58 protein-coding genes and 1 pseudogene (1 of these 59 running past the window's edge) are annotated in these 55,898 nt (G+C 70.7%); 36 read left to right on the top strand and 23 right to left on the bottom strand.

The genetic code is table 11. The annotated features are described in order from the left end of the window. Positions 1 to 532: SDR family oxidoreductase (locus A5643_RS11965; protein ID WP_066855643.1), on the bottom strand; the 532-nt coding region annotated here is incomplete at its 3' end. A gap of 240 nt (positions 533 to 772) precedes the next feature. Here A5643_RS11965 and A5643_RS11970 point away from each other — a divergent pair. The 7 genes from A5643_RS11970 (at position 773) to A5643_RS12000 (ending at position 7,858) form a co-directional block, all read left to right on the top strand. Continuing rightward, positions 773 to 1,975: an ROK family transcriptional regulator gene (locus tag A5643_RS11970; RefSeq protein ID WP_066855482.1), complete on the top strand. Its 1,203-nt coding sequence runs from the start codon at positions 773 to 775 to the stop codon at positions 1,973 to 1,975. A 45-nt stretch (positions 1,976 to 2,020) separates the two neighbouring features. Then, positions 2,021 to 3,361: a D-inositol-3-phosphate glycosyltransferase gene (mshA, locus tag A5643_RS11975; protein WP_066855488.1), complete on the top strand. Its 1,341-nt coding sequence runs from the start codon at positions 2,021 to 2,023 to the stop codon at positions 3,359 to 3,361. Then, a complete protein-coding gene (locus tag A5643_RS11980; protein WP_066855491.1) occupies positions 3,358 to 3,918 on the top strand; it encodes a type III secretion system chaperone family protein in 561 nt (186 codons plus the stop codon). The genes mshA and A5643_RS11980 overlap by 4 nt, the downstream gene beginning before the upstream one ends. 13 nt (positions 3,919 to 3,931) lie before the next feature. After that, the gene (locus tag A5643_RS11985; protein WP_066855494.1) at positions 3,932 to 4,681 is read left to right on the top strand and encodes a phosphoglyceromutase; all 750 of its coding nucleotides are present in this window, start codon (positions 3,932 to 3,934) and stop codon (positions 4,679 to 4,681) included. A 153-nt stretch (positions 4,682 to 4,834) separates the two neighbouring features. Further along, complete coding sequence (locus tag A5643_RS11990; protein WP_156628781.1) at positions 4,835 to 6,028, top strand: ATP-binding protein; 1,194 nt, start codon at positions 4,835 to 4,837, stop codon at positions 6,026 to 6,028. A 5-nt stretch (positions 6,029 to 6,033) separates the two neighbouring features. After that, positions 6,034 to 6,714 (top strand): winged helix-turn-helix domain-containing protein, encoded by a 681-nt coding sequence (locus A5643_RS11995; protein WP_066855646.1) that lies wholly within the window; start codon positions 6,034 to 6,036, stop codon positions 6,712 to 6,714. 256 nt (positions 6,715 to 6,970) lie between these two features. Beyond that, positions 6,971 to 7,858, top strand: coding sequence for a metal-dependent hydrolase (locus A5643_RS12000; RefSeq protein WP_066855497.1), 888 nt, complete (start codon positions 6,971 to 6,973; stop codon positions 7,856 to 7,858). Positions 7,859 to 7,868: 10 nt separating this feature from the next. Here the strand turns inward: A5643_RS12000 and A5643_RS12005 are convergent, their stop codons facing one another. From A5643_RS12005 to A5643_RS19015, 13 genes and pseudogenes are all read right to left on the bottom strand, one after another. Next, complete coding sequence (locus A5643_RS12005) at positions 7,869 to 8,666, bottom strand: hypothetical protein (protein ID WP_066855500.1); 798 nt, start codon at positions 8,664 to 8,666, stop codon at positions 7,869 to 7,871. Further along, positions 8,663 to 9,250 carry an Rv1363c family protein gene (locus A5643_RS12010; protein ID WP_066855503.1) on the bottom strand — a complete coding sequence of 196 codons (588 nt, stop codon included), beginning with the start codon at positions 9,248 to 9,250 and terminating at the stop codon, positions 8,663 to 8,665. The genes A5643_RS12005 and A5643_RS12010 overlap by 4 nt, the downstream gene beginning before the upstream one ends. Beyond that, entirely contained in the window at positions 9,234 to 9,857 is a 624-nt protein-coding gene (locus tag A5643_RS12015) for an Rv1363c family protein (RefSeq protein ID WP_066855506.1), read from the bottom strand. Before A5643_RS12015 ends, A5643_RS12010 begins: the two co-directional genes overlap by 17 nt. A gap of 15 nt (positions 9,858 to 9,872) precedes the next feature. Continuing rightward, a complete protein-coding gene (locus A5643_RS12020; RefSeq protein WP_082948917.1) occupies positions 9,873 to 11,144 on the bottom strand; it encodes an MlaD family protein in 1,272 nt (423 codons plus the stop codon). Next, positions 11,141 to 12,247: an MCE family protein gene (locus A5643_RS12025; RefSeq protein ID WP_066855509.1), complete on the bottom strand. Its 1,107-nt coding sequence runs from the start codon at positions 12,245 to 12,247 to the stop codon at positions 11,141 to 11,143. Before A5643_RS12025 ends, A5643_RS12020 begins: the two co-directional genes overlap by 4 nt. 14 nt (positions 12,248 to 12,261) lie before the next feature. Then, a complete protein-coding gene (locus A5643_RS12030; RefSeq protein ID WP_066855512.1) occupies positions 12,262 to 13,380 on the bottom strand; it encodes an MCE family protein in 1,119 nt (372 codons plus the stop codon). Beyond that, complete coding sequence (locus A5643_RS12035) at positions 13,377 to 14,411, bottom strand: MCE family protein (RefSeq protein ID WP_066855515.1); 1,035 nt, start codon at positions 14,409 to 14,411, stop codon at positions 13,377 to 13,379. The genes A5643_RS12030 and A5643_RS12035 overlap by 4 nt, the downstream gene beginning before the upstream one ends. Positions 14,412 to 14,416: 5 nt before the next feature. After that, positions 14,417 to 15,472 (bottom strand): MlaD family protein, encoded by a 1,056-nt coding sequence (locus A5643_RS12040; RefSeq protein ID WP_066855518.1) that lies wholly within the window; start codon positions 15,470 to 15,472, stop codon positions 14,417 to 14,419. Next, positions 15,469 to 17,007, bottom strand: coding sequence for an MlaD family protein (locus A5643_RS12045; RefSeq protein ID WP_066855521.1), 1,539 nt, complete (start codon positions 17,005 to 17,007; stop codon positions 15,469 to 15,471). The genes A5643_RS12040 and A5643_RS12045 overlap by 4 nt, the downstream gene beginning before the upstream one ends. Positions 17,008 to 17,009: 2 nt before the next feature. After that, entirely contained in the window at positions 17,010 to 17,774 is a 765-nt protein-coding gene (locus A5643_RS12050) for an ABC transporter permease (RefSeq protein ID WP_082948923.1), read from the bottom strand. Positions 17,775 to 17,869: 95 nt separating this feature from the next. Next, a complete protein-coding gene (locus A5643_RS12055) occupies positions 17,870 to 18,733 on the bottom strand; it encodes an MlaE family ABC transporter permease (protein WP_066855524.1) in 864 nt (287 codons plus the stop codon). Between the two features lie 354 nt (positions 18,734 to 19,087). After that, positions 19,088 to 19,693, bottom strand: a complete 606-nt coding sequence (locus A5643_RS12060) for a TetR/AcrR family transcriptional regulator (protein WP_066855527.1) — start codon at positions 19,691 to 19,693, stop codon at positions 19,088 to 19,090. 416 nt (positions 19,694 to 20,109) lie between these two features. Next, positions 20,110 to 20,310, bottom strand: a pseudogene (locus A5643_RS19015) (TetR/AcrR family transcriptional regulator); the annotation flags it as partial. 155 nt (positions 20,311 to 20,465) lie between these two features. On the opposite strand from A5643_RS19015, the gene A5643_RS12070 reads away from it, so the two are divergent. Further along, positions 20,466 to 21,869, top strand: a complete 1,404-nt coding sequence (locus A5643_RS12070) for an ABC1 kinase family protein (RefSeq protein ID WP_066855532.1) — start codon at positions 20,466 to 20,468, stop codon at positions 21,867 to 21,869. A gap of 9 nt (positions 21,870 to 21,878) precedes the next feature. Here A5643_RS12070 and A5643_RS12075 read toward each other — a convergent pair whose 3' ends face one another. The 3 genes from A5643_RS12075 to A5643_RS12085 form a co-directional block, all read right to left on the bottom strand. Continuing rightward, positions 21,879 to 23,360 (bottom strand): flavin-containing monooxygenase, encoded by a 1,482-nt coding sequence (locus A5643_RS12075; protein ID WP_066855659.1) that lies wholly within the window; start codon positions 23,358 to 23,360, stop codon positions 21,879 to 21,881. A 71-nt stretch (positions 23,361 to 23,431) separates the two neighbouring features. Next, the gene (locus A5643_RS12080) at positions 23,432 to 24,298 is read right to left on the bottom strand and encodes an SDR family NAD(P)-dependent oxidoreductase (RefSeq protein ID WP_066855535.1); all 867 of its coding nucleotides are present in this window, start codon (positions 24,296 to 24,298) and stop codon (positions 23,432 to 23,434) included. Then, positions 24,295 to 25,878 carry a flavin-containing monooxygenase gene (locus A5643_RS12085; RefSeq protein WP_066855662.1) on the bottom strand — a complete coding sequence of 528 codons (1,584 nt, stop codon included), beginning with the start codon at positions 25,876 to 25,878 and terminating at the stop codon, positions 24,295 to 24,297. Before A5643_RS12085 ends, A5643_RS12080 begins: the two co-directional genes overlap by 4 nt. A gap of 102 nt (positions 25,879 to 25,980) precedes the next feature. Between A5643_RS12085 and A5643_RS12090 the strand changes: the two genes are divergently transcribed. From A5643_RS12090 to A5643_RS12110, 5 genes are all read left to right on the top strand, one after another. Beyond that, entirely contained in the window at positions 25,981 to 26,862 is an 882-nt protein-coding gene (locus A5643_RS12090; protein WP_066855539.1) for an oxidoreductase, read from the top strand. Between the two features lie 58 nt (positions 26,863 to 26,920). After that, positions 26,921 to 27,769, top strand: coding sequence for an SDR family NAD(P)-dependent oxidoreductase (locus A5643_RS12095; RefSeq protein ID WP_066855542.1), 849 nt, complete (start codon positions 26,921 to 26,923; stop codon positions 27,767 to 27,769). A gap of 64 nt (positions 27,770 to 27,833) precedes the next feature. Then, positions 27,834 to 28,550 carry a TetR/AcrR family transcriptional regulator gene (locus A5643_RS12100; protein WP_066855545.1) on the top strand — a complete coding sequence of 239 codons (717 nt, stop codon included), beginning with the start codon at positions 27,834 to 27,836 and terminating at the stop codon, positions 28,548 to 28,550. Between the two features lie 155 nt (positions 28,551 to 28,705). After that, positions 28,706 to 29,575 (top strand): metal-dependent hydrolase, encoded by an 870-nt coding sequence (locus tag A5643_RS12105; protein WP_066855550.1) that lies wholly within the window; start codon positions 28,706 to 28,708, stop codon positions 29,573 to 29,575. A gap of 20 nt (positions 29,576 to 29,595) precedes the next feature. After that, complete coding sequence (locus tag A5643_RS12110) at positions 29,596 to 30,489, top strand: metal-dependent hydrolase (RefSeq protein ID WP_066855553.1); 894 nt, start codon at positions 29,596 to 29,598, stop codon at positions 30,487 to 30,489. Positions 30,490 to 30,503: 14 nt separating this feature from the next. Here the strand turns inward: A5643_RS12110 and A5643_RS12115 are convergent, their stop codons facing one another. Next, the gene (locus A5643_RS12115; RefSeq protein WP_156628777.1) at positions 30,504 to 31,289 is read right to left on the bottom strand and encodes a DUF3109 family protein; all 786 of its coding nucleotides are present in this window, start codon (positions 31,287 to 31,289) and stop codon (positions 30,504 to 30,506) included. A gap of 74 nt (positions 31,290 to 31,363) precedes the next feature. Here A5643_RS12115 and A5643_RS12120 point away from each other — a divergent pair, with 74 nt between their 5' ends. From A5643_RS12120 to A5643_RS12155, 9 genes are all read left to right on the top strand, one after another. Continuing rightward, positions 31,364 to 32,380 (top strand): Ppx/GppA family phosphatase, encoded by a 1,017-nt coding sequence (locus tag A5643_RS12120; RefSeq protein ID WP_066855556.1) that lies wholly within the window; start codon positions 31,364 to 31,366, stop codon positions 32,378 to 32,380. Next, on the top strand, positions 32,377 to 33,618 hold the full coding sequence (locus A5643_RS12125; protein ID WP_066855559.1) for an Rv0497 family membrane protein: 1,242 nt from the start codon (positions 32,377 to 32,379) through the stop codon (positions 33,616 to 33,618). Before A5643_RS12120 ends, A5643_RS12125 begins: the two co-directional genes overlap by 4 nt. A 19-nt stretch (positions 33,619 to 33,637) precedes the next feature. Beyond that, positions 33,638 to 34,480 (top strand): sugar phosphate isomerase/epimerase family protein, encoded by an 843-nt coding sequence (locus A5643_RS12130; protein ID WP_066855562.1) that lies wholly within the window; start codon positions 33,638 to 33,640, stop codon positions 34,478 to 34,480. 16 nt (positions 34,481 to 34,496) lie between these two features. Continuing rightward, positions 34,497 to 35,351 carry a thioesterase family protein gene (locus A5643_RS12135; protein ID WP_066855565.1) on the top strand — a complete coding sequence of 285 codons (855 nt, stop codon included), beginning with the start codon at positions 34,497 to 34,499 and terminating at the stop codon, positions 35,349 to 35,351. A gap of 27 nt (positions 35,352 to 35,378) precedes the next feature. Further along, the gene (proC, locus tag A5643_RS12140; RefSeq protein ID WP_197497720.1) at positions 35,379 to 36,248 is read left to right on the top strand and encodes a pyrroline-5-carboxylate reductase; all 870 of its coding nucleotides are present in this window, start codon (positions 35,379 to 35,381) and stop codon (positions 36,246 to 36,248) included. Between the two features lie 140 nt (positions 36,249 to 36,388). Further along, complete coding sequence (locus A5643_RS12145; RefSeq protein ID WP_066855572.1) at positions 36,389 to 36,652, top strand: helix-turn-helix domain-containing protein; 264 nt, start codon at positions 36,389 to 36,391, stop codon at positions 36,650 to 36,652. A 196-nt stretch (positions 36,653 to 36,848) separates the two neighbouring features. Next, positions 36,849 to 36,950, top strand: coding sequence for a 30S ribosomal protein bS22 (locus A5643_RS17840; RefSeq protein ID WP_081597721.1), 102 nt, complete (start codon positions 36,849 to 36,851; stop codon positions 36,948 to 36,950). Positions 36,951 to 37,003: 53 nt separating this feature from the next. After that, entirely contained in the window at positions 37,004 to 38,083 is a 1,080-nt protein-coding gene (locus tag A5643_RS12150) for an SDR family oxidoreductase (RefSeq protein WP_066855575.1), read from the top strand. 48 nt (positions 38,084 to 38,131) lie between these two features. Further along, entirely contained in the window at positions 38,132 to 39,187 is a 1,056-nt protein-coding gene (locus A5643_RS12155) for a lysophospholipid acyltransferase family protein (RefSeq protein ID WP_066855578.1), read from the top strand. 18 nt (positions 39,188 to 39,205) lie between these two features. Here the strand turns inward: A5643_RS12155 and A5643_RS12160 are convergent, their stop codons facing one another. Together A5643_RS12160 and A5643_RS12165 are read right to left on the bottom strand one after the other, a co-directional pair. After that, the gene (locus A5643_RS12160) at positions 39,206 to 39,724 is read right to left on the bottom strand and encodes an FAS1-like dehydratase domain-containing protein (protein WP_066855581.1); all 519 of its coding nucleotides are present in this window, start codon (positions 39,722 to 39,724) and stop codon (positions 39,206 to 39,208) included. An 88-nt stretch (positions 39,725 to 39,812) separates the two neighbouring features. Next, complete coding sequence (locus tag A5643_RS12165) at positions 39,813 to 40,715, bottom strand: HAD family hydrolase (protein ID WP_066855585.1); 903 nt, start codon at positions 40,713 to 40,715, stop codon at positions 39,813 to 39,815. Positions 40,716 to 40,812: 97 nt separating this feature from the next. Between A5643_RS12165 and A5643_RS12170 the strand changes: the two genes are divergently transcribed. The 9 genes from A5643_RS12170 (at position 40,813) to A5643_RS12210 (ending at position 49,639) form a co-directional block, all read left to right on the top strand. Further along, positions 40,813 to 41,070: a glutaredoxin family protein gene (locus A5643_RS12170; protein ID WP_082948920.1), complete on the top strand. Its 258-nt coding sequence runs from the start codon at positions 40,813 to 40,815 to the stop codon at positions 41,068 to 41,070. 102 nt (positions 41,071 to 41,172) lie between these two features. Further along, entirely contained in the window at positions 41,173 to 42,537 is a 1,365-nt protein-coding gene (locus A5643_RS12175) for a glutamyl-tRNA reductase (protein WP_066855587.1), read from the top strand. 14 nt (positions 42,538 to 42,551) lie between these two features. Further along, positions 42,552 to 43,478: a hydroxymethylbilane synthase gene (gene hemC, locus A5643_RS12180; protein ID WP_066855590.1), complete on the top strand. Its 927-nt coding sequence runs from the start codon at positions 42,552 to 42,554 to the stop codon at positions 43,476 to 43,478. Positions 43,479 to 43,523: 45 nt separating this feature from the next. Further along, positions 43,524 to 45,155, top strand: a complete 1,632-nt coding sequence (locus A5643_RS12185; RefSeq protein ID WP_066855593.1) for a bifunctional uroporphyrinogen-III C-methyltransferase/uroporphyrinogen-III synthase — start codon at positions 43,524 to 43,526, stop codon at positions 45,153 to 45,155. Between the two features lie 133 nt (positions 45,156 to 45,288). Beyond that, a complete protein-coding gene (hemB, locus tag A5643_RS12190) occupies positions 45,289 to 46,272 on the top strand; it encodes a porphobilinogen synthase (RefSeq protein WP_066855596.1) in 984 nt (327 codons plus the stop codon). A 6-nt stretch (positions 46,273 to 46,278) separates the two neighbouring features. Continuing rightward, on the top strand, positions 46,279 to 46,845 hold the full coding sequence (gene mce1N, locus A5643_RS12195; protein ID WP_066855599.1) for a transport-regulating membrane protein Mce1N: 567 nt from the start codon (positions 46,279 to 46,281) through the stop codon (positions 46,843 to 46,845). Then, positions 46,842 to 47,102: a hypothetical protein gene (locus A5643_RS12200; protein WP_066855602.1), complete on the top strand. Its 261-nt coding sequence runs from the start codon at positions 46,842 to 46,844 to the stop codon at positions 47,100 to 47,102. Before mce1N ends, A5643_RS12200 begins: the two co-directional genes overlap by 4 nt. Before the next feature lie 24 nt (positions 47,103 to 47,126). After that, positions 47,127 to 49,256 carry a heavy metal translocating P-type ATPase gene (locus tag A5643_RS12205; RefSeq protein ID WP_156628778.1) on the top strand — a complete coding sequence of 710 codons (2,130 nt, stop codon included), beginning with the start codon at positions 47,127 to 47,129 and terminating at the stop codon, positions 49,254 to 49,256. A 56-nt stretch (positions 49,257 to 49,312) separates the two neighbouring features. Continuing rightward, on the top strand, positions 49,313 to 49,639 hold the full coding sequence (locus tag A5643_RS12210; RefSeq protein WP_353612572.1) for a hypothetical protein: 327 nt from the start codon (positions 49,313 to 49,315) through the stop codon (positions 49,637 to 49,639). A 16-nt stretch (positions 49,640 to 49,655) separates the two neighbouring features. On the opposite strand, the gene A5643_RS12215 is transcribed toward A5643_RS12210, so the two are convergent. Further along, positions 49,656 to 50,498, bottom strand: coding sequence for an alpha/beta hydrolase (locus A5643_RS12215; protein ID WP_066855608.1), 843 nt, complete (start codon positions 50,496 to 50,498; stop codon positions 49,656 to 49,658). A 94-nt stretch (positions 50,499 to 50,592) separates the two neighbouring features. Here A5643_RS12215 and A5643_RS12220 point away from each other — a divergent pair, with 94 nt between their 5' ends. From A5643_RS12220 to A5643_RS18875, 3 genes are all read left to right on the top strand, one after another. Further along, positions 50,593 to 51,471: an oxygenase MpaB family protein gene (locus tag A5643_RS12220; RefSeq protein ID WP_066855612.1), complete on the top strand. Its 879-nt coding sequence runs from the start codon at positions 50,593 to 50,595 to the stop codon at positions 51,469 to 51,471. Further along, the gene (locus A5643_RS12225) at positions 51,449 to 52,051 is read left to right on the top strand and encodes a TetR/AcrR family transcriptional regulator (RefSeq protein ID WP_066855614.1); all 603 of its coding nucleotides are present in this window, start codon (positions 51,449 to 51,451) and stop codon (positions 52,049 to 52,051) included. The genes A5643_RS12220 and A5643_RS12225 overlap by 23 nt, the downstream gene beginning before the upstream one ends. 142 nt (positions 52,052 to 52,193) lie before the next feature. Next, on the top strand, positions 52,194 to 53,579 hold the full coding sequence (locus A5643_RS18875; protein ID WP_066855617.1) for a PPE family protein, SVP subgroup: 1,386 nt from the start codon (positions 52,194 to 52,196) through the stop codon (positions 53,577 to 53,579). A gap of 6 nt (positions 53,580 to 53,585) precedes the next feature. On the opposite strand, the gene A5643_RS12235 is transcribed toward A5643_RS18875, so the two are convergent. Continuing rightward, on the bottom strand, positions 53,586 to 53,969 hold the full coding sequence (locus A5643_RS12235; protein WP_066855620.1) for a nitroreductase family deazaflavin-dependent oxidoreductase: 384 nt from the start codon (positions 53,967 to 53,969) through the stop codon (positions 53,586 to 53,588). Continuing rightward, positions 53,966 to 54,358: a nitroreductase family deazaflavin-dependent oxidoreductase gene (locus tag A5643_RS12240; protein ID WP_066855623.1), complete on the bottom strand. Its 393-nt coding sequence runs from the start codon at positions 54,356 to 54,358 to the stop codon at positions 53,966 to 53,968. Before A5643_RS12240 ends, A5643_RS12235 begins: the two co-directional genes overlap by 4 nt. A gap of 191 nt (positions 54,359 to 54,549) precedes the next feature. Between A5643_RS12240 and hemL the strand changes: the two genes are divergently transcribed. Further along, positions 54,550 to 55,860, top strand: a complete 1,311-nt coding sequence (hemL, locus tag A5643_RS12245; RefSeq protein ID WP_066855673.1) for a glutamate-1-semialdehyde 2,1-aminomutase — start codon at positions 54,550 to 54,552, stop codon at positions 55,858 to 55,860. Beyond that, positions 55,860 to 55,898, top strand: the start of a protein-coding gene (locus A5643_RS12250; RefSeq protein ID WP_066855625.1) for a histidine phosphatase family protein. It continues 570 nt past the right edge of the window; 39 of the gene's 609 nt are visible here — the first part of the coding sequence; the start codon lies at positions 55,860 to 55,862; the stop codon falls past the right edge of the window. The genes hemL and A5643_RS12250 overlap by 1 nt, the downstream gene beginning before the upstream one ends.

Here is a 55,898-nt window from a genome sequence, read left to right on the forward strand (position 1 = left end):
CCGGCGCAACCTCGGTGAGCCGCACCGGTTTTCCCAGCAGCTCCCCGCGCAGCGTGCGATGCAACACACTCTGGGCGTGTTTGGCGGCGGTGTAGCCGGCGCCGCCGTCGTAGATCTCGAACGCCGCGATCGAGGTGACGGTGACGATCAGGCCGTCGCCGGATGCGACGAGCTTGGGCAGCAGCGCGCGGGTCACCCGCAGCGTGCCGACCACGTTGGTCTCCCACATCCACCGCCAGTGCTCCAGCTCGGCGTCGGCGACCGGCGCCAGACCCTTGGCGCCACCGGCGTTGTTGACCAGGACGTCGACCCGCGCGAGCCGGTCGGCCAGCGCCTCGACCGCGGCCGGGTCGGTGACGTCGGCGGCCATCGCGGTGCCGCCGATCTCGGCGGCCAACGCGCCGACCCGATCGGCGCGCCGCGCCACCGCGACCACATGAAAACCCTGCGCGGCAAGGGTTCTCGCTGTCGCCTCACCGATGCCCGAGCTGGCGCCGGTCACCACCGCCACCCGTCGGTCTGCCCCAGTCACGGGCCTCACTGTAATCCGGTGCGGCGCCCGCCGCGGCGGCCCGCGTTGCGGTCGCGCGGCCCGGCGCGCTAAATTCACGCTGTGATCTGGAGTACCCCGTGGCTGTCGGCGGGCGCGTGTCGCGCCGCCTGCGCGTGTTGTCGCCGCGCATCCCGCCGCGCCTGATCCCGGTTCCTCGAGCCCTCGGCGCGGCCTGCGCGGCCCAAGCCCCCGACGGACCTCGAACCCAAGGACTCCCCGATGACCAGCACGCTCACCCGCCGCCACTCGGTCGTGGCACCCGCACTGCAGGTCAGCGACGCCGCCGCGGCGACGGTGTTCCGCATCGTGCGCCGGCGCGGACCACTGGCCCGCGACGAGATCACCGCCGCCAGCGCGCTGAGCACCGCCACCGTCAACCGCCAGGTCAGCGCGTTGATCGCGGCGGGCCTGCTGCGTGAGCGCGCCGACCTGGCCGCCAGCGGCGCCATCGGGCGCCCCCGGGTGCCCGTCGAGGTCAACGACCAGCCGTTCCTCACCCTGGGCATCCACATCGGTGCGGCCACCACCAGCATCGTGGCCACCGACCTGCGCGGTCGCACCCTGGACGCGGTGGAGACGGCCACTCCGCGCGGTGACCAGACCGCGGCGCTGGCCGCGCTGGCCGGCAGCGCCCGCCGCTACCTGAGCCGGTGGAGCCGGCGCCGCCCGCTGTGGGCCGGGGTGGCCATCGGTGGCGTCGTCGACGGCGCCAGCGGCCGGGTCGACCACCCGCGGCTGGGCTGGCGGCAGGCCCCGGTCGGCGCCGCCCTCGCCGACGCCCTGGGATTGCCCGTCTCGGTGGCCTCCCACGTCGACGCGATGGCCGGCGCCGAACTGCTGCTGGGGCGCCGCCAGCCGGCGTCGTCGTCCTCCACCAGCCTGTATGTCTACGCCCGCGAAACGGTGGGCTACGCGCTGACGATCGGCGGGCGGGTCCACACCCCCGCCGCCGGCCCCGGCACCATCGCCGGGCTGCCCGCCGCCTCGGAGTTGCTCGGCGGCACCGGGCAACTGGAGACCACGGTCAGCGACGCGGCCGTGGTCGCCGCGGCCCGCAAACTGCGCCTGGTCCCCGCCGGCGGCACCGCCCCGCTGACCGCGCTGCTGCGCGCCGCGCGGGCCGGCGACGCGGCCGCCGCCGGACTGCTGGCCGAGCGGGCCCGGGTGCTGGGGGAGGCGGTCGCGCTGCTGCGCGACCTGCTCAACCCCGACGACCTGGTGGTCGGCGGGCAGGCGTTCAGCGAGTACCCCGAGGGGATGGCCCGGCTGCAGCAGGCGTTCGCCGAACGCTCGATCCTGCCGCCGCGGCTGATCCGGACCACCGCGTTCGGCAACAGGGTGCAGGAGGCCGGCGCCGGGGTGGTCTCGCTCAGCGGCCTCTACGCGGATCCGCTGGCCGCGCTGCGCCGCACAGCCGCCTGACGTGCGGTGTCGGAGCCGATCCGACCGAACTGTAAAGATGGCAGGGTGTGGCGCGGCGAAACGACCGGACCCGGTGACGCGGTGAGAGCTCCCCGCCGGGTCGCCGTATTGGCGGTGCACACCTCCCCGCTGGCCCAGCCCGGCACCGGCGACGCCGGCGGGATGAACGTCTACGTGCTGCAGACCGCCCTGCACCTGGCCCGCCGCGGGGTGGAGGTGGAGATCTTCACCCGGGCCACCTCCTCGGCGGATCCGCCGGTGGTGCCGGTCGCGCCCGGGGTGCTGGTGCGCAACGTGGTGGCCGGCCCGTTCGAGGGGCTCAACAAATACGACCTGCCCACCCAGCTGTGCGCGTTCGCCGCCGGGGTGCTGCGCGCCGAGGCCGCCCACGAGCCCGGCTACTACGACATCGTGCACTCGCACTACTGGCTGTCCGGGCAGGTCGGCTGGCTGGCCCGGGACCGCTGGGCGGTGCCGCTGGTGCACACCGCCCACACCCTGGCCGCGGTCAAGAATGCCGCGCTGGCCGACGGCGACGTGCCCGAACCGCCGCTGCGCGCCGTCGGTGAGCAGCAGGTCGTCGACGAGGCCGACCGGCTCATCGTCAACACCGACGTCGAGGCCGAGCAGCTGGTCGCCGGCTACGGCGCCGAACCGGGCCGCATCGACGTGGTGCATCCCGGCGTCGACCTGGAGGTCTTCCGCCCCGGCGACCGCGCCGCCGCCCGCGCGCAGCTGGGCCTGGATCCCGGCGAGCCGGTGGTGGCGTTCGTCGGCCGCATCCAGCCGCTGAAGGCCCCCGACATCCTGCTGCGCGCCGCGGCGAAACTGCCCGGGGTGCGGGTGGTGATCGCCGGCGGACCGTCGGGCACCCCGCTGGCCACCCCCAACGGGCTGGCCGGCCTGGCCGCGGAGCTGGGCATCACCGACCGGGTGACGTTCCTGCCGCCGCAGTCCCGCGACCAGCTGGCCGAACTGTTCCGCGCCGCCGACGTCGTCGCCGTCCCCAGCTACTCCGAATCGTTCGGGCTGGTGGCCGTGGAAGCGCAGGCCTGCGGCACCCCGGTGGCGGCCGCCGCGGTCGGCGGGCTGCCGGTCGCGGTGCGCGACGGGGTCAGCGGCACCCTGGTCGACGGCCACGACGTGCCGCGCTGGGCCGACGCGCTCGACCAGTTGCTGGCCCGCAGCCGCGGCCCGCACGCCGCGCAACTGCACACCGCCGCCGCCGAGCACGCGGCGCTGTTCTCCTGGGGGCACACCGTGGACACCCTGCTGGCCAGCTACCGGCGCGCGATCGCCGACTACCGGCGCCGCCGCGCCCCCCGCGACCGGGCGTCGCTGCGGCGCGGACGCCGCTTCGCCGCCCGCCTGGGGGTGCGGTCATGAGCGAGCAGGTGCGCCGGGTCATCGAGGACACCCTGCAGGCCGCCGAGCTGACCTACTCCCACCACCCGGGAGCGCACGGCGGGCTGCCCGGCCTGATCGTCGAACTGCCCGGCGAACGCAAGCTCACCACCAACACGTTCCTGAGCATCGGCGAGCACTCGGTGCGGGTGGAGGCGTTCGTCTGCCGCAAACCCGACGAGAACCATCAGGGCGTCTACCGCTTCCTGCTCAAACGCAACCGCCGGCTCTACGGGGTGGCCTACACCCTGGACAACCTCGGCGACATCTACCTGGTGGGCCGGATGGCGCTGGAATCGGTGACCGCCGACGAAATCGACCGCGTGCTCGGCCAGGTCCTCGAGGCGGTCGACTTCGACTTCAACACCCTGCTGGAGCTGGGCTTCCGGTCCTCGATCGAGAAGGAGTGGGCCTGGCGGGTGGAGCGCGGGGAGTCGCTGAAGAACCTGCGCGCCTTCGAGCACCTCATCGACGACGAGGACGGCCCGCCCGAGCGGGCCGGAGACGACGACGGTGGCACCCCGTCCGGGCGGGCGTGAGAGACTGACCGGCATGGGAGATTCGGGCACGCTGGTATTGCTGCGCCACGGCGAGAGTGAGTGGAACGCGCGCAACCTGTTCACCGGCTGGGTGGACGTCGAACTCACCGACAAGGGCCGGGCGGAGGCGGCCCGCGCCGGGGAGCTGCTGGTCGAACACGACCTGCTGCCCGACATCCTCTACACCTCGCTGCTGCGGCGGGCCATCATCTCCGCGCAGCTGGCGCTGGAGACCGCCGACCGGCTGTGGATCCCGGTGCGGCGCAGCTGGCGGCTGAACGAGCGGCACTACGGGGCGCTGCAGGGCCTGGACAAGGCGGCGACCAAGGAACGCTACGGCGAGGAACAGTTCATGGCGTGGCGGCGCAGCTACGACACCCCGCCGCCGCCTATCGAGCCGGGCAGCGAGTTCAGCCAGGACACCGACGTGCGCTACGCCGACATCGGCGGCGGGCCGCGCAGCGAATGCCTGGCCAACGTGGTGGACCGGTTCCTGCCCTACTACACCGACGTCATCATCCCGGACCTGCGGGTGGGCAAGACGGTGCTGATCGCCGCGCACGGCAACTCGCTGCGCGCCCTGGTCAAATACCTCGACGACATCTCCGATGAGGAGATCGTCGGGCTCAACATCCCGACCGGGATCCCGCTGCGCTACGACCTGGACGCCGATCTGAAACCCACCACCCCCGGCGGGGTGTACCTGGACCCCGACGCCGCGGCCGCCGGAGCGGCCGCCGTCGCCAGCCAGGGCGCCAAATAGCGCAGCCGCGACGCGCCGCCACACCGCGGCCGGGAGCGAACGCCGCGTGAACGGCGGTTGAACACCTGGCGCCGCGGGTGTGACGTGCTCGTCTTCGGCCGCTCGCCGCAGCGTGGTGGGCCGCCGGATCGCTACCATTCGGTCGTGTCCGTGATGTTGGTCTGCCTGCTGGTCGCGGTGACGGCGCTGCTGATGCTGGCAGCCGGTATCGCGATCGGGATGACGGCGGGACCGCGGATCGTGGAACGCCGCCAACGCTCGGCCGCCGAGCAGGCCGGCATCACCGTCTCGCAGATGTTGCAGCGCATCGTGGCGCTGGTGCCGCTGGGCACTGCGGTGGTCGACGCCCACCGCGACGTGGTCTACCTCAACGACCGGGCCCGCGACCTGGGGCTGGTCCGCGACCGGCTGCTCGACGACCGGGCCTGGCAGGCGGCGCAGAAGACGCTGGCCACCGGCGCCGACGTCGAATTCGACCTGTCGGCGGACAAGGCCGAGCGGGCCGGACGCACCCGGCTGTCGGTGCGCGGCTACGCCCGGCTGCTCAGCGAGGAGGACAGCCGTTTCGCGGTGGTCTTCGTCGACGACCAGTCCGAGCAGGCCCGCATGGAAGCCAGCCGCCGCGACTTCGTGGCCAACGTCAGCCACGAGCTCAAGACCCCGGTCGGGGCGATGAGCCTGCTGGCCGAGGCGCTGCTGGCCTCCGCCGACGACCCCGACACCGTGCGCCGGTTCGGCGAGCGGGTGCTGCTGGAAGCCAACCGGCTGGCCAGCATGGTCGGGGAGCTGATCGAACTGTCCCGGCTGCAGGGCGCCGACCCGCTGCCCGACCTGGCCGCCGTCGACGTGGACCGGGTGGTCTCGGAGGCCATCTCGAGGCACAAGGTGGCCGCCGACAACGCCGACATCCAGCTCAGCACCGACCCGCCCAGCGGGCTGCAGATGTTGGGCGATGAAACCCTGCTGGTCACCGCGGTGGCCAACCTGGTGTCCAACGCGATCGCCTACTCGCCGCACGGATCACCGGTCTCGATCAGCCGCCGTCGTCGCGGCGACACCATCGAGATCCTGGTCACCGACCGCGGCATCGGCATCTCCCGCAAGGACCAGGCGCGGGTCTTCGAGCGGTTCTTCCGCGCCGACAAGGCGCGGTCCCGCTCCACCGGCGGGACGGGGCTGGGGTTGGCGATCGTCAAGCATGTGGCCGCCAACCACAACGGCAACATCCGGCTGTGGAGCCAACCCGGCACCGGCTCGACGTTCACCCTGGAGATCCCCGCCTACCGTGACCGGGGCGCGGCGCCGACCGATAATCAGACAGACAGCTCGCAACGAGAGGAAGAGTGACATCGATGAGCCGCGTGCTGATCGTGGAGGATGAGGAGTCGCTGGCCGACCCGCTGGCGTTCCTGCTGCGCAAGGAGGGGTTCGAGGCCACCGTGGTCAACGACGGCCCGTCCGCGCTGGCCGAGTTCGACCGGGTCGGCGCCGACATCGTCCTGTTGGACCTGATGCTGCCGGGGATGAGCGGAACCGAGGTGTGCAAGCAGTTGCGCGCCCGCTCCACCGTCCCGGTGATCATGGTGACCGCCCGCGACAGCGAGATCGACAAGGTGGTCGGGCTGGAACTCGGCGCCGACGACTACGTCACCAAGCCGTACTCCTCCCGCGAACTCATCGCCCGGATCCGAGCGGTGCTGCGCCGCGGCGGCGACGACGACACCGTCGACGACGGCGTCCTGGAATCCGGTGGTGTGCGCATGGACGTGGAACGGCACACCGTCACCGTCAACGGTGAGCCGATCACGTTGCCGCTCAAGGAATTCGACCTGCTGGAATACCTGATGCGCAACAGCGGCCGGGTGCTCACCCGCGGCCAGCTCATCGACCGGGTGTGGGGGGCGGACTACGTCGGGGACACCAAGACCCTCGACGTGCACGTCAAGCGGCTGCGCTCCAAGATCGAGCCGGACCCGGCCAACCCGGTGCACCTGCTGACGGTGCGCGGGCTGGGCTACAAGCTCGAAGGGTAGCTCTCGCCCCTGAAATCGACGTCCAGGCCGGCGTATGGACGCAATAAACAGCCCGAGCGGCCGTTTCGAGGTCGATTTCAGGGCTGAACGTCCGCCTGCGGCCGCTCCGACGGTTTCGCTGGGTCGTTGGCCACCACCTGGACGAAGATTGACACATCAGTCACAATAAGAGGTAGTGGTACGCAGCGGTACCGATCAGGGCGCCCCGGTCGCGGCATCGGGTCGCCGCCGGAGCCGACTCGAGAGGACGGTCATCATGGCCAACCCCGTCACCGGATCCGCCGACGCCAAGTCGGTCTCGTACCCGCCGGTGCGGCGGATGCGGTTCCGGTTCGGCGAGTCCACCCCGATGAACCGCCACTTCGTCGAGGGCGACATCGTGCTCAGCCATCTGGTCGCGGTGCTGTCCGGTGCCTTCCCGCCGGGGGAGGAGTCCTTCATCCGTTCGGTGCGCCGGTTTGCCGACAAGGTGACCGACCCGGAGTTGAAGAAGCGGGTGGCCGGGTTCATCGGCCAGGAGTCGGTACACGGTCAGGAGCACCGCCGCCTCAACGAGAAGCTCATCGCGATGGGCTACCGGTACGTGAAGGTCTACACCTTCGCCAAGGACAGCCGCAGGCAGCGGGCCGTGGAACGCATCGAGCGGGCCCTGCCCGGATATGTCCACCTCGCCGCGACCGCCGCGGCCGAGCACTACACCGCCACGCTGGCCGAGCGGGTGCTCGCCAGCGAGCAGGTGCAGGCCATCGCCGGCGACCCGGAGGTGTGGCACCTGCTGAACTGGCACGCGGTGGAAGAGCTGGAGCACAAGTCGGTGGCCTTCGACGTCTACCGCGCGGTCGGCGGGCCGGAGTGGATCCGCATCGCGGTGATGGCGGTCATCTACGCCATCACCGTGCCGATGGTGACCATGGAAGTGCTCGCCTCGATGGCCACCGACCGGACGGCGTGGCGCCCGATCACGGTGGCCCGCCAGTTCCGCGAGCTGTACACCGGGCCGCTGGCCAAAGGGATGCTGGCCAAACTGCGGGTGTACCTGCGGCCGGGCTTCCACCCCGACGACGTGGACACCGACGCGCTGGTGCGGCGGTGGCAGGAGCAGTTGTTCAGCGCCGACGGCGAGCTGGTCGGGCACCTGCACTGACCCGGGCGGGTCAGACCCCGCCGTATTCGGGGCGCAGCGAATCGGCCAGCGCCGACAGCGGCACCCGCACCTGAACGGTGCCGCCGTCCATCGACCAGACCAGCCGGTCCTGCGGGCTGGGGTCCTCGCGCAGCATCGGCGCGTCGGGCAAAAACAGCAGCAGCTGGTCGCCGTCGAGCGCGAACGAGCGGTACTCCCCGGTGTAGCCGGGCCCACGCGGGCTCGGCGTGAACTCTTCCACGGTGAACGGGTAGGTGCCCGGGGCGTGCGGCGGGGCGGCGGCGTCCAGCGCCGGCGCCAGGAACGGCACGGTCGCCGGCGGCAGCGCCACCATCGGGTCCACGCCCGGCTTGAACAGGTCGGCCAGCATCAGCCGCCGGCCCGCGGCCATGTCGAACACGAACGCCCGGAAGGCGTTGTTGGCCTGCATGCCGAACGGCTCGAAGGTCTCATGGACGATCACCGACTGCACCCCGGCAGGCCCGTGGTAGACCCGGTAGGTGGCGAAGGCGCTGCTTTCCCGCGGGGTATCCGCCGCGGACTTCCGCCAACCGTCCATCAGCCGGTGGTAGTAGTTGCTCAACGGCGGTCCTGCGGTCGGGTCGTCCAGCAGCGCGCTCGGCAGGTCGAACCAGATCAGCCGGGTGGCGTTGCGCTGGGAGGTGACCACCGTCGAGCAGCGGGCGCCGTCCCAGGCGGCGCCCAGGTCGGCGCAGAGCTGTTCGGCGGCCGCGGTCGCCGCCGGCGCGGCCACCAGCGCGGCGGCGGTCAGCGCGGCGCCGGCCAGCGCCGCCCGCGCGCCCCTCACCGGTCCTCTCCGAACACGACGACTTCGCTTGCCAGCCAACGCCCGTCGACCTCCTCCATCGTCATGGCCACCGGAACCAGGTCGGTGCCCTCTTCGGGCACCGCGGAGTTGCTCACCGTCTGCTTGACCACCAGCAGCACCTCGACCCGGGTGGGCTCGGCGGATTTGACGGCGCCGTCCACGACGGTGCCGCGGGTGGCCACCTCGTTGTCGATGAGCAGTTTGCGCAGCTGTGCGCTCGATTTGGTGTAGCGGTCCCGGAACTCCCCGGTCGACCCGTCGATGACCGCGCGCACCTTGTCATCGACCGTGCCGGGATCGGCGGTGGTGAGGGTGACCGCGAAATCGCGTGCCACGCCGAGAGCCTCGGTGGCAGCCGAGTCGCGGCGATGCTCGGTCACCAGCAGCCGGCCGGCCCACGCCGCACCGGCCAGCAGGGCTAGCGCCAGCACCGCGGCGCCGCCGCGCAGCAACCAATGCCGCCACTGTGTCCGAACCCCGCCCGCGGTGTCGGCGTCCGGCCCGGTGTCGGCACCGGTGGCGTCGGCCACCGCGATGGCCGCGCCCTCAGATGAGGTCGACATTGCTTGCCAGCCAGCGGCCGTCGACGAGTTTCATGGTCATCTGGATCCGGTTACGGTCGATGCGCGGGCTGGGGTTGACCGCGTTGGTGATCGACTGATCGACGAACAGCAGCACCTCCACCTGCGACGTGGACGCCGATTTCACCGCCGCGTCCAGCACCACCCCGGTGCCGGCGGCGTCGTTGTCGATCAGGATCTGGCGCAGCTGCGACGCGCCCTGGCTGTACTCGTCCTTGAACCGCCCGGTGGCCCCGTCGAGGGCCTCGTTGTAGTGCGCGTCGATGTCCTTGGCGTCCAGGGTGGTCAGCACCTCGGCGTAGTCCCGCGCGGCGGCGACGGCCTGCTGCGCGGCGGTGTCGATGTCGTGCAGTTGCTTGTACCGCCAACCCAGGTATCCGGCGGCCGCCAGTGCGCCGACGAGCACCACCGCGACCACGGCCTGCAGCCAGCGCCGGCCGGTTCCCGCCGCGGGCGGCGGAGCGGGATCCGGTGTGGTGGCCGCGGTTTCGGCGGTGCTGTCGGCGTCGGCGTCGGCCGGTGGGGACTCGGGCTCGGTGTCGTCGACGAGTTGGTCGAAGACATCCTGGGTGGCGGAGCGCTTGGACATGGGGCCTCCGGTGGATCAGTTCGGCACCCAGACCGGCATCTCCGGGCCGGCGTAGGGGGTGGGAATCGTGTACGGCGGGTAGTTCGGGGTCGGGTCGGTGGTCGCGTGCGGATCGTAGTCCGGGGGCGGGCCCGCGGTGTCGTCGCCGGCCGGTCGGGGCGCATTGCGGGCACCGCGGATCAGCACCGACGGATCGTGGTCATCGCAGTAGGTGTAGAGGTAGGGCTCGGGAAAGTCCGGCTGGCTCGGTGGGCGCCGCGGCAGTCCGTAGTCGCAGCTGTAGCGCGGATAGATGTCGGCGACCGCCCAGATCCCGTTGTCGTGGATGATGCTGGACACCCGGTCGACCATCGAGTCGCGATCCGGGCGCCACAGGTCGGCCAGCGCCGGGGTCCGCAGGTACAGCAGCTGGGAGACGCTGGTGAGGTTGCCCAGCAGTTGCACCACGTTCTCCCGGTTGTCGGCGATGAAGGCGTCGATGAGCTCCAGCTGACCGCTGCCGCGGTCCACCAGTTGGCGGAAGCCGGCGTCCATCGCCCCGACCCCGTCGAGGATGCCCTGCAGGTTCAGCGACGTGCGCACCAGCCCGTCGTTGAGTTCGGCGGCGGTGTTCAACACGGTACGGGTGGTGCGCAGCATGCTGACGGTCTGCGGCAGCACGCCGTCCAGGGTGGAGGCCAGGAAGGCGGCCCCGTCGAAGATCGCGGCCAGTTTGTCCGCGCCGTCGCGGCTGACCCGCAGTTCGGCGAAGAGGGTGTTGAGCTGGTCGGTGTCCAGTTGGGCCAGCGCCCCGCGGCTGTCATCGATGATCTGTGGCAGCGACACGGTGACCGAGGTCTGGGCCTTGTCGATCACCGATCCGTCGGTCAGGAACGGGCCCGCGCCGTCGGCCGGCCGGAAGTCCAGGTACTGCTCACCGGCCGCGGACAAACCCGACACCCGCACCGGACTCGACCGCGGGATGCGGGTGGCGGCGTCGATCGCGGCGACGGCCTCCACCCCGTCGTCGGTGAGGTTGATCGCGGTGATGCGCCCGACCGGAATGCCGCGCACGGTGACGTCCTGGTTGGCCAGCAGCCCACCGGATTCGGCCAGCTGGATCCGTACCGACATCGTCGAGGCGATCGGGTTGATCCCCAACGCGCCGACCGCGATGTAGGAGAAGGTCACCACCAGCAGCAGGACCAGCCCGGCGGCCGAGACCAGCAGCCGGCGGCGCACCACGAACAGGATCGTGTCGACGACGAGACGAGCGCCCCGCTCGGCTAGGTGCGGTGTGGCGCTCATCGGTTCGGTCCGTAGATCTTGTTGAGCAACACGTTCCACTCGTAGCGCAGGCTGCCGATCATCTGATGCCAGTCGGTGCCGTCGGACCAGTGGAAGCCCGGGTCGCCGGGGTAGTTCTTGTCCGGCCACGGGGTCAGCGACAGCTTGGCGGCAACCATGTTCGAGTGTCCGGCGGTGGCGTTGGTGGACTTGATCAGGATGCCGAGCAGCCGGTTGAAGGAGTACAGCGACAGCTCGGGATCGACGGTGATGTCGTTGAACACCCCGGCCAGCGTGTTGAGGTCGGCCACCATGCCGCGGGTGTCGGTGCCCTGAATCGAGGGGAAGCGGGCAAGCTGGTCGCTGATGTGCCCGACCCGGTCGGCCAGATCGGCGATCCGGGTGGTGTTGTCGGCGATGACCGCCATCGCCGGGGCGGCGTCGGTGAGCGCGGCGTCGAGGGTGTCCCGGCGTGCGGCCATGACCGCCGCCAGCTCGGAGGTGCGCCGCAGCGCCCCGTCGAGCTGATCGGAGCGGGCGGTCAGGCGCGACAACAGCTCCCGGGTCTCCGCGAGCAGGGTTTCCATCTTGGCGCCGCGTCCGCCCAGCGCCCGCCCGGCCCCGTTGGTCGTCTTGACCAGGTAGCCGACGGTGCCGCCGTTGACCAGCATGGCCATCGAGTTGAGCAGCTCCTCGACGGTGGGGGCGGCGGCGGTGTCCTGCAGCGGGATGACGTCACCGTCGTGCAGTTGCGCGGCGTCGGGCGCCTGCTCGGGGTCGGGCCTGATCTGGACGAAGACGTCGCCGAGCAGGGTCGCGGACCGCAGCTCCGCGGTGGCGCCGGTGTACAGCGGCACATCGGATCGGATCCGCAGGCTCACCTTGGCGTTGAAGTCCTGGGCGCGGATCGCGCCGACCTCGCCGATGTCGGCGCCGTAGAGTTTGACTTTCGCCTTGGCCGGCAGGTTCAGCGCGTTGGAGAAGATCGCGGTCAGCTCGTAGTTGTCCGAGCCCGCTTCCGGCGCGGGCAACGGCAGCGCGTCGAGCCCGGTGGCGCAGCCGGCCAGCAGCGCGGTGAGCGCGGTCGCCAGCACCGCGCGGGTCCCGCGTTTGATGGTGCGCATCGACGGTCTGCCCCTCATGGCGTACCACTGATCCCGTTGGCCATCAGGTCGAGCATCTGGGTCAGCCCGAAGTCCGGTCCGTAGTCCTGGAGCGTTCCGGTGGCGCAGCCGAGTTGTTTCAGCCCCATCAGGTTGCACATCTCCTTGGCGAACTGGCCGTTGAAGACGATCTTGTCGACCAGGGCGTGGGCGCGCAGGCTGCCGGCGACCGGGTCGATGATGCGGTAGATGTTGTCGACGGTCAGCGGCGCCACGTCGAGCAGTTCGGCGAGCTCGCGCTGGTTGTCGGTGAGGGTGGTGGTGATGGCGTGGGTCTGGGCGAAGGTGGTGGTCAGTTCCTCCCGGTGGTCGTCGAGCAGCCGGGTCGCCTGGTCGAGGATCTGGTTGAGCTTGGCGCCGGTGGTGCCCGAGCCGAGGTCCTCGGCGGCGAGGATGTCGCTGAGCTGACGCAGATTCGAGCTGAACTCGCGGATCTCGGCGTCGTTGTCGGCCGCGGCCTGGGTGAGGTCGGCGACGCTGGTGATGATCGCCTGGATGCTCTCCTTGCTGCGGGCGCCCTTGTCGTCGCCGACCCGCAGCGCCTGGGAGAGCTTGTCCAGGGTGGTTTTGATGGCCGCGGAGTTGTCGGCGGTGATCGCCGAGCCGAGGCTGACCAGATCGCCCAGCGGGCCCTGGCCGTTGTCGTCGCCGTGTAATGCTTTGCCCAGTTTGTCGACCATCGACAGGGTGCGGCCGAACTCGACCGGGGTGCGGGTGCGGCCGAGGCCCAGGACGTCGCCGTCTTTGAGGGTCGCCCCGCCGCGGTAGGGCGGGGTGAGCTCGACGTGGCGGTCGGTGAGGATCGAGCTGGACACGGTGACCGCCTGGGCGTCGGCGGGGATCGCGACGTCGCGGTCGATCGACAGGGTCACCGCGACGTGGCCGCCTTCGTTGTGGATGCGGGTCACCTTGCCGACCTGCATGCCCAGCACCGAAACCCCGTTGCCCTCATAGAGTCCGACGACGTCCTCGAAGTGGGCGGTGACGGTGATGTGTCGGTTGAGCAGCCGGGGGAGCACCGCTGCCGCAGTGACGGCCACCGTCGCGACCACGATCGTCGCGACGGCCAGAGCGATCCGCAGCCGGCCGCTCATCCGCAGTCCTTGAAGTACTCGACGAGGTTGAACTGCCGGGCCCGGCCGCTGATCGCGCACATCCACGCGTCGATGAACGGGCCGGCCGGCGCGTTGAGCTCCAGGGCGTTGCCGGTGCCGGTCATGTTGGCCAGGTTTCGCACCGTCACCGGGGCGACCTGCAGGATGTTGCGCAGCAGCGCGTCGTGATCGGTCATCATCGTGGTGAACTCGGCGAGGTTGGTGATCAGCTGCCGGATCTCGGGTTCGTCACCCAGGATGGTCTGCGCGCGCTCGACCAGCGTGGTGGCGCTGGCGAACAACCGGTGCACCGCTTCACGGCGGGTGGTGATCTCGCGCAGCAGATCGCGGCCCTGCAGCACCAACGCGCCGAGGTCGGCTTTCTGGTTGCGCAGCATCGTGGTCAGCGCGTCGGCGTTGGTGAGCAGGGTGCCGAGCTGGTCGCGGCGGCCGGCCATGATGCCCGACAGGGATTCGAGGTTGGCCAGGGCTTCGGGCAGGGCTTCGGGCAGGCCCTGCAGGCTGCGGTTCATCGTCTTGACCGATTCCACCACCCGCTCGGCGTCGAGCGGCTCGAAGGTGCTGGTCGCCCCGGCCAGGGTCTTCTGCAGGTCGTAGGGGACCTCGGTGTTGGCCAGCGGAATGGTGCGGTCGCTGAGTTCGGCGGTGCCCGAGGGCCGCAGCTCCAGATAGCGGGCGCCGAGGATGGTGGTGAGTTTGATTGCCGCGCGGCTGGTTTCGCCGACGTGCACGCCGTTGCCGACGGTGAACGACACCACGACGTGATCGCCGGCCAACCGCACGCCGTCGACGGTGCCGACCTGGATCCCGGCGACGGTGACCTGGTTGCCCTTGCTGATCTGGGCGGCTTGGGCGAACTCGGCGTGGTAGCGGGTCTTGCCGAGGTTGAGGTTGCCGAACAGCACGACCGCGGCCAGCATCGCCCCGATCAGCACCAGACCGATGACGCCCAGCCAGATCTTGTTGTAGGACTCCAAGGGCCGCGCGAACCGGCCGGACCGGGTAACCATCGCTATCACCTGCAGATCGGGGTGTGGAGGCCTTGGACGGTGTCGCCGGGGGTGGCGGCGGCGACGAAGGCGCGGAACCAGTAGAACAGGCCTTGCCAGAAGGCGAAGTCGACGTTGCAGGGATAGCCGTTGATGTAGGCGCCCTCCTGGGTGATGCGGGCGAAGCCCTTGAGCAGCAGCGGCAGGTTGGCGGCCAGGTAGGCGAACCGTTCCCGTCCGTCGTGCAGGCCGTAGTCGAGGAAGCCGGGTTGCCGCCCGATGAACTCCTGCACGTCGGGGGTGATGGTGTCGACGATCGTGGCCAGCCGCCCGACGGTGGAGTTGGTGGAGCCGACCGAGGCGACCAGCTGGTCGCGGCGGGCCGCCAGCTCGGACATCACCGAGCGGGTCTGGCCGATCATGTTCTGCAGGTTGTCGTTCTGCGCCGACAGGCTGGCCATCAGGTCGTTGAGGTTGCCGATCAGGTCGCCGAGCACCTGGTCGGGCCCGGCGAGGGTCTCGGCCAGCATCGAGGCCTGTGTCGTCAACACCAGCACCGAGGTCTCGTCGCCCTGAAACGCCTGGATCAACGCGGTGGTGAGGTTGTCGACCTGCTCGGGGTCGAGCTGGGTGAACAGCGGCTCGAAACCGTTGAGCATGTAGGAGATGTCGAACGACGGCACCGTGCGTTCGATGGGGATGTGGCCGTGGTCGGGCAGCGCCGAGCGGGGCCCGGTGGCGTCGGGGTCCTGGGACAGTCCGAGATAGCGCTGGCCGATGACGTTCTGGTAGGTCACCGAGGCGATCGTGTCGGTGTAGAGGGTCTGGTCGGCTTGGACGCGGAAGGTGACGCGGGCGTCGGTGCCCTCCAGTTCGATCTTGTCCACCCGGCCGACCCGCACCCCCGCGACGCGGACGTCGTCGCCGGGCGCCATGCCCAGGATGTCGCTGAACGTCGCCGTATAGGTGTGGGTGGGGCCGGCCACCTCGCGCTCCAGGGTGGCGTAGACCATCCAGGTCATCGCCAGCGACATGACCGTGAATAGGGACAGCCCGATCACGGCCTTGCGGTGGCGTTTCATCGCTCACCTCCGGCGTCGGCCATGAGGTGTACGGTCATGCCGCGGGCGACCGGACCCAACAGCAGTTGGGTGGCCGCGGTGGGGGAGCCGCCCACGATGCGGGCGAGTTGGGCGGCCTCCTGGCGGCTGCCGACCGGGCCGACGTTGCCGCCGACCACCGCTGAGTACGGGATGGCGTCCGACGGGGGCAGGTCGGTGGAGGCCGGTGCGGCCGCCGGCGGGCCGGGCGGCGGCGGTCCCGGTGGCGGTGGGCCGGGCAGTTGGGCGGAGCCGGGCGGCAGCGGCGGCACCATCCCCGGCAGCACCGGCGGGGCCGGCGGGCCCTGCGGGTCCCCGGGCATCGAGTGGCGCGGCGGGGTGAGGTTGGGCCGGTTCTCGGTGACGTAGGGCGGCACCGAGGCGTCCACCGAGTCCAGCGCGGGATACAGGTCGGGCGCGGTGGGGGTCTCCGGCGCGGTGTAGCAACTGGGGCCTACCAGCTCGCCGTAGCGTGGGCAGTCCGCGCGCACGTAGGTGCGGCTGGGGGTGAGCGCGACGACGGCCTTGAGGGTCAACAGGTTGGTCTGCGGATCCCAGGCCTCGTCGTGGAACTTGTTGGCCAACACCTGAAGCCGGGTGGACACCCCGTGGAACTGGTCGGCGTGGTCGGCGATCACCCCCAGCGGCGGGCTGAACTGCGTGGTGACGGTGATCATGCGGTCGACCTGGTTGTCCAGTGCGCGGCCCACCGTGTCGGTGGTGTTGAGCCCGCCGCCGAGGAAATCGGTGAGCTGGCTGCGCTTCTCGGCGAACGTGCGCATCGGCTTGATCGAGTTGTCCAGCGCATCGAACAGTTCCGGGGCGGAGTCGCGCAAACCGTCGGCGGCGTCGTGCAGCGCCGAGATCGTCGACGGCGTGGCGGCGTCGGTGCCGACCACGGTGTTGAGCCGGCTGAGGACTTCGATGAGATTGTGGCCGGTGTCGGTGATCTCGTCGCCGCGCCCCTTGGTGGCCTCGCCCAGTGCTGCCATGACGCCGATGGTCTGGCTGTCGGGTTTGCGGCCCACCGCGGCCAACAACTCGCGCAGTTTGGCCAACACGTTCTGGAACAAGACGGTGGGCAGCGTGGTGTCCTCGGGCACCAATGAGCCGCTGTGCAGCGAGCCGTCAGCGGGGCCGTTGTCGACCAGTTGCACCGCCGAGACCGCGAACACGTTGGTCGGGATCACCCGGGCCGTCACGGTGTTGGGGATGCGCTCGGCGTATTCGGGTTTGAGGTTGACGTGCACCAGGTTCGGTCCGCCGTGGCGCGACGGGGTGACCCCGGAGACCGAGCCGACCAGCACGCTGCGGAACTTCACATCCGAGCGGGCCGGCAGGCCGTCGCCGATGTTGACCAGTTCGACGGTGACGCGCACCAGGTTGTCGAAGCTGCCTTTGGATTTGGCGACCATCGCCGCCGACGCCGCGACAGCGACCAGCACGAAGCAGGTGCCCAGCGCGATCAGCCGCGGCAGCGACGGGCTGCGCGGGTTGAAGTCGAACGGGTTGGGCACGGCTAGCCACCGAACCTCGCGCCGGACTCGACGCCCCACAGCGCCATCGTCAGCAGCATGTTGACGATGATCACCACGGTGACGCTCGAGCGCATCGCCCGGCCGGCGGCCACCCCGACACCGGCCGGGCCGCCGCTGGCGAAAAAGCCGTAGTAGCACTGGATGGTCGAGGAGATGAAGACGAACACCACCGCTTTGATCGTCGCGTAGAAGACGTCGCGGCTGTTGATGAACAGCGAGAAGTAGTGCAGGTAGGAGCCGGTGGACTGGCCGGCGGTCATGCTGACCGCCTGACAGGCCAGATATGCCAGCGCCAGCGAGGTCAGAAACAACGGGATGACCGCGATGACCGAGGCGATCACCCGGGTCGCCACCAGGTAGGGCACCGGGTTGATCGCCAGGGCGTCCATGGCGTCGATCTCCTCGTTGATCCGCATCGCGCCCAGCTGCGCGGTGAACCGGCAGCCGGCCTGGGCGATGAACGCCATCGCGATCATGATCGGGGCCAGCTCACGGGTGGTGGCGAAGGAGGAGATCAGCCCGGTCGCCGGGCCCAGACCGAGCAGGTTGAGCGCGTTGTAGCCTTCGACGGCCACCAGCGCGCCGGCGGTGATGCCCAGCACCGCGGCGACGTTGACGGTGCCGCCGCCGACGACGATCGAGCCGTTGCCCCAGGAGATGTCGGAGAGCAGCCGCTGCAGTTCCCGGCGGTAGTAGCGCAGCATCACCGGCAGCGAGGCGAGCACCTGGCCGAAGAAATACACCATGTGGCCGGTCTTGCCAATCGAGCGGCCGAGGGCGGCGGCGGCGAGTTTGAGCCAGCGGTAGCCGGGCAGCTGGTAGGTGCTCGGGGTCGCGGCGGTCACAGCGTCTGCCTCGGGAACACCAGCACGTAGAGCTGGCTCATCACGACGTTGACGATCATCAGCAACAGCACCGACTCGACGACGGCGGCGTTGACCGAGTTGGCCACCCCGGCGGGCCCGCCGGAGGTGTTCAGCCCCTTGTGGCAGGCGATGGTCGCCACGATGACGGCGAACACGACCGCCTTGACCAACGCCAGGGTGAGGTCACCGACGGTGGCGAAGGAGGCGAAGGTGGCGATGAACGAGCCGGGCGTGGCGTCTTGCAGGTAGACGTTGAACAGGTACCCGGCGATGTAGCCGACGAAGCTGGTGACCCCGGTCAGCAGCACTCCGATGAGGATCAGCGCGGCCAGTCGCGGAACGACCATGCGCCGCAGCGGGGAGACACCCATGACCTCCATGGCGGAGATCTCCTCACGCATGGTTCGCGACCCCAGGTCCGCGCACACCGCCGAGCCGACCGCGGTGGCCAGCAGCAGGGAGGCGACCAGCGGGGCGCCCTGGCGGATCACCACCAGCCCGGTGGCCGCCCCGGACAGCGAGGTGGCCCCGACCTGACCGGCCAGCAGGGAGAACTGGATGGACAGGGTGACCCCGATCGGGATGGTGACCAGGACGGTGGGGGCGAAGGCGGTGCCGGCCATGAACGCGGCCTGCTCGATGAACTCGCCGACCTTGAACCGCCGGGTCACCAGGTCGATGACCAGGTACTGGACGGCGCGCACGCCCATCACCATCTGACCGCCGAGGGTGTGCAGCGCCATGAACGGATGGTTTTGCAGGTAGCGGCGGAACCAGGTGAGGATCTCGCCGAGGGCCGACCGGTTGCCGGCGTGCAGCGGCTCGCCGGTGGCGGTCAACGGGTGCTCCCCGCGGGGGCGCCGGCGATGGCCGAGTCGGTGCGCCGTGCGGGCGGAGCAGCTGTCATCGGCGGCTTTCTTCCCTGTCGTACCGAACTGGACTTATCTGACTGACTTGTCATTCGCGCTATGTGATGACGGCACTTTAGCTTGTGCGTGCCGCCGCGGGCAGGGAATTCGCGAACCTGAGCTTCGGCTGGGGACACCGCCCGACGCGCGGGCGCGCGCCGGCCCCGAGCGCCGATGTTGCGGTGACCCGGCCGCCCCCGAGCGCGAACGTGAAGGTGGGTTCACGTTCGCGCTCGAACGTGAAACTAACGTCACGCTGGGCCGTGCTGGGGCGGGCGAGGGCCCTCACCCACTCGCGGGAGCGGCCAGCCCGGCGCGCAACAGCTCGCGCACCTGGTCGACGAAATGGTCCAGACCGCCCGGCAGCGGCGGCCCGCCCTGGGCCGGCAACAGCGCGGTCAGGCTCAAACACAGGAACATCTCGCCGAGCACGGCGGTGTCCAGGTCGGCGCGCAGGTAGCCGGCCCGCACGCCGTGGTCGATCTGACGCTCGATGGCGGCGGCGAACCGTTCGAAGATCTCCACCGCCCGCCGGGTCAGTTCCTCATCGATGGCTCCGACGTCGAACACGATCAGGGAGACCAGCTTGTTGTCGGTCTCCGACAGCGTGTGCAGGGAACGCAGCGGGGCGGTCACCGCGTCGAGGAATTCCTCCAGGGTCTGTGCCGGCTCGTCGGGCGGACCGAGTTCGGGGCCGCGTTGCTCCAAGCCGAGATCGATGGCCGCGTCGAGGACCTCGCGACGGTTGGTGAAGTAGTTGTAGAACGAGCCGTGGCTCAGCCCGGCCGTCGCCACGATCTCGGCCACCGAACTGTTGCGGTAACCGCGGTCGGTGAACACCTCCAGCGCCGCCTGGGTCAGCTGGGTGCGGCGGTCGACGGCCGGGGTCATCGCGTCGGCCCGTCGGTGAACACGCCGTGGCGCAGGAAGTCGGTCAGCGCCGCGCGGTAGCGATCCCGCCGGGCGGCGTCGGCGCCGCCCATCACCTCCCGCAACCCGGCGGGGATCACGAGTTTGGTGACCAGCAGGCCCAGCACCTGCGGGTCGGCGCCGGAGCGCAGAAACCCGGCGTCGCGCGCTTCCTCGAATACGCCGGCCGCCATGCGCGCCACCCCGGCCTCCAGTCCGAGCGCGCGCAGTTTGAGTTCCTCGTCCATCGCGCTGGCCTCGACCAGCACCAGCGACGCCAGCGCGGGCCGTTGATCGATGGTGGTCAGCACCGCTGCCCACGCCGCGTCGAAGCGGGCCAGTGCGTCGGCGACGTCGGTCACCGGCTGCTCGGCCAGCAGCGCCGGCCGGACCTCGCCGAGGATCTCCTCCACCGAGTAGTCGAAGACCAGGTCGAGCAACTCCCGTTTGCTGGCCACATACCGGTAGAGGGTCCCCTGGCCGATGCCGGCATGGCGGGCGATGTCGGACATGGTGGTGGCTTCGTAGCCGTTGTCGGCGAAGACGCTCACCGCGGCGGCGATGATCTGTTCGCGCCGCTGCTCCTCCAGGTTTGCGATCGGCGGCCGGCCCCGTTTCGGGCGGGGCTTCGCCGGCGGGGCTGGCACCGTGCGGCTCCTGCGGTTCGATGGCGTCTTCGCGAGTCGGCTTCTACACTGATTTCGCCGACTGATATGTCAGACTAGTCCATCAAACCTGCTGGCAGGAGCTTCCTGTGACGAATTCACCGCCCGCCGACGCGGAGCCGGTGGCGACCTCACGGATCCGGCGGGGGGCGGCACTGGGCTCGCTGGCCGCCAAGCAGACGCTGCGTCGGGTCAGCATCAAGGCCGGGGCGGTTGTGGTCACCGAGAGCCGCCGGGAAGAACTGCTCGACCGGGCCAACCAGCGCCTGGCCCGGGACTTCGTCGCGGTGCTGGGCACGATGCGCGGCGCGGCGATGAAGATCGGCCAACTGCTGTCGGTGGTCGACCTGGGCCTGGTCGACGAAACCACCCGCGAGTACTTCCGAAAGGAATTGAGCCGGCTGCAGGGCTCGATCGACGCGATGCCGTTCACCGCGATGCGGCCGGTGATCGAAGCCGAACTGGGCGCACCGGTGGAGGAGATCTTCGCGTCGTTCGACACCGCCGCCTTCGCCGCGGCATCGATCGGCCAGGTCTACCGTGCGGTCACCCACGACGGCCGGCCGGTGGCCGTCAAGGTGCAATACCCCGGCGTGCGGGCCGCGGTGCGCGCGGACCTGAAGAACCTGGCGCTGTTCCTGCGGATGTGGAAGTCGGTGGTCCCCACCGTCGCCGCCACCGGATTCATCGACGAGATCACCGCCGAGCTGTCCCAGGAACTCGACTACCGCCAGGAGCTCGCCAACCAGGCCGCCGTCGCCGAACACTATGCCGGCCACCCCTTCATCCATGTGCCGCAACCGATTCCCGAGCTGAGTTCGGCGTCGGTACTGACCAGCGAGTACGTCGCCGGCATGCCCGCCGCGCAGATCGCCGAGCTGCCCGATGCCGAGCGCGACCGGGTCGGCGAGATCATCTACCGGTTCTATCTGGGCTCGCTGTTTCGCGACGGCGCCTTCAACGGCGACCCCCACCCCGGCAACATCCTCTACCGACCGGACGGGCGGGTGTCGTTCCTGGACTTCGGGCTCTACAAGCGCATGGCACCCGAAGCGATCGCGTTCGAGCGGCTGGCCTGGCAGCTGTGCCGCGCCGGCGACGGCGAGGGCCTGCACGCGATCATGCAGTCCTACGGCGTCATTCGGCCCGGCTCACCGGTGTCGGCGCAGGAATGCCTGGATTACACCCTCAGCGCCGCCGGCTGGAACTTCGTCGACGAATACCTGGCCGTGCGCCCGATCGACGTCAGTGCTGCGCTACTGGGCGTGATCAATCCATCAGCGGAATCGTTCAAAACCATGCGCGGCGAACATCTCCCACCCGAGCACCTGTTCTCCCGGCGGATGGATTTCCTGCTGTTCGGCACGCTCGGCCAGATCGGCGCCGGCGCCAACTGGTACCGCATCGCCGCGGAATGGCTCGACGGGGCGCCGCCGGTCACCGAACTGGGGCAGGCCGAAGCCGAGTGGCGGCAGCGGGACGCGGCCGGTTAGCCGCGGCGGTCAGGGCTCGTAGACGTAGTCGTCGAGGTCGAAGGTCTTCGACGCCCGCGTCGACTGGTAGGCGGTGGTCGGCCGCAGGAACGAGAAGTCGCCGTTCTTGTCGATGTAGTAGCTGTTGGAGTTGATGCAGGCGGCGCCGTGCATCAGCGTCTGCGAGCCCCGGCGGTCGACGAAGCGGTGGAACCGCTCGTTGGCCTCCGGTGAGATTTCCACCGCGGTGGCGCCGCGCCGCAGGGCCTCGTCGATCACGCGCAACGCATGGCGCGCCGCGTTCTCCACCATCACATGCCAAGAACTGCCCGACCAGGCGTACGGACCGAACACCATGAACGTGTTGGGCAGCCCCGGCATCGAGACCCCCTCGTAGGCCGCGGCGCGCTCGGTCTCGTAGAAGGCGGCGAGGTCGAACCCGTTGCGTCCCAACACCGGCCGGTGACGGTAGACCGCCGGGCTGTTGGACATCTCGAACCCGGTCGCCAGCACCAGCACGTCGACGTCGCGGTGGGTCCCGCCCGCGGTGCGGATTCCGGTGGCGGTGATCGACTCGATGGGCTCGGTGATCAGCTCGACGTGATCGCGGGTGAAGGTCTGGTAGTAGGAGTTGGAGACGCTGGGCCGTTTGCAGCCGAACCCGTACTCGGGGGTGAGCTTGCGCCGCAACGTGCGGTCACGAACCTGGGTGAACAGGTAGGCCTGACACGCCAGAGCCGGCACCTTCGCCAGCGGCGTGATCTGCTTGCCGTAGACGGTGATCCCCACCAGTCCGAGCTCGACGAGGGCGGCCACGCCGCCGCGGATGAGGCTCTGGGTGAACGGCAGCAGGTGCAACGCGGTCTGCACCGGTTTGGGGATCGGGAAATCCGGCTTGGCGAACACCCAGATGGCCCGCCGCTGGTAGACATCGAGCCGGGCGGCCTTTTTGGCCAACTGGGGCACCGCCTGCACCGCGGTGGCTCCGGTCCCGATGACCGCGATGCGTTTGCCGTCCAGGTCGGCGCTGTCGTCCCAGTCCTGGGTTTGGATGACCGTCCCGGTGAAGTCGGCCAAGCCCGGGATCCGGGGCACCCGCGGTTCGACGAACGCGCCGAGCGCGGTGACCACGAACCGCGCGGTCACCGTGCTGCCGTCGGAGAGGGCCAGACGCCACAGGTGGTTGTCCTCGTCCCAATCCCGGCGCAACACCTCGGTGCTCAACCGCAGCCGTCGGTTCAGGTCGTACTTGTCGGCCAAATGATGGATGTAGCGCAGCACTTCGGCGCCCTTGGGGAAGGTACGCGACCACCACGGGTATTTCTCGAACGAGTACTGGTAGACGATGCCGGGAATGTCCACGGCGACATCGGGGTAGCGGTTGGACTGCCACGTCCCGCCGATCTCGGCCGCGCGTTCGAAGATGGTGAAGTCGGTGTAGCCGGCGCGCTGCAGTTGGATCGCCACGCCCAGCCCGCCCACCGGCCGACAGCCTCGAGGAGCGCCGAGCATGACCACCGCCGAAGCAGACCCCGCCGCGGCCGCCGCCACACGTCGCGAGCAGCCGGACATGCTGGTGGCCATCATCGGCGCCGGGGTGGGCGGGTGTTGGCGGCGATGCGCCGGTCGTACTCGGCGCGGGCCACATGGTCGATCGGGCCCATGGTCAAGTCGGCGCCGGCCAGTCGGCGGCCCAGCAGCCAGAGGCGTTCGGGCACCAGGTTGGACAGCGTCAGCAGCGGAGTCATGCCCGCGGGCGCGCCAGCCAGCGGTGGGCGGGTCCGTACGGTGGCCACCACCCGGCGGGCGACCACGGTGGGGGAGAGCACGCCGATCCGTCGGACGCCCAGCGGGATGCCGTCGGTCAGTTGGGTGTTCATCGCCGACGGCAGCACCGCGGTCACCGACACCCCGTGGTCGCGCAGTTCCTCGCGCAGGCTGCGACTGAACGCGGTGGCCGCGTGTTTGGCGGCGGTGTAGCTGGCCAGGCCGGGGGAGTGCAGTTTGCCCGCCGCGGAGGTGACGTTGACGATATGGCCGCGGCGGCGGGCCATCATCCGCGGCGCGACCACCCGGGCGGCGTAGGTATGCGCCAGGGCGTTCACCTCGAACACCGCGCGGGTCACCTCGGCCGGCTCGTCGAGGAACGGGCCGATCGGCATGATCCCGGCGTTGTTCACCAGGATGTCCAGCGGCCCCAACTCCGCTTCGACGCGGTCGATGAACTCCCGCAGGCCGGGCAGATCGGTGACGTCGAGCGGATAGCCCCGGGCCGGAGCGCCCAGCGCCTCGGCGGCGGCCACCGCGGCCGCGCCGTCGAGGTCGCCGATGGCCACCCGCGCGCCGCGCTCGGCGAACCGGCGCGCGGTGGCGAAACCGATGCCGCGGGCGCCGCCGGTGACGACGACAACCGCCCCCTCCAGCGGGATGGCCGGATAACCGCCGATCATAAAACCTCCTGGGCCGCTCGGGGTTCCGCCGGTGCGGCGGTCGAAGTGACCGGGCGCCACTCGTAGTCGTCGAGCGGATAGGTGCTGGCCGCGCGGCGCGACTGCAGCGCGGTGGTGGGCCGCACATAGCAACTGTCGCCCTGGGAGTTGACGTAGTAGGTCCGCACGCCCTTGTTGCGGACACCGAAGTAGTACTGGATGTTGCGCCCCTGCCGCAGGATCTTGGCGTGGTAGGCGCGTTGGGCGGCTTCGGTGATCTCCACATAGCCGGCTCCGCGGCGGCGGGCCTCGCCGATCGCACGCACCGCGTGGGCCGCCGAGGATTCGACCATGAAATGCCAACCGGTGCCGGTCCAGGAGTAGGGCCCGACCAGAATCCAGCGATTGGGCAGGCCGTGCACGGCCACACTCTCGTAGGCCTGCAACCGGTTCCGGGCGTAGAACTCGCCGAGGTCGAAACCGTCGACGCCCACCACCATGCCCGGCCGGTAGGTCTCCGGATCGGAGAACAGCTCGTAGCCGACGGCGACGACGAGGGCGTCGAAGTCGTGGTGCCGGCCGTCGGCGGTGCGCACGCCGGTTGCGGTGATCTCGCGGATCGCCGCGTCGACCAGCTCGACGTTGGCGCGGTTGAACGCCTGCAGGAAGGTGTTGGACAAGGTGGGGCGTTTGGCGGCCAAGCCGTACCGCGGGGTCAGCGCGGCACGGGTGCGCGGGTCGCGCACCACCAGGCGCAGATAGCCGCGGTAGATGCCGCGCGCGCCGGTGTCCATGGCCGCGAAGAACGACTTGGCGACCGGGGCGGGCGCATACACCAGCAGCCGGGTTCCGGTCTCGACCAGCAGCAGTGCGGCGTTGCCCAAGGCCGTCTGACTCCACGGGTGGCCCAACACTTTCCGCAACCGGCGGCCGATGCGGAAGTCCGGCTTGGGCCAGGCCCAGACCGGGGTGCGCTGGAACACCGTCAACCGCTGCACCCGCGGTGCGATCGCCGGGGTGATCTGCACCGAGCTGGCACCGGTGCCGATCACCCCCACCCGCTTACCGGCCAGGTCGTAGCCGTGGTCCCAGTCGGTGGGCCGCAGCACCTTGCCGGCGAACGCGTCGAATCCGGGGATGTCCGGAGTCGACTTGGGGGTGATGAACGCGCCCACCGCGCTGATCACGAACCGGGCGGTGATCACCGCTCCGGAAGCGGTGTGCACTTCCCACCAGCCGTTGGCCTCGTCCCACCGTTCGGCGGTGACCTCGACGCCGAACCGCAGGTGCGGGTACAGGCCGTGTTCTCGGGCGACCGCCACGTGATAGTCGTGAACTTCCTTGCCGTGCGGGAACATCCGCGTCCAGTTCGGGTTCTTGGCGAAGGAGTACTGGTAGGTGAAGTGCGGGACGTCCACCCCGATGCCGGGGTAGTCGTTGTCGCGCCAGCTGCCGCCGGGCGCGTCGCCGCGCTCCAGGATGACGAAGTCGCTGATGCCGGCGTCGAGCAGCCCGACGCCGGCGGCGATGCCGCCCGGGCCCGCGCCGATGACGATGACTTCGTGGTCGGGGTCGTGATCGGGTCGCCGCGGCGGTTGCATCGGCATTCCTTCCAGCCGTAAGCTCGACCGCTAAATAATCCGACTGATGTATCACTCTGTCAAGTGTCGGTGGTCGGCGACCGGATGGGTAAGGTATCTGCGATGACATGGCGCCCCGAGGACATTCCCGACCAGCACGGCCGGACGATCGTGATCACCGGCGCCAACGGCGGGCTGGGCGAGGTCACCACCCGGGTGCTGGCCGGTAAGGGCGCCACGGTGGTGATGGCCTGCCGCAACACCGCCAAGGCGCAGCAGGTCGCCGACCGGATCGACGGCGCGGTCAGCGTCGCCGAACTGGACCTGGCCGACCTGTCCTCGGTGCGCGAGTTCGCCGCCAAGCAAGACGATTTCGACGTGCTGATCAACAACGCCGGACTGATGAACGTCCCGTTCAGCCGCACCAAGGACGGGTTCGAAACCCAGTTCGGGGTCAACCACCTGGGCCACTTCGCGCTGACCGGGCTGCTGCTGGACAAGATCGCCGACCGGGTGGTGACCCTGTCGAGCATCGCCCACAAGCAGACCCCGAAGCTGTGGATCGACGACCTCAACTACGAACACCGCCGCTACCAGCGCAACCTGGCATACGCGCAGGCGAAGCTGGCCAACTTGATGTTCGCCCGCGAACTGCAGCGCCGGCTTTCCGCCGCCGGGTCGGCGAAGCGGTCCTACGGGGTGCACCCCGGAGTCTCGGGCACCGACCTGTTCACCCGCACCGAAACGCTGATGGACCTGTTCGCCAAACAGGGCGCCCGCCTCGTCGGCCACCCGCCGGAGCAGGCCGCGCACTCGACGCTGCTGGCGGCCACCGATCCGGACGCCGACCCGGAGGTGTACTGGGGACCGACCGGCATCCTGCAGGCCCGCGGCCCGGCCAAGCCGTCCCCGTCGAGCGGGCTGTCGAAGAACCGGGAACTGTGGCGCCGGCTCTGGGAGGAATCCGAGCGGATGACCGGCGTCGTCTACGACATCACGAGCTGAGGTATCCGAAGCTGACCCACCGGCGGGCCGAGCACGACGGAAAGGCAACGAAAAAGCGATGAAGAATTTCACCGACCGCGTCGCGGTCATCACCGGCGCGGGCTCGGGCATCGGCCGCAGTCTGGCGGTCAAGCTCGCCGAGCGCGGCGCCCGGCTGGCGCTGTCCGACATCGACGCCGAGGCCGCCGCCACGACGGCCGGGCAGTGTGAGGCGTTGGGGGCGACCGCCGTTCCGTTTCAGCTCGACGTCGCCGACCGGGCCGCGGTCTACGCCCACGCCGACGAGGTCAAAGAACAGTTCGGCAAGGTCAACCTGGTGTTCAACAACGCCGGTGTGGCGTTGTCGGCCGACGTGATCGACATGGAGTGGGACGACTTCGAATGGTTGATGGGCATCAACTTCTGGGGGGTGGCCTACGGCACCAAGGCGTTCCTGCCGCACCTGATCGAATCCGGTGAAGGGCACCTGGTCAACGTCTCCTCGGTGTTCGGGCTGATGGGGATCCCGTCCCAGAGCGCCTACAACGCGGCGAAGTTCGCGGTCCGCGGCTTCACCGAGGCACTGCGCCAAGAGATCCGGACGGCGCGCTACCCGGTCGGGGTCACCTGCGTGCATCCCGGCGGCATCAAGACCAACATCGCGGTCAACGCCCGCGGCATCCCCGACGACGTCGACCCGGAGCAGATCCGCAAGGGATTCGAACTGATCGCGATCACCCGCCCGGACTCGGCCGCCCGCATCATCCTGCGCGGCGTGGAGCGCAACAAACCGCGGGTGCTGATCGGGCCCGACGCCCGGATCTTCGACGCCATCCCGCGCACCATCGGGCCGCGCTACCAGGACGTGGCCGCCCCGCTGTACCGGCTGGGCCGGGGCGTCGCCGGGCGGTTCGGCGTCCCGCTGTAGCGGCGCCGCACGACCGCGCCCGTAGGCCCCGGGGGACCGGTGGGCGTGGATTACGATTGCCGTTGTGCCGAGGGATGCAGCGCCCAGCCGCGGTCGCCTGCCGGCGTTGACGGGGGATGCACGTTCTGACCGGTGGCGGGAACACCGGGCGGCGGTGCGCGCCGAGTTGGTCGAGGCGACGCTGCGAGCCATCGACGAGTTCGGCCCGGAACTGTCCATCGACGATGTGCTGCGGACCGCGCAGGTCCCGCGACCCAAGCTCTACCGCTTCTTCGACGACAAGAACGCGTTGTTCGCCGCGGTCGGCGAGCGGGTCCAGGAGCTGATCCTCGAGCGGGTGGTGCCGGAATTCGATCTCTCCGGAGCGGCGCTGGAACTTGTCCGCTCGGCCCTGGGCGCCTACGTCGGCCTCGTCGACGAACGGCCCAACATCTTCCGGTTTTTGCTGGGCTCGCACTTTCGGGACCTGCAGTCGCCCGCGGAGTTCCTCGACACCGGTCGCCCGCTCTCCGACGCCGCGGTCGCGGTGGTCGCGGCGATGCTGCGGGTGCACAACACCGACGCCGACGTGCAGCACCTGGAATACGCCGTCGACGCGGCCCTCGGCGCGGTGGGGCTGGGCGTGCTGCGCTGGCTGAACGAGCCCACGATCGACAAGGCGGCGCTGGTCGACCAACTCACCACGTTCGTGTGGGGAGCGCTGTCGGCGACCGCGTTCGCCCGCGGGGTCGTGCTGGACCCGGACGCCCGGCTGGCCGACCTCGACGACGTCATCGACTGATCGCCGCACCGCCCGGCGGTGTTTGCTGTGGCGGTGTCCTCGGCGTGCAACCGCATCGTGACCGGCCAACTCTTGCGTGCCCGCAACCGGCCTTGTAACGTGATCCATCACACAGTACTGACAGTACTAGATACTAGATGTTCTGGGAGGTCGTTATGGGGCGTGACGGTTCGGCAACGGCGCCGGCCCACTACCCGAAAACCCGTCGGGTGCGGTTCCCGTTCGGCGCCGATCGCAGCTACGGCAAGTACTTCGTCAACAACGACAGCGTGTTCAGCCACTTCGTGGCCGGGCTGTCCGGGGCGTTCCCGCCCGGCGAGGAGGCGTTCATCCGTTCGGTGCGGCACTTCTCCGACCGCATCACCGACCCGGACCTGAAGAAGCGGGTCGCCGGGTTCATCGGCCAGGAATCGGTGCACGGCCAGGAGCATCGCCGCCTCAACGACAAGCTCGTCGCGATGGGTTATCGCATCGCCTGGTGGGACTCGAAAGCCGTGGAGCGCAGGCGGCTCCGCTTCGAGCAGCGGATCTCGCCGCTGGCCCACCTGGCCATGACCGCCGCCGCCGAGCACTACACCGCGGTGCTCGCCGAGCGGGTCCTGTCGCTCGATGAGATCCAGGCGATCCCGGGCGACGACGCGGTGTGGCACCTGCTGAACTGGCACGCCCTCGAAGAACTCGAGCACAAGTCGGTGGCTTTCGACGTCTACCGCAGCGTCGGCGGTAGTGAAACGACGCGGATCGCGGTGATGGCGGCGCTGATCGCCCTCACCCTGCCGCTGGTCGCCACGACGCTGACCATCTCGCTGGCCGCCGACCCGCAAGCCCGCCGGCACCCGCTGCGGGTGATCCGGGAGGCGCGCGCGCTGTTCGGCGGGCCGCTGTTCCGCGGCCTGATGGCCGATCTGGCGAAGTATCTGCGGCCCGGCTTCCACCCCGACGACATCGACACCGATGCGTTGCTGCGGCAGTGGCAGCAGGAGCTCTTCGGCGCGGACGGCGCGCTGGTCGAGTACATGCGATAGCCCACCGGAAGGAGACGGTCATGGTTGCCGGCACAGCAGCGGTAGCGAACGACGGCAAAGCGATCCGGGCGGGTTATCCCAAGGTGCGCCGCATCCGGTTCCGGTTCGGTGACCCCAAACCGATGAAACGCCACTATGTCGAGGGCGACATCGTGATGAGCCACCTGACCGCGCTGCTCTCGGCGGTGTTCCCGCCCGGTGAGGAATCGTTCATCCGCTCGGTGCGGCGGTTCTCCGAGCAGATCACCGACCAGGAGTTGAAGAAGCGGGTCGCCGGGTTCATCGGCCAGGAATCGGTGCACGGCCAGGAGCATCGCCGCCTCAACGACAAGCTCATCGAGATGGGCTATCCGATCGTGCGGTTGTTCACCTTCGGTCACGACAGCCGGCGACAGCGCATGCTGGTGCGGTTCGAGAACCGGACACCGGCCTACGTCCACCTGGCTTGGACCGCCGCCGCGGAGCACTACACCGCCACCCTGGCCGCCCGGGTGCTCGGCGAGGAGATGCAGGCCATCCCCGGTGACCCCGAGGTGTGGAACCTGCTGAACTGGCACGCGGTGGAAGAGCTCGAGCACAAATCGGTGGCCTTCGACGTCTACCGCAGCGTCGGCGGCCCGGAATGGATCCGCATCGGGGTGATGGCCGGGATGTACACGCTGACGATCCCGGTGGTCACCGGCGGGGTGATGCTGTCGATGACCACCGACCCGACCGCGTGGCGCCCGTTGACCGCGCTGCGCCAGACCTGGGGCGTGTTCCGCGGTCCGCTGGTCAAGGGGTTGCTCGGGGAGCTGCGCCCGTACCTGCGGCCCGGCTTTCACCCCGACGACGTCGACACCGATGCGCTGGTCGAGCGGTGGCGCCGCGAGCTGTTCGGCGCCGAGGGCGTCCTGGTCGGGCACATGGCCTGATCGGAGCGGCCGGACTACCGCGCCGCGCGGGTGGCCGGATGCTCGGCGATCAGGCCGCGCTCGGCGCGCTGAGCGCAGATCGCGGCCAGCTCGGCGTAGGCCTTCTCGCCGAGCAATTCGGTCAGTTCGGCCGCCATCGCCCGGTACACCGGCCGGGCGCCGATGTGGGCGGCCGGGTCGCCGGTGCAGTACCAGTGCAGATCCGCGCCGCCGGAGCCCCAGCCGCGCCGGTCGTACTCGGTGATCGTGGTCTTGAGGATCTCGGTGTCATCCGGGCGGGTCACCCACTCCTGGCTGCGCCGGATGGGCAACTGCCAGCACACGTCGGGCTTCATCGTCAGCGGCTCGACCCCCAGCTTCACCGCCTTGATGTGCAGGGCGCAGCCGGATCCGCCGGCGAACCCGGGCCGGTTCAAGAAGATGCACGCCCCCTGGTGGCGGCGGGTGCGCCAGGCCGGCTCGTCGTCGTTCTCGTCGAGTTTGAGGTAGCCCTTGGGGCCCAGCCCCTTGTCGCGGAACTGCCAGTCCGCCTCGGTGAGCCGCGAGACCGCGTCGTCGAGGCGGGCCCGGTCGTCGTCGTCGGAGAGGAACGCGCCGTGCGAGCAGCACCCGTCGTCGGGGCGGCCGGCCACCGTCCCCCGGCACGAGGGGGTGCCGAACACACACGTCCAGTTCGACAGCAGCCAGGTCAGATCGGCGGCGATGAGGTGTTCGGAGTTGTCCGGGTCGTAGAACTCCACCCACTCCCGGGTGAAATCCAGCTCGACTTCCTGCGGATGATCGGAGGAACGCGGTGCCACAAAAATCCACCGTAGACCAAATCGCCGAGCCGGGAGTTTCACCAGATCATCCCGACCTACTAGGTTGATGTTCCGTGCGATTGGGCGTGCTCGACGTGGGCAGCAACACCGTTCACCTGTTGGTGGTCGACGCCCGTCGCGGCGGTCACCCCACCCCGATGAGTTCGACGAAGGCCACCCTGCGGCTGGCCGAAGCCGTCGACGAATCCGGCCACATCACCAAGCGCGGCGCCGACCGCCTGGTCGCCACCGTCGACGAGTTCGCCAAGATCGCGGCCAGCTCGGGTTGCGCGGAGCTGATGGCGTTCGCCACCTCGGCGGTGCGGGACGCGGAGAACTCCGACGCCGTGCTGGCCCGGGTGCAGAAGGAGACCGGCGTGCACCTGCAGGTGCTGCGCGGCGTCGACGAGTCCCGGTTGACGTTCCTGGCGGTGCGGCGCTGGTACGGCTGGAGCGCCGGGCGCATCATCAACATCGACATCGGCGGCGGCTCCCTGGAGATGTGCAGCGGGGTCGACGAGGAACCCGACATCGCGCTGTCGCTGCAGCTCGGGGCGGGGCGGCTGACCCGCGAGTGGCTGCCCGACGACCCGCCCGGGCGCCGCCGGGTCTCGATGCTGCGGGACTGGCTGCACAGCGAGCTGGCCGAGTCCGCCGCGACCGTGCTCGAGGCCGGCCCGGCCGACCTGACGGTGGGCTGTTCGAAGACGTTCCGCTCCCTGGCCCGGCTGACCGGGGCGGCGCCGTCGGGGGCGGGCCCGCGGGTGAAACGGACGCTGACCGCCAGTGGTCTCAGACAACTCATATCGTTCATCTCTAGGATGACCACCGCTGACCGTGCAGAACTGGAAGGGGTGAGCGCCGACCGGGCACCGCAGATCGTGGCGGGCGCCCTGGTGGCCGAGGCGAGCATGCGAGCGTTGTCGATCGAAACGGTGGACATCTGTCCCTGGGCGTTGCGTGAGGGCCTGATCCTGCGCAAACTCGACAGCGAGGCGGACGGCACCGCTCTGGTGGAGATCCCGATGACCGATGCGGAGACTCGACCGGCCAAGACCAAGGGGGACCGGTCGAAAGGCGGCAAACGATGACCGAGCCACGCGACGAAGAGACGCGGCCGATCTCGGTCGCGGAGTTGCTCGCCCGGCACGGCAACATCGGCTCGCCGCCGGTCACCGGCCGTCGTCGCCGCCGCCCCGGGGACCCCGACGCGGTCTCGGTCGCCGAGTTGACCGGCGAGATCCCGGTGATCCGCGAGGACGACCCGCCGCCGTCGGAGACCGCGACGGCCGCGGCCGAGCCCGAGGAAACCGAGGAGCCCGCCCCGGCCGAGCCGCCCGCCGCGCGCCGCGGCGGTGCGCCGGCACCCGAGCGGGACGCGCCGGAGAAGCCCGCCGACCGCACCACCTCGGTCCGGTTCTCCGAACCGCAGCCGCGCTGGCCGCAGTCGCCGCCGCACACCGCGCGGCAAACCGGTCCGGTACGCAGCGCGCACCCGCTTCCGCGCCGGGCCGCCGAGACCGAGTCGGAGTCCGACGCCGAACGGATGAGCCCCGACCCGGTGGACGGCTACCCCGGCGACGCCTACCCCGAAGATGACGCCGGCGACCGCGACATCGCGGTGAGCCTGCTCGGTGAGGCCGACGACGCGCCGCCCGAGGCGCTGGACGCCGTCGACGACCTCGACGGCACCGAGGGCACCGCGACGGCACGCCGGGGCCGCGGCGGGCTGCTGGGGGCGCTGCGCGGCCGCTTCGGGCGCCGCCGCCAGCATCCCGATGACCTCGACGATCTCGACGACCTCGATGACCTCGGTGACTTCGACGACGAGGCGAGCACCGATCGCGCCGACACGGACCCGGCCGATGTCGACCAGGCCGATGTCGTCCCGGCCGTCGACCTCGCCACCGGCCTCGATGACACCGACCACGACGACGCCCCCGCCGCCGCGATCCGGGCGGACGGCGACCTTGACCTCGACGACGACCTCGACCTCGACGACGAGACCGACCTCGACACCGACACCGAGCAGCAGCCCGCCGGCGACGAGGCCCACGAATCCGGGATGCGGCGGGTCCTGCGCGGCGCCTGGGTCATCGTGCAGTCGCTGGGCGCGTTCCTGTTCGGTGCCGCGCTGTTCGTCGCGTTCGACCAGCTGTGGCGCTGGAACAGCATCGTCGCCCTGGTGCTCACCGTGCTGGTGACCCTCGGGCTGGTCGGTGCGGTCCAGGCGGTCCGCAAAACCGACGACATCGGCAGCACGCTGGCCGCCGCGGCGGTGGGTCTGCTGGTCACCCTCGGTCCGCTCGTGTTCTGGCTCTCCGGCTGAGCACCCCGGGCGAATCATCGTGCGTCCCGCCATCAAAGTTGGCCTCTCGACGGCCTCGGTCTATCCCCTGAAGGCCGAGGCCGCCTTCGAATACGCCGCCCGCCTCGGCTACGACGGCGTCGAGCTGATGGTGTGGGCGGAGTCGGTCAGCCAGGACATCGCCGCCGTCGCCAAGCTCTCCCGCCGCTACGGGGTGCCGGTGCTGTCGGTGCACGCGCCGTGCCTGCTGATCTCCCAACGGGTTTGGGGCGCCAACCCGGTCCACAAACTGGAGCGCAGCGTCCGCGCCGCCGAGCAGCTCGGAGCCCAGACCGTCGTGGTCCACCCGCCGTTTCGCTGGCAGCGCCGCTACGCCGCCGGGTTCGCCGATCAGGTCGCCGAGCTGGAGGAACGCAGCGACGTGATGGTCGCGGTGGAGAACATGTTCCCGTTCCGGGCCGACCGGCTGTTCCGGGCCGAGCAGACCCTGGAGCGGATGCGCCGCCGCGGCGGCGGGCCCGGCGCCGCGATCTCGGCGTTCTCCCCGTCCTACAACCCCCTCGACGGCGACCACGCGCACTACACCCTCGACCTCTCCCACACCGCCACCGCGGGCAGCGACGCGGTGGAGATGGCCCGGCAGATGGGCTCGGGCCTGGTCCACCTCCACCTGTGCGACGGCACCGGGCTACCCGCCGACGAGCACCTGGTGCCCGGGCGGGGCACCCAGCCCACCGTCGAGGTCTGCCAGATGCTCGCCGCCGGCGACTTCGCCGGCCACGTCGTGCTGGAGGTGACCACCTCGCAGGCCCGCACCACCCAGGAGCGGGAGGCGCTGCTGGTCGAGTCGTTGCAGTTCGCCCGCACCCACCTGCTGCGGTAGGCCCGAGAGGAGCCCGATGACCGACTCCACCCGGTTCAGCGACGCCATGCGGCTGACCCGTCTGGACGGCGGTGCCGCCGCGGAAGCCGGGGACGGCACTGACGGTTCCAGGGCCGACTTCGCCGGCGAACTCAACGCCCACTGGACGATCGGGCCGAAGGTCCACGGCGGCGCCATGCTGGCGCTGTGCGCCAACGCGGCGCGCACCGCGTTCGGCGACGGCCTCGAACCCGTCGCCGTCTCGGCCAACTACCTGTGGGCACCCGACCCCGGCCCGATGTGGCTGCGCACCCTGCTGCGCAAGCGGGGCCGGCGGGTCAGCGTCGTCGACGTCGAACTCGGCCAGGGGGAGCGCACCGCGGTGCACGCCGCGATCACCCTCGGCGAACCCGAGCACACCGGTCGGGCGCCGCTGCTCTCGGTCAACCCGGTGGTGCCGCTGATGACCCCGGAACCGCCGCCGGGGCTGGCCGCGATCGGGCCCGGCCATCCAATGGCCGACATCGTGCACCTGGCGCACGGCTGCGACATCCGCCCCGCCCTGAGCACGCTGGCCCCCCGCTCCGACGGCGGGCCGCCGGTCATCGAGATGTGGGTGCGGCCCAAACACGAACGCCCCGACGTGTTGTTCGCGCTGCTGTGCGGCGACGCCTCGGCGCCGGTGACGATGGCGGTCAACCGGCCCGGGTGGGCGCCCACCGTGCAACTCACCGCCTATCTGCGCGCGGTCCCGGCCGACGGCTGGCTCCGCGTCATCTGCACCACCACCGAGATCGGTCAGGACTGGTTCGACGAGGACCACACCGTGGTGGACAGCCGCGGCCGCATCGTGGTGCAGACACGCCAGTTGGCGATGGTGCCCACCGAATAGCCGGCCCGGTCTGCCATGCTTGCCGCCATGGCCAGAATCGCGATCGTCGGCGTCGGCAACATGGGTGAAGCGCTGCTGTCCGGGCTGCTGCGCAGCGGCCGGCAGGTCAAGGACCTGGTGGTCGTCGAGCACGTCCCCGACCGGGTCAGCTACCTCACCGACACCTATTCGGTGCAGGTCGCGGGGGTGGCCGACGCGGTGGAGACCGCCGACATCGTCATCCTGGCGGTCAAGCCCCGCGACGTCGACGCGGTGATGAACCAGATCGCCGAGGCGGCCACCGCCTCCGAGCACAGCGCCGAGCAGGTGCTGATCAGCGTGGCGGCGGGGGTCAGCACCGCCTACCTGGAAAGCAAACTGCCCGCCGGGTCACCGGTGGTGCGGGTGATGCCGAACACGCCGAGCCACGTCGGTGCCGGGGTCAGCGTGCTCGCCGCGGGCCGGTTCGCCACCGCCGAGCAACTCGACGAGGCCGCCGCGCTGTTCCGCAGCGTCGGGTCGGTGCTCACGGTGCCCGAGGGGCAGATGGACGCCGTCACCGCGATCTCCGGTTCCGGGCCGGCCTACTTCTTCCTGATGATCGAGGCGTTGGTGGACGCCGGGGTGGCGGCCGGACTGACCCGTGCCGTGGCGACCGATCTGGCGGTGCAAACCATGGCCGGCTCCGCGGAGATGCTGCTGGACCGCCTCGAGCGGGCTAACTCCGCCGAGGGGGTGGCGAGCGCGGTGGGCCTGGATACCACCCCGGTGCAACTGCGGGCCATGGTGACCTCCCCGGGCGGCACCACCGCCGTTGCGCTGCGAGAACTCGAACGCGGGGGGCTGCGCGCCGCCGTGGACGCCGCGGTTCAGGCCGCAAAAACCCACTCTGAGCAGCAAAGAGTTACACCGGAGTAATTCATAAGTTTTGTTCTCAAATACCCCACACCCGTCGCAGCAACCCCATTGGTCCCGCTATTCTCCTTGGGTGTAAGCATGCGTCAGGCCTGCGGAGGGGAAGCCGCTGGACTGCGTATGCCCGATTGGATTGGGTTGCGATGACGTCAATGAACGGGCCGTCGGCGCGGGATTCGGCTAGTGGCAAGCCGGCACGCGATTCCGCCTCGCCGGACGGCCAGCAAGGCAGAACACAGTTCCTCACGGTGGCCGAAGTGGCCGCGCTCATGAGGGTCTCCAAGATGACCGTGTACCGACTGGTGCACAACGGTGAGTTGCCCGCGGTGCGGGTGGGCCGGTCCTTCCGGGTCCACGCCAAGGCGGTGCACGACATGTTGGAGAGCTCCTTCTTCGACGCGGGCTAGCTCGACCGCGGCGCGAATCCGGCCGGACCGGAACCCCGGGCAGCGCACCGGGGATTTTCGCGTGTCCGGAACCGGGTGCGCGCGGCGGCGGGTGCGGTTTTTCGTTCCCCGCCCGGGCACAGGTAAAGTGACCGGGTCAAGTCTTCACACCGGTCCGGGGCGGATGGCCACCGGCAGGATGTAGGTAGCGGAGTTTATGGGTTCAGTAGTCAAGAAGCGGCGCAAGCGTATGTCGAAGAAGAAGCACCGCAAGTTGCTGCGTCGCACTCGGGTGCAGCGCAGAAAACTCGGCAAGTAACGCGGTCGGGCAGCGCGGGTCGACACCCGCGCGACCGTCGTTAGGCTGACGAGGTGAGTACGCCCGATACCCCCTCCGACAGCGGCGACAAGCTGCAGTACCCCCGCGTGGTGCTGGTCACCGGCGCCTGCCGTTTCCTCGGCGGGTACCTGACCGCCCGGCTGGCGCAGAACCCGCTGATCAACCGGGTCATCGCGGTGGACGCGGTGGCGCCGAGCAAAGACCTGCTGCGGCGGATGGGCCGCGCCGAGTTCGTGCGCGCCGACATCCGCAATCCGTTCATCGCCAAGGTGATCCGCAACGGCGACGTCGACACCGTGGTGCACGCGGCGGCCGCGTCCTACGCGCCGCGCTCCGGCGGCGGGGCGGTGCTCAAAGAGCTCAACGTGATGGGGGCGATGCAGCTCTTCGCCGCCTGCCAGAAGGCACCCTCGGTGCGGCGGGTGGTGCTCAAGTCGACCTCGGAGGTCTACGGGTCCAGCTCCCGGGACCCGGTCCGGTTCACCGAGGACAGCACCAGCCACCGGCCGCTGGAGGGCTTCGGTCGCGACAGCCTCGACATCGAGAGCTACGCGCGCGGGCTGGGCCGGCGCCGCCCCGACATCGCGGTCAGCATTCTGCGGCTGGCCAACATGATCGGACCCGGGCAGGGCACCGTGCTGTCGCGGTTCCTCGCCGGCCCGCTGGTGCCCACCGTGCTCGGCCGCGACGCGCGGCTGCAGCTGCTGCACGAGCAGGATGCGCTCGGCGCCCTCGAGCACGCCACGATGGCCGGAAAGGCCGGCACCTTCAACATCGGTGGCGACGGGATCATCATGATGACGCAGGCGATTCAGCGCGCCGGGCGCGTCCCGGTTCCCGTACCCCAGATGGGGCTGCGGGTGATAGATTCGCTGCGTCGAGCCAATCGCTACACCGAGACCAGTCGCGAACAGTTCGACTACCTGAGTTACGGCCGGGTGATGGACACCACACGCATGCGCGTGGAACTCGGCTTCGAGCCCAAGTGGTCGACGGTCGAGGCGTTCGACGATTACGTTCACGGTCGCGGATTGATGCCGGTCGTCGACCCGGGATGGGTACGCTCGATGGAAACCCGGCTCGTTGCGGCCGCGCAACGCTGGGGAGGGTAACGGTCGGGGTTCGCGCGATGCGGTCACGACAGACGGGGAGGTAACCGCGTGGCGGGTGAACGGAAGGCGAAAGTCATTCCGCTGCGCGCAGATTCGGGCCGTTCGGCGCAGCGTCGGGCCGCTCAGCGTGCCGATGCCGCGCGTCAGCACCCGTCGCTGCTGGCTCGGGCCGGGCAGTGGCCGCCGGCCGAGCAGGCCGCCGCCATCATCCGCGAGATCGATTCGCGCCACGGTGGTGACGCGGCACCCCCGTCCGAGCCCAACGAGTTGTCGCAACGGATCTCGGCGGTCGCGGAGTTCGTCCGCCGCCGGCTGACCGGGGACTACAGCGTCGACGAGTTCGGCTTCGACCCGCACTTCAACGAGAGCGTCATCCTGCCGCTGCTGCGACCGTGGTTCCGGTCCTGGTTCCGCGTCGAGGTCAGCGGGGTCGAGCACCTGCCCGACTCCGGTGCCGCCCTGGTCGTGGCCAACCACGCCGGGGTGCTGCCCATCGACGGGCTGATGGCCTCGGTCGCCGTGCACGACGAACACCCCGCCCACCGCAACCTGCGGCTGCTCGCCGCCGACCTGGTCTTCGACCTGCCGATGATCAGCCAGGGCGCGCGCATGGCCGGGCACACCATGGCGTGCACCGCCGATGCGCAGCGTCTGCTGGAGGCCGGGGAGCTGACCGCGGTGTTCCCCGAGGGCTACAAGGGGCTGGGCAAGCGCTTCAAGGACCGCTACAAGCTGCAGCGCTTCGGCCGCGGCGGGTTCGTCGCCGCCGCGCTGCGCACCAAGGCACCGATCGTGCCGTGCTCGATCGTCGGCTCCGAGGAGATCTACCCGATGGTCGCCGACCTGAAGCTGCTGGCGCGGCTGCTCGGGCTGCCCTACTTCCCGGTCACCCCGCTGTTCCCGCTGGCCGGCGCGGCCGGGCTGGTGCCGCTGCCGTCGAAGTGGCACATCACCTTCGGTGAACCGATCTCCACCGCCGAATACGACGAGAGCGCGGCCGACGACCCGATGGTCACCTTCGAGATCACCGACCACGTCCGCGAGACGATCCAGAAGACCCTCTACCGGGTGCTGGCCGGGCGGCGCAACGCCTTCTTCGGCTGAGCCGCGCGGCCGAGGCCGTTACTGCTTCTTGGCGCGCATCGCCGCGATCGCGGCCATCGTGGTCTCGGCGTCGGCGTCCTGACGCGAGGACTCCCCGATCATGGTGACCACACTGGTGATCACGGGGTTGCCGTCGGCGTCGGTGACCTCGCTGCGGATCTCGCTGATCACCGTGCCGTGCGACTCGAGCACCGAGTCCAGGTAGGTGTCGAAGTACAGCCGGTCGCCGTCGAGGATCGGCCGGTGGAAGGTGAACTTCTGGTCGCGGTGGAACACCCGGGCGATGTTGATCGGGATGTCGAACTTGGTGAAGATCTCCAGCTGCACCCGCCGGCCGGCCACCGCCAGGAACGTCAGCGGCGCGACCACCGCGGCATAGCCGTCGGCCGCCGCATCGGACTCGTTGAAGTGGCTGGGGTGGGAGTCCTTGACGGCCGCGGCGAACTCGCGGATCTTCTCCCGCCCGACCTCGAAGTAGTCCGGGTAGCGGTAGTGGGTGCCGATGATGCTGTCGGCGTTCTCCAACTGGGTAGCCATGTCGATGCCGTTATCTCCTGAGGGGATCTGCCGCCGGTCGCCGGCGGCCGAAGTTTATCAACTTCGCCCCGCGCCGAGCCCTCGCGCGTTAGACGCGCTCGTGCCGACGCGACACGGCTGCAGCCAGGGCGCCGCCGGCCGCGCCCAACGCCAGCGCCGAGGGCACCCCGATGCGGGCCGCCTTGCGCGCGGTGCGGAAGTCGCGGATCTCCCAGCCGCGCTGGCGGGCCAGGTCACGCAGCCGGGCGTCGGGGTTGATCGCCACCGCCGTGCCCACCAGCGACAGCATCGGCAGGTCGTTGTAGCTGTCGGAGTAGGCGGTGCAGCGTTTGAGGTTGAGGCCCTCCCGGATCGCCAGCGAGCGCACCGCGTGCGCCTTGCCGGTCCCGTGCAGAATCTCCCCGACCAGCCGGCCGGTGAACACGCCGTCCACCGACTCCGCGACGGTGCCCAGCGCCCCGGTCAGCCCCAGCCGCCGCGCGATCGTGTCGGCCAGCTCATAGGGGGTGGCGGTCACCAACCACACCTGCTGGCCGGCGTCGAGGTGCATCTGCGCCAAATCCCGGGTGCCCGGCCAGATCTTGTCGGCGATGATCTCGTCGTAGATCTCCTCGCCCAGCTCCGCCAGCTCCTCGGTGGTGCGACCCTCGATGAAGGCCAGCGCCTTGCGCCGCCCGGCGGCCACGTCGTCGCTGTTCTCCCAGCCGGTGAGCTGGTACTTGGCGTGGGCGTAGAGGAACCGGACCACATCGCGGTAGGTGAAGTACTTGCGGGCGGCCAGACCGCGCCCGAAATGCACCATCGAGGACCCCTGCACCAGGGTGTTGTCCACGTCGAAGAACGCGGCGGCGGTCAGGTCGACCGGCGGCGGCGCCGACGGAACCTCGTCGGCGGGCTCGGCCGGCCCGGCGGAGAGGTCCACCAGGGCGCGCTCGGCGCTGGCCGCCCCGGCCGCGCCGGCCGGCTCGGGAGACGTCTCGGGTGAACTCACAACCGCCCTCCTTTCCGCCTCGGCGACCGTCGTCGTCAACTTTATCCGGCCCGGCCGCCGCGGCGGCGCCGGCGAGATCGGTGCCACACTGGAGGGCGTGTCGCAACGACAGGTTCAACTGCTCACCCGGGACGGCTGCGCGATGTGCGTGCGCGTCCACGCGCGGCTGACCGAACTCGCCACCGAACTCGGCTTCGCGCTGACCACCACCGACGTCGACGTGGCCGCCGCCGACGGCGACAGCGCCCTGCGCGCCGAGTACGGCGACCGGCTGCCGGTGGTGCTGCTCGACGGCCGGGAACACAGCTACTGGGAGATCGACGAGCCGCGACTGCGGGCGGATCTGGGGAGCTGACGGCCGACCCCGGCAAATTTGGCCGCCTGACTGGTAAACCTTTACCGTGGAGGTAAGTGTTGTCACTTGTGAATGCAAGGGAGCAGGCCAGGTGAAGCAACCGTGAGCGTCCTGCTCTTTGGGATTTCCCACCGCAGCGCGCCGGTGCCGGTGCTCGAACAGCTGAGCACCGACGAACCCGACCAGGTCAAGGTCCTGGACCGGATGCTGCAGTCCTCGCTGGTCAGCGAGGTGATGCTGCTCTCGACCTGCAACCGGGTCGAGGTGTACGCGGTGGTCGACGCCTTCCACGGCGGTCTGGCCGCGATCGGCGAGGTGCTCGCCGAGCAGTCCGGGATGACCCTCGGCGAACTCACCCAGTACGCCTACGTGCGCTACAGCGAGGCCGCCGTCCAGCACCTGTTCGCGGTGGCCAGCGGCCTGGATTCGGCCGTGGTCGGCGAACAGCAGGTCCTCGGACAGGTGCGCCAGGCCTACGCGGTCGCCGAAGCCAACCACACCGTCGGGCGGGTGCTGCACGACCTGGCCCAACGCGCCCTGTCGGTCGGCAAACGCGTGCACTCCGAAACCGACATCGACGCCGCGGGCGCCTCGGTGGTGTCGGTGGCCCTCGACATCGCCGGCACCCAGCTCGGCGGGCTGACCGGCAGAACGGCGGCGATCATCGGTGCGGGCTCGATGGGCTCGCTGGCCGCCGCGCATCTGACCCGGGCCGGGATCGGCCGCATCCACGTGCTGAACCGGTCCCCGGAGCGCGCCCAGCGCCTCGCCGAGCGGATCACCGAAGCGCAGGTGCCCGCCGACACCGCCGGGCTGGACACCGTCGCCGACGTGCTGGCCACCGTCGACGTCGCGGTCAGCTGCACCGGCGCGGTCGGCCCGGTGGTCTCGCTGGCCGACATGCACCAGGCGCTGGCCGCCGGTCACCGCGGTGAGCGCCGCCCGCTGGTTGTCTGCGACCTGGGCATGCCCCGCGACGTGGACCCGACGGTGGCCGGGCTGCCCGGTGTCGCCGTCGTCGACATGGACCGCGTGCAACGCGAACCCTCCGCCCGCGCGGCCGCCGCCGACGCCGCGGCCGCCCGCGAGATCGTCGCCGCCGAGGTCGCCGCCTACCTGGCCGCCCAGCGGGCGTCCGAGGTCACCCCGACGGTGACCGCGCTGCGCCAGCGCGCCGCCGACGTGGTCGAGGCCGAGTTGCTGCGGCTGGAGCGCAGGCTGCCCGGGCTGGACAGCGCGCACCGCGACGAGGTCTCCCGAACCGTCCGGCGCGTGGTCGACAAGCTGCTGCATTCGCCGACCGTGCGCGTCAAACAATTGGCCAACACCCCCGGCGGGGACGCCTACGCGGAAGCCTTGCGGGAGTTGTTCGAACTCGACCCGCGGGCCGTTGACGCCCTCGCCGGTGCCGGTGAATTGCCAACGGTGCCAAGCGATGCCGAAGGCGGCATCGGAACCGTCGAGTAACCGATTTGGGGAATATGATCCGGCTAGGAACCCGGGGCAGCCTGCTGGCCACCACGCAGGCCGAGAGCGTCCGGGAAGCGTTGATCGCTGATGGGCACGACGTCGAGTTGGTGATCATCAACACCAAGGGCGACCAGTCGATGGCGCCCGTCGGCACCATCGGGGTGGGGGTGTTCACCGCCGAACTGCGCGAGGCCATCGCCGACGGTCGCGTCGACGCCGCGGTGCACTCCCACAAGGACCTGCCCACCGAGCAGGACCCGCGCTTCACCATCGCGGCCATCCCGCGCCGCGAAGACCCCCGCGACGTGCTCGTCGCCCGTGATGGCCTGGTGCTCGGCGAGCTCCCGGCCGGCTCGGTGGTGGGCACGTCGGCGCCCCGGCGGGCCGCACAGCTTAGAGCACTGGGTCTCGGTTTGGAAATCCACCCCCTACGAGGCAACCTAGTTACCAGGTTGAACAGGGTCAGCAGCGGTGAACTCGACGCGATCGTGGTAGCCCGGGCGGGTATGGCCCGGATCGGGCGCCTCGACGAAGTCACCGAGACGCTCGAACCGGTGCAGCTGTTGCCAGCACCGGCCCAGGGCGCGCTCGCGGTGGAATGTCGCGCCGAGGACACCGAGCTGGCGGCGGCGTTGGCCAAGCTGGACGACGCCGACACCCGCGCCGCGGTCACCGCGGAACGGGCCCTGCTCGCCGAACTGGAGGCGGGCTGCTCCGCACCGGTGGGCGCGATCGCCGAGGTGGTCGAGTCCATCGATGAGGAGGGCCGGGTCTTCGAGGAGCTGTCGCTACGCAGCTGCGTGGCGGCGCTGGACGGATCCGACGTGATCCGCGCGTCCGGTGTGGGCACTCCGCAGCGGGCACGGGAGCTGGGGCTCTCCGTGGCCGCGGAGCTGTTCGAACTCGGGGCGCGTGAGGTGATGTCGGGCGCGCGGTGAAGCCGCCGCCCGCGGGAGTGACTGGAGTGAGGAGTGGCTCGCCAAGTGAGTACGCGAGGCCGTAAACCGAAGCCGGGCCGGATCGTGTTCGTCGGCTCGGGTCCTGGCGACCCGGGTCTGCTGACGATCCGCGCCAAAGCGGCGCTGGCACGCGCCGCCCTGGTGTTCACCGACCCCGACGTGCCCGAGCCGGTGCTGGCGCTGGTCGGCACCGAACTGCCGCCCGCCCCGATCGAGACGACCGAGGGCGACGACACCGAACAGACCTCCGGCCCGGACATCCGGCCCGCGCTGGGCGGACCCGCGGAGGTGGCCAAGACGCTGACCGCGGCGGCCCGCACCGGCGCCGACGTGGTCCGGCTGGTCGCCGGCGACCCGCTGGCGGTCGACTCGCTGGTCACCGAGGTGGGCGCGGTCGCGCGGACCAACCTCGTCTTCGAGATCATCCCCGGGCTCAACCCCACCAGCGCGGTGCCCACCTACGCCGGGTTGCCGCTGGGCTCCTCGCACACGGTCGCCGACGTGCGCGGCGACGTGGACTGGGCGGCGCTGGCCGCCGCGCCGGGCCCGCTGATCCTGCAGGCCACCGCCTCGCACCTGCCCGAAGCCGCCAGCACGCTGATCGAGTACGGGCTCACCGACTCGACCCCGTGCGTGGTCACCACCTCCGGCACGACCTGCGCACAGCGCTCGGTGGAATCCACCCTGCACGGCCTGACCGAGCAGACCGTGCTGGCCGGCACCGAGTTCGCCGAGCCGACGGCCAACGGCGCGGCGCAGCGCGGCCCGCTGGTGGTCACCATCGGCAAGACCGTCAACAACCGCTCCAAGCTGAACTGGTGGGAGAGCCGCGCCCTGTACGGCTGGACCGTGCTGGTGCCGCGCACCAAGGACCAGGCCGGCGAGATGAGCGAGCGGCTCATCACCTACGGGGCGCTGCCCATCGAGGTGCCCACTATCGCGGTGGAGCCGCCGCGCAGCCCGGCGCAGATGGAGCGTGCCGTGAAGGGCCTGGTCGACGGCCGCTACCAGTGGGTGGTGTTCACCTCCACCAACGCGGTGCGCGCGGTGTGGGAGAAGTTCCGCGAGTTCGGGCTCGACGCCCGCGCATTCTCGGGGGTGAACATCGCCTGCGTCGGGGAGGCCACCGCCGACCGTGTCCGCGCCTTCGGCATCACCCCGGAGCTGGTGCCCACCGGCGAGCAGTCCTCGCTGGGCCTGCTCGAGGAGTTCCCGCCCTACGACGACGTGCTCGACCCGGTGAACCGGGTGCTGCTGCCGCGCGCGGACATCGCCACCGAAACGCTCGCCGAGGGCCTGCGCGAACGCGGCTGGGAGATCGAGGACGTCACCGCCTACCGCACGGTGCGCGCGGCGCCGCCGCCGGCGGCCACCCGCGAGATGATCAAGACCGGCGGCTTCGACGCGGTCTGCTTCACCTCCAGCTCGACGGTGCGCAACCTGGTCGGCATCGCCGGCAAGCCGCACGCCCGCACGATCGTGAGCTGCATCGGCCCCAAGACCGCCGAGACCGCCACCGAATTCGGGCTGCGTGTCGACGTGCGGCCGGAGACCGCCGCCACCGGCCCGCTGGTCGACGCGCTGGCCGAGCACGCCGCCCGGCTGCGCGCCGAGGGCGCGCTGCCGCCGCCGCGTAAGAAGAGCCGCAGGCGCTGACCGTGACCGCCGCGGTCAGCCCGGGCGAGGCGGGTCGCCACCCCGCCGGTGCGGCGGCGCTCGCGTCGACTCTGCGCTCACCACGCGAAAGTGCGAGTAACCTCCGTGCTCACCGCAGAGTCAACGCGCACCGATGAGCGGATACCCGCGACAGCGTCCGCGTCGGCTGCGGTCCTCCGCGGCGCTACGCCGCCTGGTCAGCGAGACCTCGCTGCGGCCGCGCCAACTGGTGCTGCCGCTGTTCGTCGCCGACGGCATCGACGAGCCGACGCCGATCCCGTCGATGCCGGGGGTGATGCAACACACCCGCTCCTCGCTGCGGGCCGCGGCCGCTGACGCGGTGGACGCCGGGGTGGGCGGGCTGATGCTGTTCGGGGTGCCGCGGGAGCAGGACAAGGACGCCACCGGATCGGTCGGCGCGGACCCCGGCGGCATCCTCAACGTCGCATTAGCGGATTTAGCCGCCGACCTCGGCGACGCCACCGTGTTGATGGCCGACACCTGCCTCGACGAGTTCACCGACCACGGCCACTGCGGGGTGCTCGATGAGGCCGGCCGCGTCGACAACGACGCCACCTTGGCGCACTACGTGCGGCTTGCGGTGGCGCAGGCGAGCGCCGGCGCCCACGTCGTCTCCCCGAGCGGGATGATGGACGGGCAGGTCGGCGCGATCCGGGACGGCTTGGACGCCGCCGGTCATCCCGACACCGCGATCCTGGCCTACGCCGCCAAGTTCGCCTCGGCGTTCTACGGCCCGTTCCGCGACGCGGTGGGCTCCAGCCTGACCGGGGACCGGCACAGCTACCAGCAGGACCCCGCCAACGCCCGCGAGGCGCTGCGCGAGGTCGCCCTCGACATCGACGAGGGCGCGGACATGGTGATGGTCAAACCCGCGCTGGGCTACCTCGACGTGGTGGCCGCCGCGGCCGAGATCTCGGCGGTGCCGGTGGCCGCCTACCAGGTCTCCGGCGAGTACGCGATGATCAGCGCGGCCGCCGAACGGGGCTGGATCGACCGGCGCGCCGCCGCACTGGAGTCGCTGACCAGCATCCGGCGGGCCGGCGCCGACCTCATCCTGACCTACTGGGCCACCGAGGCCGCCCACTGGCTAGTCTGACCGGCGATGGCATTCCAGCAGGCGGACGACTCCGCCGAACCCGGTCCCGCCCCGCTGTTCGTCGAGAAGGGCGCCAGCTGGCTGTGGGTGCTGGCCGGGCCCGCCGCCGCCGTGGCGATGCTGATGATCCAGGTCTCCAGCGGCAACGGCTACAACCCGCTGGTGCCGGTGACCTTCCTGATCGTTGTGAGCGCCTTCCTGGCGGTGCAGGTCAAAGCGGCCCGCATCCACACCGCGGTGGTGCTCACCGAGCAGACCCTGCGGCAGGGCACCGAGACCCTGCCGGTCGCCGACATCGTCGGCGTGTATCCGCCGGCGGAGAACTCGGTGCGCTCGGGCCGCAAGCTGGAGAAGTGGCAGACGGCGCGCGCGCTGGGGGAGCTGTCCGGGGTGCCGCGCGGGCGCACCGGGATCGGGCTGCGGCTCACCGAACAGCGCAACGTGCAGGCGTGGGCGCGTAACCATCGCGGCCTGCGCGCGGCGCTGGTCGCCCTCAAACAGGAGTACACCGGGCCCGGCGTGACGCCCTACGGCGGCGAGGACCCCCACGACGAGACCGGGCCGCAGCTGTGAGCGTGCGGGTCCGCGCGCTGATCGAACTGGCGATCGCGGCCGCGGTCCTGCTGGCCGCCGTGGCCGCCGCGACGCAGGTGTGCTCCACCGTCGAGGTGGCACCGGTGATGGACGGCGAGCCGGTCACCACCTCGGTGGTCTACCACCCGCCGCAGCTGTTGCTGACGTTGGTGCTGCTGACCGCAGCCGGGGTGCTCGCGGTTGTCGGGGCCGCCCGGTGGTGGCGGGGCCGCCCCGCGAGCGTCCATACCCCGTAGGGTATGCCGGGTAGGATGGCGGGTATGCAGACCACCGATCTGGACCTGCGGGGGATGACGTGCGCATCGTGCGCCGCCCGGGTCGAGCGCGGCCTCAACCGGCTCGAGGGGGTGCGCGCCACCGTCAACCTCGCCATCGAACGCGCCCACGTCGACCACGACCCGAGCGTCTCGCCGGCCGACCTGATCCGGGCCGTGGAATCCGCCGGCTATCAGGCCGCGGTGGCCGGCGGCGACGACGGCGAGCACGACGAGCCCGACGTCCCCGCGGACCAGCTGCGGCCACGGCTGATCGGCTCGGCGGTGCTGGGCATCCCGGTCGTCGTGCTGTCGATGGTGATGGCCTGGCAGTTCCCCGGCTGGGACTGGCTCGCCTTCGCGCTGACCACCCCGGTGGTGTTCTGGGGCGGCTACCCGTTCCACAAGGCCGCGCTGGCCAACGCCCGCCACGGCGCCTCCACGATGGACACCCTGGTGTCGCTGGGCACCATCGCCGCCTACGTCTGGTCGGCGGTGGCGGTCATCGGCGGTGACGGCCACGTCTACTTCGAGGTGGCCGCCGCGGTCACGGTCTTCCTGCTGGCCGGCCGCTACGCCGAAGCGCGCGCCAAACGCACCGCCGGCGCGGCCCTGCGCGCCCTGCTGACCCTGGGCGCCAAGGACGCCGCGGTGCTTTGCGACGGCCCCGACGGGCGCCAGGAGGTGCGGATCCCCGTCGAGCAACTGCACGTCGACGACGTCATCGTCGTGCGCCCCGGCGAGCGGGTGGCCACCGACGGCGTCATCACCGACGGCACCTCGGCGCTGGACACCTCGGCGATGACCGGCGAATCGATGCCGGCCGACGTCGGCCCGGGCGACCAGGTGCTCGGCGGGGCGCTCAACACCTACGGCCGGCTGCTGGTGCGCGCCACCAAGGTCGGCGCCGACACCCAGCTGGCCCGGATGGCCAAACTGGTCACCGACGCGCAGAGCGGCAAGGCGTCGGTGCAGCGCCTCGCCGACCAGGTGTCGGCGGTGTTCGTGCCGGTGGTGCTGGTGATCGCCGCGGCGACACTGGCGGGCTGGCTGCTGGCGGGCGCGTCGGCCGCGGCGGCGTTCACCGCGGCGGTGGCCGTGCTGATCATCGCCTGCCCATGCGCGCTGGGATTGGCCACGCCGACCGCGATCCTGGTCGGAACCGGCCGCGGCGCACAACTGGGCATCCTGATCAAGGACCCGCGGGTGCTGGAGAACGTCCGCCACATCGACACCGTCGTGCTGGACAAGACCGGAACCGTCACCACCGGGCAGATGGCGGTGGTGACGGTGACCGCCCACTCCGACGAGGACCGCGACGAGGTCCTGGCCCGCGCCGCCGCGGTGGAGACCGCGTCGGAGCACCCGGTCGCCGCCGCGATCGTGGCCGCCGCTCGCGACCGCGGCCTGCCGCTGAGTGACCCGGCCGGCTTCGTCAACGACCCGGGCACCGGGGTCGCCGCCGACGTGGACGGGGTCCGGGTGAGCGTGTCGCGGGCCGGCTCGCTGGCCGGGGTGGACCTGCTGACCCCCGCCGCGCCGGGCACCACCGTCGAGGTGGCCTGGGACGGGTGGGCGCGCGGGACGATCACGCTGGCCGACACCGTCAAACCGGGCAGCGCCGCCGCCATCGCCGATCTCAAAACGATGGGCATCACCCCGGTGCTGCTCACCGGGGACACCGCCGCGGTGGCACGCCAGGTCGCCGCCGAGGTCGGCATCGACCCGGCGCACGTCATCGCCGGTGTGCTACCCACCGGCAAGGCCGACGCGGTCACCGCCCTGCAGGAGCGCGGCGCGAAGGTGGCGATGGTCGGCGACGGCGTCAACGACTCGGTGGCGCTGGCCACCGCCGACATCGGGATGGCGATGGGCACCGGCACCGACGCCGCCATCGAGGCCGGCGATCTGACCCTGGTCCGCGGTGACCTGGCCACCGTCCCCACCGCGCTGCGGCTCTCCGCGCGGACCCTGCGCGTCATCAAGCAGAACCTGGTGTGGGCGTTCGGCTACAACGTCGCCGCGATCCCGTTGGCGGCGGCCGGGCTGCTCAACCCGATGATCGCCGGCGCGGCGATGGCGTTCTCCTCGGTGCTGGTGGTGCTCAACAGCCTGCGGCTGCGCCGGTTCGCCTGACCCCACCGGGGGCGCGCGTAACCTGTGGTCACACCGGTCGACGGGAGAGGCGGCGCATGAGCAGCATCGGACGGGGCCTGGCGAAAGCTTTCCTGGCGGCGACGCTGGTGTGCGCGCCGGCGCTGGCCTGGGCCGGCCGCGCCGGCGCCGACCCGGCGAACCCGGACCCGTTCAACCCCGGGGATTGCCTGGCCAACGCCAACGCCATCTGCAATCTCGGGCCGTACGGACCCAACAGCCCGTCGAACCCGGCCAACATCAACAGCCCGTTGAACCCGAACAACCCGAACAACATCAACAACCCGAACAATCCGGCCAGCCCGCTGAGCCCGCTGAACCCCGCCAACCCGCTGAGCCCGCTGAACCCGGCGAACCAGCACTAAGCGCGGGATGTGCGGGCTACGAGCCCAGCCAGGACAGCTCGTCGGCCAGGTGTGCCCGCCAGAACGCGGCGTCGTGCCCGCCCGGGTAGAAGCCGCCTGCCGGGGGCGTATCGAGGTGGTTGACGAACTGCCGGCTGGCGACGTAGAAGCCGTCGCCGATCCCGCAGTCCACCCGCAGCGGGATCGACGACAGTTCGGGGCGCCCGAAAACGGTGTTCTCCCGCCAGTCCTCGATGCCGTCGAACGCCACCGCGGGCGCGCCCCAGTACGTCATGTACAGCGCCGGGCTGATCGCGCAGATCCCGGCGGTGCGCTCGGGGCCGAGTCGCGAACCCAGCAGCAGCGACCCGTAGCCGCCCATCGACCAGCCCATGAACGCCACCCGCGTGGTGTCGATGCCCTTGCCGGCCAGCATCGGCAGCAGTTCGTCGAGGATCATCGCCCCGGAGTCCTCGCCGGAGGCCCGCCGGTGCCAGAAGCTGTTGCCGCCGTCGGCGGCGACCACCGCGAACGGGGAGGCCCCGTCGGCGACCACCTTGGCCAGCGCGTCCTCCACGCCCAGGCCCATCACGCCCGCGGCGTCGCTGTCCATGCCGTGCAGGGCGATCACCGCCCGCAACGGCCCGCTCTGGCCCGGCGGCCGGGCGATGATCCAGTTGGTCTGCTTGCCGCCGCGTGCGGCGGAGACGAACGACCCGGCCTCCCGGGTGGGCAGAATGCTGCCGGCGGCCGCCGGTTCCACCGGGGCCGCCCGGGGACGAGGCGGGCCGAGCAGGGCGCCCAGCGTCCACAGCCCGGCCGCGCTCGCGGTGGCTCGGACGCCCAGACGCAGCGCGGCACGACGGCTGAGCGGATCCACCCCGGCATCGTCCCAACGGTCGACAACTTCCCCGCATCGGTCTCACAACGGCTCGATACCGGTACAAAAAACGAGATGTGTAACATTGTTCGCCATGACGGAGTTGACGCAGCAGGACACCGCCGACCTCGCGCCGGCCGAGCCGGCCGCCGACGCGTTGCCCCTCGGCCCGCAGTCGCTGGTCTGGCGCTACTTCGGTGACAACCGGATGTTCCTGATCGGCCCCCGCCCCGGGGTGATGGAGAACATGCTGGCCGAACTCGGGCAGGGCGTGCTGGATCACTCGGTGTTCTTCTCCGACACCGCCGCGCGGATCCGGCGCTCGCTTCCCCCGATCTTCACCACCGTCTACGGCACCGACGACGACAACCCCGGGCTGCAGGTGCGCGACTTCCACGTCAGCATCAAAGGCGAGATGCCCGACGGGAACCGGTACCACGCGCTGGACCCCGACACCTACTTCTGGGCGCACGCCACCTTCGTCGACCAGGTGCTGTATTTCGCCGACACCTTCGTCAAGCGGCTGACCCACGCCGAGAAAGAACAGATCTACCTCGAGTCCAAGACGTGGTACCGCCGCTACGGGGTCAGCGACCGGGTGATGCCGGCCGACTACACCGCGTTCGAGGAGTATTGGGACCGCATGCTCAACGAGGTCCTGGTGGCGCACAAGACCGCCCGCTACGGCGTCGGCTATGTGACCAAGGGCTTCCCCTGCCCCAAGGGGGTGAACCCGGCGCTGTGGCGGGTCGTCGCGCTGGTGTTCAACCCGGTCGCGGCGTTTCTGACCACGGGCGGTCTGCCGCCGCGCGCCCGGGAGCTGCTGGAACTGCCGTGGAGCGACCGGCAGGAGCGCCGTTATCAGCGGTTCGCCGCGTTCTGCCGATCCCGCCCGGTGAACTGGGTCTGGGGCCGGCTGCCGATGAAGGTGCGCTACAACACGTTCGCCCGTGTCGGCTTCGCCCGCGGCTGACCGCACCAGGACGCTCATCCTGGACGCGGCCGTCGCCGAGTTCGAGCAGTACGGATTCGGCCGGGTGGCGCTCGACGACGTGGCGCGTCGCGCCGGCGTGAGCCGCACCACCATCTACCGGCGCTTCGCCAACCGCGACGAACTGGTCGCCGCGGTGATCGACCGGGAGAACGCGGTGCTGTTCGCCGAGATCGCCGACGAGCTGAAGAACGCCGGAGCTCAGACGAACTACTACGTGGAGGCGTTCACCGCGGCGATTCTGCGGTTCCGGCGCCACCGCGTGCTCAACCGGATGATCGTCGACGACCCCGCGCTGGCCCTGGCGATGGCTCATCGGCATTACGGCGCATTCGTCGACCGGGTGGCCGCCGCCCTGCGGGTGATCTTCCCCGACGGTTTCGTCGAGCGGATCGGGGAGCAGGCGGTCACCGAGCTGGCCGACGCGATCGCCCGCTACGCGATGGTGGCGCTGCTGCTGCCCAGCCTTGAGCCGTTGGAGACCGCCGAACAGATCCGCGCGTTTGCTTCTGCACAGTTTCTTCCCAGCTTGCCTGCGGTTTTGCGCTCAGCAGCGGTGTGAACCGGCCCGCCAGCAATCACGGTTTTTATTTCGGACGCAGTGTCGCCCAGGCTATAGTCAGTGGTCACGCTGCAAGTCGGCGTTGTTTTTCGTCGAGAGCCGGCGAGTGGTCGCCGGCCTGCAGCTAACCGTTGGAGGGGACATGGGTGCGGGGCTGCCGCCGGAAGTCATCTCCGGCCTGATGTACGCCGGGCCCGGTTCGGGGCCGATGCTGACCGCCGCCGCGGCCTGGGACGGCCTTGCCGCCGAACTGCACACCACCGCGCAGGGGTTCCAGTCGGTGGTGTCGGCGCTCTCCGGGACCTGGCTCGGGCCTTCGGCGTTGGCGATGGCATCGGCGGCCGCGCCGTATGTGACCTGGCTGCACGCCACCGCCGCGCAGGCGGAGATGGTCGCGATGCAGGCCAAGACCGCGGCCTCGGCCTTCGACACGGCGTTCGCGGCCACCGTGCCCCCACCGGTGATCGCAGCCAACCGCGCCCAGTTGATGGTGCTGGTGGCGACCAACCTGTTGGGGCAGAACACCGCGGCGATCGCCGCCAACGAGGCCGAGTACGCCGCGATGTGGGCGCAGGACGTGGCGATGTTCGCCGCCTACACGCTCTCGTCGCTGGCGGCGATCCAGATGAAGCCGTTCGACCCGCCGCCGAAGACGACCAACGAGGTCGGACAGATCGCGCAAGGGGTCGACGCCGGGAAGGGTGTGGCCAACGCGGGTGTTCAGCAGACCCTGATGCGTGGGCTATCCGGCGCTGTGCCCCAACAAGTTTCGGAACAGGGCTTGCAACTGGCACAGGCAACCGGCCCGGTGACGCTGCAGGCGACGACCCCGATGGAAGACCTCCTCGACTTCTTGATCCCCGACCTGGCCGGCCTCCTCGGTGTCGTCCTGGGCCTCGCCGGCGCGGCGATCGGCATCATCGGCGCGCTGGTCTCCGGCTTGGCCTGGGCCGACGCCGTCCCCAGCGTCGAGGACAACAAGCGCCGCCTGGCCCACCTGCACGACGAGCACCACGAGATGCTCGAGATCATGGGCCGGGAGTCCCCGGAGGGCTGGCGGCCCGGCCTGTGGCCGCGGTGGGTGGAGGGCGACCCGCTGTGGCCGTGGACCGACGGCAACATGGGCAACGGCCCCAAGGTGGACGGGCTCACCGTGCCGCCGTCCTGGTCGGCCAACATCCGCGAGATCGAGCCGCTCGCCCGTGCCCTGCCGGCCGCCGGGCCCGGCGCCACGCCGGCGGTCGCCGGCGCCTCCGGAACCGCGTTCCGCGAACTCGCCCTGGCCAGCATGCTCGGGCGGGCGCTGGCCGGCAGCGTCAGCCCCGGCTCCGGCATCGGCGGTATCAAGGGCGGCACGGTCAGCAAGGTCGCCAACGAGGCCGCCAAAACCGCGGTCGCCGAGGCGGCGGCCAGCCCCGCCGCGCGCACCGGCATCGCCGAAGAACTGCGCCAACTCGCCCAACTGCGCGACGAAGGGGTGCTGACCGGCGAGGAATTCCGGGAGCAGAAACGCCGCCTGCTGGAGTGACCCGGCTCAGTCCTCGCGGGTCAGCAGCAACGTGTAGTCGACGTTGGCGCGCTCGAGGATCTGCCGCCACGGCGACTTCAGCAGCGGCGCCGCCTCGTCGGTGGGCAGCACCCGCGGGTTGGTGACCGCGAAGGTCCGGCCGTACATCTTGGCCCGCCCGCCCCCGGCGGCCTGCAGATTCTTCAGCCAGTCCCGCTCCGGGCCGTACACCAGCGCCACCGCGACCCCGTCGGGCGTGGCGAACATCGACACCGGGGTGCGGTAGGTCTTTCCGGAGCGGCGGCCGGTGTGCTCGAGGATCGACCACAGCGGAATCCAGCCCGAGATCGGCCGGAACAGCGGGTTGGTCACCACCCGGTTGAACTCGGCGCGGCGTTGGGAGAACTTCATCCGGCTTTGTCCTCCCGGGTCAGCAGCACGGCGTTGTCGAACGGCAGCCGCGGAAACACCCGCCGCATCGGCCCGGTGACCTTCGCCGCCGCTTCGGCCTTGCTCACCACCCGCGGATCGGTGACCGCGAACGTCTTGCCGTGCCGCTCCATCCGCCCGCCGCCGGCGGCCAGGATGTTCTTCAGCCAGTCCCGATCCGGGCCGTAGGTCAGCATGATCGCCACCCCGTCGTCGGTGCTGAACACGCTGAGCGGGGTCCGGTAGACCGAGCCGGAGCGGCGCCCGACGTGCTCGAGGATCCCGAACGTCGGCGCGCGCCCCGCCCACAGCCGCTGGATCGGGTTGGTGACGTGCCGGTTGAAGCGGGCCAGTCGCTGAGGTAGTTGCATGACCCCATCCAACCGGCAGGTCGGCCGGACCTCAAGGGGCCGACGCCCCGCGCGACACACCCGGAAGCGCGAAACCCGGGCTTACGTGGCCTGACGTGCAGGCCGGCGCCGTCGGGCCGCCGGGACGGCGCTTGCGAGCGAAACTACACCCTGTAGTCGAGCCGGTTTCCGGGGCTGGGACACTGGTGGCCATGCCCACTGAGCAGGTCACGACCGCGTCGGCGGAGCTGTTCGCCCAAGCCTGCGCGGTCACCCCCGGCGGGGTGAACTCCCCGGTGCGGGCCTTCGCCGCCGTCGGCGGCACCCCGCGATTCATCGCCGCCGCCGACGGCTGCCGGCTCACCGACGCCGACGGCAACCGCTACATCGACCTGGTCTGCTCCTGGGGGCCGATGATCCTCGGCCACGCCCACCCCGCGGTCGTCGAGGCGGTCAGCGCCGCCGCCGCCGGCGGGCTGTCGTTCGGCGCGCCGACCAAGGCCGAAACCGACCTGGCCGCCGCGATCATCGACCGCGTCGCGCCGGTGGAGAAGCTGCGGCTGGTCAACTCCGGCACCGAGGCGACCATGACCGCCATCCGGTTGGCCCGCGGCGCCACCGGCCGCGCCAAGATCGTCAAGTTCGCCGGCTGCTACCACGGCCACGTCGACGCCCTGCTGGCCGACGCCGGCTCCGGGGTCGCCACCCTGGGCCTGCCCGCCTCACCCGGGGTCACCGGTGCCAGCGCCGCCGACACCCTGGTGCTGCCCTACAACGACCTCGACGCGGTCACCGACGCCTTCGCCCGCTACGGCGACGAGATCGCCGCGGTGATCACCGAGGCCAGCCCGGGCAACATGGGCGTCGTCCCGCCCGCGGCCGGCTTCAACGCCGGGCTGCGCCGGATCACCGCCGAGCACGGCGCGCTGCTCATCCTCGACGAGGTGATGACCGGCTTCCGGGTCAGCCGGGCCGGCTGGTACGGCCTGGATCCGGTCGAGGCGGACCTGTTCACCTTCGGCAAGGTGATGAGCGGCGGGCTGCCCGCCGCCGCGTTCGGCGGCAGCGCCGAGGTGATGGAAAGCCTCGCGCCGCTGGGCCCGGTGTATCAGGCCGGCACCCTGTCGGGGAACCCGGTGGCCGTCGCCGCCGGGCTGGCCACGCTGCGCGCCGCCGACGCCGACGTCTACGCCGCCCTCGACGCCAACGCTGACCGGCTCGCCGGGCTGCTCTCCGACGCCCTCACCAACGCCGGTGTGGCCCACCAGATCCCGCGGGCGGGCAACATGCTCAGCGTGTTCTTCGCCGACGGCCCGGTCACCGACTTCGCCGCCGCCCGCGCCAGCCAGACCTTCCGCTACGCGCCGTTCTTCCACGCCCTGCTCGACGCCGGCGTGTACCCACCGTGCAGCGCGTTCGAGGCGTGGTTCGTCTCCGCCGCCCTCGATGACGCCGCGTTCGACCAGATCGCCGAGGCGCTGCCCGCCGCCGCGGCTGCCGCGGCCCGAGCGGAGCAGCCCTGATGGCCGACCAGACCCGCGTCCACCTGATCCGCCACGGC

The sequence above is a fragment of the Mycobacterium sp. 1274756.6 genome (assembly GCF_001668625.1).
In the GTDB taxonomy this organism is placed as follows: Bacteria; Actinomycetota; Actinomycetes; order Mycobacteriales; family Mycobacteriaceae; genus Mycobacterium.

Coding starts and splice junctions, on each gene's coding strand:
- A5643_RS11970 (WP_066855482.1), top strand. CDS start 773: ATGACCAGCACGCTCACCCGCCGCCACTCGGTCGTGGCACCCGCACTG.
- A5643_RS11980 (WP_066855491.1), top strand. CDS start 3,358: ATGAGCGAGCAGGTGCGCCGGGTCATCGAGGACACCCTGCAGGCCGCC.
- A5643_RS11985 (WP_066855494.1), top strand. CDS start 3,932: ATGGGAGATTCGGGCACGCTGGTATTGCTGCGCCACGGCGAGAGTGAG.
- A5643_RS11990 (WP_156628781.1), top strand. CDS start 4,835: ATGTTGGTCTGCCTGCTGGTCGCGGTGACGGCGCTGCTGATGCTGGCA.
- A5643_RS11995 (WP_066855646.1), top strand. CDS start 6,034: ATGAGCCGCGTGCTGATCGTGGAGGATGAGGAGTCGCTGGCCGACCCG.
- A5643_RS12000 (WP_066855497.1), top strand. CDS start 6,971: ATGGCCAACCCCGTCACCGGATCCGCCGACGCCAAGTCGGTCTCGTAC.
- A5643_RS12010 (WP_066855503.1), bottom strand. CDS start 9,250: ATGTCGACCTCATCTGAGGGCGCGGCCATCGCGGTGGCCGACGCCACC.
- A5643_RS12015 (WP_066855506.1), bottom strand. CDS start 9,857: ATGTCCAAGCGCTCCGCCACCCAGGATGTCTTCGACCAACTCGTCGAC.
- A5643_RS12020 (WP_082948917.1), bottom strand. CDS start 11,144: ATGAGCGCCACACCGCACCTAGCCGAGCGGGGCGCTCGTCTCGTCGTC.
- A5643_RS12025 (WP_066855509.1), bottom strand. CDS start 12,247: ATGCGCACCATCAAACGCGGGACCCGCGCGGTGCTGGCGACCGCGCTC.
- A5643_RS12030 (WP_066855512.1), bottom strand. CDS start 13,380: ATGAGCGGCCGGCTGCGGATCGCTCTGGCCGTCGCGACGATCGTGGTC.
- A5643_RS12035 (WP_066855515.1), bottom strand. CDS start 14,411: ATGGTTACCCGGTCCGGCCGGTTCGCGCGGCCCTTGGAGTCCTACAAC.
- A5643_RS12040 (WP_066855518.1), bottom strand. CDS start 15,472: ATGAAACGCCACCGCAAGGCCGTGATCGGGCTGTCCCTATTCACGGTC.
- A5643_RS12050 (WP_082948923.1), bottom strand. CDS start 17,774: ATGGTGTATTTCTTCGGCCAGGTGCTCGCCTCGCTGCCGGTGATGCTG.
- A5643_RS12060 (WP_066855527.1), bottom strand. CDS start 19,693: ATGACCCCGGCCGTCGACCGCCGCACCCAGCTGACCCAGGCGGCGCTG.
- A5643_RS12075 (WP_066855659.1), bottom strand. CDS start 23,360: ATGCTCGGCGCTCCTCGAGGCTGTCGGCCGGTGGGCGGGCTGGGCGTG.
- A5643_RS12080 (WP_066855535.1), bottom strand. CDS start 24,298: ATGATCGGCGGTTATCCGGCCATCCCGCTGGAGGGGGCGGTTGTCGTC.
- A5643_RS12085 (WP_066855662.1), bottom strand. CDS start 25,878: ATGCAACCGCCGCGGCGACCCGATCACGACCCCGACCACGAAGTCATC.
- A5643_RS12090 (WP_066855539.1), top strand. CDS start 25,981: ATGACATGGCGCCCCGAGGACATTCCCGACCAGCACGGCCGGACGATC.
- A5643_RS12095 (WP_066855542.1), top strand. CDS start 26,921: ATGAAGAATTTCACCGACCGCGTCGCGGTCATCACCGGCGCGGGCTCG.
- A5643_RS12105 (WP_066855550.1), top strand. CDS start 28,706: ATGGGGCGTGACGGTTCGGCAACGGCGCCGGCCCACTACCCGAAAACC.
- A5643_RS12110 (WP_066855553.1), top strand. CDS start 29,596: ATGGTTGCCGGCACAGCAGCGGTAGCGAACGACGGCAAAGCGATCCGG.
- A5643_RS12125 (WP_066855559.1), top strand. CDS start 32,377: ATGACCGAGCCACGCGACGAAGAGACGCGGCCGATCTCGGTCGCGGAG.
- A5643_RS12135 (WP_066855565.1), top strand. CDS start 34,497: ATGACCGACTCCACCCGGTTCAGCGACGCCATGCGGCTGACCCGTCTG.
- proC (WP_197497720.1), top strand. CDS start 35,379: ATGGCCAGAATCGCGATCGTCGGCGTCGGCAACATGGGTGAAGCGCTG.
- A5643_RS12145 (WP_066855572.1), top strand. CDS start 36,389: ATGACGTCAATGAACGGGCCGTCGGCGCGGGATTCGGCTAGTGGCAAG.
- A5643_RS17840 (WP_081597721.1), top strand. CDS start 36,849: ATGGGTTCAGTAGTCAAGAAGCGGCGCAAGCGTATGTCGAAGAAGAAG.
- A5643_RS12160 (WP_066855581.1), bottom strand. CDS start 39,724: ATGGCTACCCAGTTGGAGAACGCCGACAGCATCATCGGCACCCACTAC.
- hemC (WP_066855590.1), top strand. CDS start 42,552: ATGATCCGGCTAGGAACCCGGGGCAGCCTGCTGGCCACCACGCAGGCC.
- hemB (WP_066855596.1), top strand. CDS start 45,289: ATGAGCGGATACCCGCGACAGCGTCCGCGTCGGCTGCGGTCCTCCGCG.
- mce1N (WP_066855599.1), top strand. CDS start 46,279: ATGGCATTCCAGCAGGCGGACGACTCCGCCGAACCCGGTCCCGCCCCG.
- A5643_RS12205 (WP_156628778.1), top strand. CDS start 47,127: ATGCAGACCACCGATCTGGACCTGCGGGGGATGACGTGCGCATCGTGC.
- A5643_RS12210 (WP_353612572.1), top strand. CDS start 49,313: ATGAGCAGCATCGGACGGGGCCTGGCGAAAGCTTTCCTGGCGGCGACG.
- A5643_RS12220 (WP_066855612.1), top strand. CDS start 50,593: ATGACGGAGTTGACGCAGCAGGACACCGCCGACCTCGCGCCGGCCGAG.
- A5643_RS18875 (WP_066855617.1), top strand. CDS start 52,194: ATGGGTGCGGGGCTGCCGCCGGAAGTCATCTCCGGCCTGATGTACGCC.
- A5643_RS12235 (WP_066855620.1), bottom strand. CDS start 53,969: ATGAAGTTCTCCCAACGCCGCGCCGAGTTCAACCGGGTGGTGACCAAC.
- A5643_RS12240 (WP_066855623.1), bottom strand. CDS start 54,358: ATGCAACTACCTCAGCGACTGGCCCGCTTCAACCGGCACGTCACCAAC.
- hemL (WP_066855673.1), top strand. CDS start 54,550: ATGCCCACTGAGCAGGTCACGACCGCGTCGGCGGAGCTGTTCGCCCAA.